This is a genomic window from Pseudomonas sp. NFACC32-1 (assembly GCF_900101215.1).
GTDB lineage: Bacteria > Pseudomonadota > Gammaproteobacteria > Pseudomonadales > Pseudomonadaceae > Aquipseudomonas.
Genome location: NZ_FMUL01000001.1, coordinates 518832 through 575789, shown reverse-complemented (window position 1 = coordinate 575789; position 56958 = coordinate 518832). Strand labels below are relative to the sequence as shown.

Genomic DNA, 56958 nt, shown 5'->3' with positions numbered 1-56958 from the left:
GCCGGCACGTTGTGGGGCAAGATGGGCATGGGCCTGCGCTATCTCTATGACCGCAGCGGCCCCTTGTCCATGGCTCCCAGCCAATTGGGCGCGTTTGCCCGTTCAGGGCCGGAACAGACCTCGGCCAACCTTGAATATCACGTTCAACCGTTGTCCCTGGAGCGTTTCGGGGAGCCGCTGCACACGTTCCCGGCCTTCACCGCTTCGGTCTGCGACCTGCGCCCGCAAAGCCGTGGTCGGGTGGATATCCGTTCGGCCGACCCGCGCGAAGCCCCGGTGATCCAACCCAACTACCTGAGCCACCCGCAAGACCTGCGGGTCGCCGCCGACGCCATTCGCCTGACCCGCCGCATCGTCGCCGCCCCTGCCCTGCAAGGCTTCAAACCCAAGGAATATCTGCCGGGGCCCAACCTGCAGACGGAAGAAGAACTGCACCAGGCCGCCGCCCGTATCGGCACGACGATCTTCCATCCAGTGGGTACCTGCCGCATGGGCCATGACCAGGACGCGGTGGTGGATGCACAGCTGCAGGTTCATGGCATCGCCGGACTGCGCGTCGCCGACGCCTCGATCATGCCGCGCATCACCTCGGGCAACACCTGCTCGCCGACCCTGATGATCGCCGAGAAGGCGGCGCAGATGATGCTCAACCCGGCCACGAGGAACATCAGCACCCAAAAAGAACCTGTCACGGCCTGAAGAACAGGTCACTCTCCAACCAGCGGGGTGAGTCGATCCAAGAAGGTGTGTCAAAGCAGGAGACGCCAACCCGGCGTCGACAGTGGAACAACAAAAACAATCACTGTGAGGGATACCGATATGTCTGAGCATGTTCAGCCCCTGGAAGCCACGCGCAGCGTCGGCACCAGCCAGGAAACCCAGAAGGTCATCTTCGCCTCGTCCCTGGGGACGGTGTTCGAGTGGTACGACTTTTTCCTCTACGGCGCCCTCGCGGCGGTGATCAGCAAGCAGTTCTTCGCCGGCGTCAACGACACCACGGCATTCATCTTCGCCCTGATGGCATTCGCCGCCGGTTTCATCGTGCGGCCGTTCGGTGCCTTGGTGTTCGGGCGGCTGGGGGACATGATCGGACGCAAGTACACCTTCCTGGCCACCATCGTCCTCATGGGCGTGGCGACCTTCTGTGTCGGCCTGTTGCCCAACTACGCCAGCATCGGCATCGCCGCGCCGATCATCCTGGTGGTGTTGCGCATGCTGCAGGGCCTGGCCCTGGGCGGTGAATATGGCGGAGCGGCCACGTATGTCGCCGAGCACGCCCCCATAGGCAAGCGCGGCTTCCACACCAGCTGGATCCAGTCCACGGCCACCCTCGGTCTGTTGCTTTCCTTGCTGGTGGTGCTGGGCTGCCGTTATTTCACTGGCGACCAGTTCGAGGTCTGGGGCTGGCGCATTCCGTTCCTGCTGTCGATCGTGCTGCTGGGCATTTCCACCTGGATCCGCCTGAGCCTGCATGAGTCGCCGGCATTCCTGAAAATGAAAGAGGAAGGCAAGTGCTGCAAGGCCCCCATCCGTGAGTCCTTCGGCAAATGGGAAAACCTCAAGGTGGTGCTGATCGCCCTGTTCAGCATCAACGCCGGGCAAGCAGTCACCTTCTACGCGGCGCAGTTCTACGTGCTGTTCTTCCTGACCCAGTTCCTGAAGATGGACCCGGCCCTGGCCAACAGCCTGCTGATCGTCAGCGTGGTGATCGGCGCACCATTCTTCATCTTCTTCGGCTGGCTGTCGGACAAGGTCGGGCGCAAGCCCGTGCTGATGGTCGGCCTGCTCCTGGCCACGGCACTGTATTTCCCGATTTTCAAGACCCTGGCCCACTACGCCAACCCGGCCATCGACCTGGCGAGCCGCCAGGCGCCGATCACGGTGGTGGCCGACCCGGCGACCTGTACCTTTCAATTCGACCCGGTGGGCAAGGCGCGCTTCGACAGCCCCTGCGACAAGGTCAAGACGTTCCTGGTCAAGCAGGGGCTGCCCTACAGCAGCGTGTCGGCGCCGGCCGGCAGCAACGTGCAGGTCAGCGTCGGCGACGTGAAACTCGAAGGCTTCGACGAGTCCGCGCTGCGGGCAGCAGTGACCCTGGCAGGCTACCCACAACAAGCAGATGCCCAGCAGATCAACCGGACCATGATCGTGGTGCTGATCGTGGCGCTGATCATCATTTCAGCGATGTGCTACGGCCCGTTGGCGGCGCTGATGGTCGAACTGTTTCCCACCCGTATCCGCTACACCTCCATGTCGCTGCCCTACCACATCGGCAACGGCTGGTTCGGCGGCTTCCTGCCCACCGTGTCGTTCGCCCTGGTGGTCTATACCGGCGATATCTTCTATGGGCTGTGGTACCCGGTGGTGATCACCGGGGTCAGCCTGGTGGTGGGCATGCTCTGCCTGCGGGAAACCAGAAACGTGGACCTGGATAAAAACTGAAGACAGCGTCCCGTGGCGGGGGGCCAGGCCCCTCGCCGTCCATCAGTGGACCTGGCGATTCTTCACCGTGCTTTCCACCAGGTCCAGCATCTGCCCCAGGGCCCAGGGCTTGGCGATGAAGGAGGCGTGGTGCTTGATCCCGGCACTTTCCGGCGTTTCGTAGCCCGACATGATCAGCAGCGGAATCTGCGGCCAGCGGTCCCCGGTCATGTTGGCCAGGTCCGCGCCGTCGATCGTGCCGGGCATGGTGATATCGGTGAGCAGCAGGTCCACGTAGTCGGCACTCTGCTCAAGAAACGTCAACGCCGAATCGGCGCTTTCCCGAGGCTCCACCACAAACCCTTCGTCCTCCAGTATTTCGCACAGGAACTCCAGGATCGTCGGATCATCTTCAACAACAAGAATCAAACGTGTGGTCGCCTGTCCGTTGCCGTTTGGCATCGAATTCATGTGATTGACTCTCCCTGCCGTCGGTTTTTTTGCGGTTTTAACCGCTCTGCAAGTTATGAACTGCACCTTTCACATAAATTCATTCTGCTTGCGAATGGGCCGCTGAACGTCGTGCCAGACGCTCTTTTGCAACGCAGCGCAACGTTTTATCTGTATATACATACAGATAAAACTTGCCCCCGGAGCAATCCCTGACCATGCTACAGCTCCCAGCAGAACTGTTCGGAAAAGGGCGACATGCAGCTGTACCTCTGTGAGAAACCATCCCAGGCCAAGGACATCGCCGCCGTGCTCGGCGCCAGGCGACGCGGCGATGGCTGCTGGCTGGGCACGGGCATCACCGTGACCTGGTGCATCGGCCACCTGCTGGAGACCGCCCCGCCCGATGCCTACGATGCCCGCTACAAGCGCTGGGTGCTGGCCGACCTGCCCATCGTGCCGGGGCAATGGAAAATGACCGTCAAGCCGAAGACCGCGAGCCAGTTCAAGGCGGTCAAGCGCTTACTGGGTGAAGCCAGTGAACTGGTGATCGCCACCGACGCCGACCGGGAAGGCGAAATGATCGCCCGGGAACTGGTGGAGCATTGCCGCTATCGCGGGCCGATCAAGCGCCTGTGGCTATCGGCCCTGGACGAAGCCTCGATCCGCAAGGCCCTGGCTGCCCTCAAGCCGGGGGCCGAAACCTTCAACCTGTATCATTCGGCGCTGGGCCGCTCCCGGGCCGACTGGCTGATCGGCATGAACATGAGTCGCCTGTTCACCTTGCTGGGACGCCAGTCCGGCTATCAGGGCGTGTTGCCGGTGGGGCGCGTGCAGACGCCCACCCTGCGACTGGTGGTGGATCGCGACCGCAGCATCGCCGATTTCGTACCGGTGGCCTATTGGGCCATCGACGTTCAACTGCGTCATGCCGGCACCGTGTTCACCGCTCAGTGGCGCGCCGATGCGGCTGCCTGCGACGACCAGGAGCGATGCCTGAACCAGGCCATCGCCCGTGATGCCGCCCAGGCCATGGACAATGCCGACACCGCCCTGGTGACCCAGGTGCGCACCGAACGCCTGCGCGAAGCGGCACCGCTGCCATTCGACCTGGGCACCCTCCAGGAAGTCTGTTCGAAGAAGCTCGGCCTCGGCGCCCAGGAAACCCTGGACATCGCCCAGGCCCTCTACGAAACCTACAAGGTCATCACCTATCCTCGCAGCGATTGCGGCTACCTGCCCTTGAGCCAGCACAGCGAAGCACCGGCCATCCTGGCCGCCCTCGCCCAGGCCGACCCGGGTCTCGCGCCACTGCGCGAGCACCTGCAACCGCAACGCAGGTCCCGGGCCTGGAACGATGCCAAGGTCAGCGCCCACCACGGCATCATTCCCACCGCTGCCGCGAAGAACCTCGACAAGCTCGCTGGCAAGCAGCGAGCCGTCTATACGCTGATTCGCGCGCGCTACCTGGCGCAGTTCCTGCCCAACCATGAATACGACCGCACCCAGGCCGATTTCGATTGCGCCGGCCAGGCATTGCGCGCCGTGGGCAAGCAGATCGTCGAGCCCGGCTGGAAACGTGCCCTGCCCGAGACCCTGGCTCCTGCACGAGGCCGGGAGGCCCCGGCACCGCAAACCCTGCCGGCCTTGATCGAAGGCCATGATTGCGCCGTGGAGCAAGTGACGCTCAAGGACCTGTGGACCCAGCCGCCCAAGCCATTCACCGAGGGCGACCTGATCAAGGCCATGAAAAACGTCGCCAGGCTGGTGGACGATCCGCTGCTCAAGCAGAAACTCAAGGACACCACCGGCATCGGTACCGAAGCGACCCGGGCCTCGATCATCCAGGGCCTGCTCGACCGTGGCTACCTGGTCAAGAACGGCAAGGCATTGTCCGCCACCCCGGCGGCCTTCAGCCTGATCGACGCCGTGCCCCGCGCCATTGCCGACCCGGGCACCACCGCCATCTGGGAACAGGCACTGGACATGGTGCAGAGCGGGGAAATGAGCCTGGAAGAATTCGTCACCCGCCAGGCCGCCTGGATGAGCAAGCACATCGCTCGCTGCCAGGGCATGAGCCTGGCCATCAGCGGTCCGGCCAGCCCCGCCGGCCGTGGCGCAGCGCCATGGAAAAACAAACGCAAGACGGCCAAGCGCAAGGCCGCCGGCGCGCCGCGCAAAGCGACAAAAGCCAAGGCGACCTGAGCCTGTCGGAGTCAATCGGGTGCCCTGCCAGACACCGAACCTGCGACGAGGGGATCTATTCCCCGCCGGGTTGCAAAGCAACCCCAAGCCAGCTGCCTGCGTGTATATCAGATAACCTCACCCGCCATTCGGGCCGCTTCGCGCCCCAGCGGGATGAATGCCCGCGCCACAGAAAACACAGCCGTGCTGCCAGTCATTTTTCATAGCCAAACCGTTTTGTCCGACAATATGTAGTGACCAAAAATAATCACTACAAAACCGTTGACGACGTCGATTTGCCCTTGCATGATGCAGACGTCTCCCCGATCGGGAGTACAGGTAACCGTTTGAGCAAGCTCGTCTGACCGCCGAGCTGTTTTTTGGATAAGGGACTGCCCACAAGGCAGATTGAAGGTGCTGACCTGGCATGACCGTCCGGAAACAAGGACGAGAAACGCTGGCGAAGATCCTCATGACGCGCGGGTCGACCCTCGAAAGTTGACGATGCCTGACAGGTTCTTCGCTGTTTCTCTTCGTTGTAGCGCATTTGCGTAGCAGCCCTTCGATAGCACTACACAGCCGTTCCGCGCCGCCGCCGAAGTTCGACGCAAGGACGCTGACGGCCTGGTTTCGGTACCTGAGTTACCGAATAGCGAAGTTTTTGCGAACCACCAGACAGATCAACCAAATGGTCAAGGGGCTTACACATGAATCTGAACAATCAACCATCTATTGATGAACTGGCTCGCATGTTCGCTGCACACAAGGACACCCTCGACAGCCATATCCTGTGGATCAGCAAGACTGGCCAGGTGCATATGGATTGCCTGTCGCCGTACACCCAGGAAGACGAGTTCGAAAAGAACACGCAAGACCTGTGTGCCCGGTTGAAGATGTACCGCCGCGGACAAGGCTACGTCGGCAAGAAGGCCGCAGCCGACAAGGACTACATCGGTCGCGTGCTGCAAACGCTGACCCAGGCCTGGCAGGCGGTGCAGAATACTTCGCAGGTCCAGGTCATCGACCGCCTCTACTGATCGCAGCTGAATAAAAAAGGGCCCGTTTCTATCCGAAACGGGCCCTTTTTCGTACAAACCCTAGAACACCGACCAGCCGATCCGCTGGCTGAGCAGCTCCAGCGCCGCCATGCCGGCCAGGGAGTTGCCGGCGACATTGAGTTCGGGGGACCAGACGCACACGGTGAAACGCCCTGGCACCACCGCCACGATCCCACCGCCCACCCCGCTCTTGCCCGGCAGACCGACGCGGTAGGCAAAATTCCCGGCTTCGTCGTACAGCCCGCTGGTGGCCATGATGGAGTTGACCTGCTGGGTCTGGCGGGCGCTGAGGATCTGCTCGCCGCTGTGCTTGCAGAAGCCGTCATTGGCCAGGAAACAGAACGCCCGGGCCAGGTCGATGCAGTTCATCCGCAACGCACAATGACTGAAATAGCTGCGCAGCACTGCCTCCACGTCGTTATGGAAATTGCCGAACGATTGCATCAGGTAGGCCATCGCCGCGTTGCGGGCGCGATGCTGGTATTCCGATTCGGCGACCTTGCCATCCACCATCACATTGGGATTGCCCGACAGGCGCCGTACGAAGTCGCGCATCGACAAGGCCGGGGCGGCAAACCGCGACTGGTTGATGTCGCAGATCACCAGGGCACCGGCGTTGATGAACGGGTTGCGTGGGCGGCCCCGTTCGAACTCCAGCTGCACCAGGGAATTGAACGGCTGGCCGGACGGCTCATGACCCAGACGTTCCCAGATCGCTTCGCCGGAGTGCTGGATGGCCTGCACAAGGCTGAAAACCTTGGAAATACTCTGCACCGAAAACGGCGTTTCGGCGTCGCCTGCGCAATACATCTCGCCATCGTTGCCATACACGGCAATGCCCAATTGATTGGCAGGCACGGTGCCCAGGGCCGGAATGTAGTCGGCCACCTTGCCCTGACCGATCAGGGGGCGAACCGCATCGAGGATCTCGTTCAACAATGCTTGCATGGGTGCGGGGGTCCAGTCATTCCCCGTTCGAGTGCGGGGATACAGACCCTAGACGTCGACAAGCGGGATCAGAGCACACCGGCCTTGAATCGGCCGCTCGATCGGGCGGTCTATAGTGAAGGATCAACCTGCAGGAGTACACGATGCGTCAGATCATGCAGAAAGAACCCTGGTGGGCGTCGCCACCCAAGCCCGGCCAGGACGAAAGCGAGCTGGAATGGGGCTGGCTGGTGATCTATAGCGAAGGCGAACCGCGCTTCGAATTCATCAAGGAGCGGCCCACGGACGAACAGATACGCCACCGCAAGGGTTGCCGCGTCACCCTCGGGACGGACTGACCCCGCCGGTCATGGCTCGAGTTGCGGCAGCACCACCGGCCGGTTCGCCAGCTCCGCCTCCATCAGGCTGCCCCTGATTTCCTCATCCAGGTAATACACCGGCGCCAGCACCCCGCTGAGGGGATGCTTGAGTGATTTGAACCAGGCTTCGTCGAACGCGGCGCTCAGGCTCTTGCGGATATGCGCTTGCATTTCCGGCCGCTCGCCTTCGTGGATGATCACGCGAATGCCGGCCACCCCTACGGAAATCAATGCCCCCGCCGCCTTTCCGGCCACGGCCGCGGCCGCACCGGTCGCCCCTCGAGTGGCGAACTGCGCTTCGATCTTTTCACTGGTGCGTTGTGCCACCGTAGCGATCACCGCGTCCGAGGGACCGTTTCCCGTGGCGGCGACCTTATTGACGTGATCGATCAGGGCCGCGTAGGCCGGCAGGGTATTGAGCGGGTTGGTATGGACCATCTGGTACAGCGAAGCATTGCGCGCCGCCGGGGGGCCCAGGTTGACCGCGGGAATACCGTGCAGGCGCCGGTTCATCAGTTCCAGCGGGATCCGATGGCTCTGAGCGATCACCTGGACCTGCTGGTTGAGCAGGCTCACGTAATAACTCGTCGCGTTGGCCCGGATCGCTTCGGGATCGATCTCCACAGCGACGGGTTCCAGCACCCGTTCGCGATACTGCGTCTGCAGATAGACCGCCAGGCGCCTGGACGCGGAATCCTCCTCGTCTTGGGCGCTGGCGGCATACCAGCTGACCTTCACCGCCAACCATTCCTGGGTCCAGTAGCTGCTGAACCAGGGGATGAACTCGGCCTCGGTCCGCTCGTAGACCAGCATCCGCCAATGTTCCATCGATCCACGGGCATAGCGTTCGGCCTGTTCGATCGCGGTCCCGGAGGCGGCGACGATCTGTCGGTCCACCTGGCGCCAGGTGTCCTGGGCCACCGCCACCGAGTCCACCTGTTGACCGCGCTGCGGCGTGGCGCACCCCGCCAGAATGATCAACACGGCCAGCATCAGCGAATGCAGCACGATCGGCACCCCGGATTCAGGTCACCCTGGCATTGAGTATAGGAAAGCCCTGGATGCCTGGGGCAACGCGTCATCAGGGCCAGCTCCCCGATCCCGTCGCGGCTACAGGCACCCTGCCCGGTTTGCGATTACCCTTGTCGGATCGACTCGCACCACGACCGGCCGCCATGACATCGCCTTCAGCACGACTTCGCCAATGGGCCAGGGCCCTGAAGCGCCAGACCCTGACACTGTGGTTCTGCTATCGCCATGGACAGACGCCGTGGCTCCCCAGGACCATCGCAGTCATCGTGGTGGCCTACGCCCTGAGCCCCATCGACCTGATTCCGGACTTCATCCCTATCCTGGGTTATCTGGACGACGTGATCCTGCTGCCGCTGGGTATCTGGCTGGCCCTTCGCCTGATGCCGCCGGCTGTGCTGGCCGAATGTGCAGCCAGGGCCCGCCAATGGGAGAAAAACCAGGGCCAGCGCCCGGTGAACCGGATCGCCGCCGTGGTGATCGTGCTGTGCTGGATCGCCGCACTGGCAGGCGGCTGGTGGCTGGTGCGCGGTTCCCTCACAGGCGAGTGAAATGCTCGAACTGCCAAGCCTCCGCCGCCCCTTCTCCTGAAGCCTGGCAGGGAGTGCCGCTGGGCGTCCAGTCGGTGCGCTTGCCGACCAGGGTGCCCAGGTAGGGCCTGGCCACTTCCAGCACCCGTTCGTAATCCATCTGTTCCGGCTCGACGATGCCCCGCGCCGGATGCTCCACCGCCCAGACGACGCCCGCCAGGACCCCGGCGGCCACCTGCAGGGTGGTGGCGTTGTTGAAGGGCACCAGCGCCCTGGCTTCGTCGACGCTCAGCATCGAGCCGAACCAGTAGGCATTCAGCTCATGCCCCATGAGCAGCACGCCCAACGCATCGACGCCACCGCTCTCGATTTCACCGTTGAGAATGCGCTCCGAACCCTGGGTCTGCCACCCCCGCCCAATGAGCTCCTGAATAGACAACAACGCATCGTTGCAGGGGTGGTAGGCGTAATGCAGGGTGGGCCGATAGACGAGGGTCTGGCGCTCTTTCACCGTCAGCAGGTCGGCGGTGGACGCGGTTTCGTGATGGGTGATCATCAGTCCCAGGCACGCTCCGCCCAAGGGGGTCCAGGTCTTGACCGGCACGCTGGCGCTGGGACGTTCAAGGTAAATGGCATTGCGCGCGCCGAAGCGATGACGCCTGGCGGACGCCGGCCAGGTTCGCTCGTGGGTACCCCACCCCAGCTCCGCCGGTTGGCTGCCCTCACTGATGAACCCTTCCACCGACCAGGTGTTGACGAACTCATCGTCCTGCTTGATCCGGTGCGAACACTGGGTGTCGCGCTCGGCGAAATGGATGACCTTGATGCCCGTTTCCATGCACAACCGTGCCCAATCCACGCCGTCGCGGTTCTGCGGCAGCGGGTGGTTCAATTGCAGCGCCAGTTCCACCAGCCCGGCCTTGAGCAGGTGCGTGATCAAGCCAGGATTGGCCCCATGGGCCACCACCGCCGTCGGACCCCGGCCCAGCTTCTTGCGCAACGCCAGCACCTCGTGCCGCAACGCGTAGTTGGTACGACGCGAAAGATCCAGGCGCGGATCGTTATAGCCGCCTGCCCAAGGTTCGACACAGGTATCGAGGTACATCGCACGCTTGTCGAAGGCATACGCGATCAGCGCCAGGGAGCTGACTTCCACGGACAGGTTGACGATGAAATCACCGGGCCTGACGACACGGTCAAGGACCTGGGCAAAAGTGTGCTCGGTCAGTGCCTTGCGGACAAAGCGAATCCCCCGCTCCTTGAACCAGATGTTGTGGTCGATCACTGGCGCGACCACGGTGAAGCGCTTGATCGCAATGAGCTCCTGCCCCAACAACAATGGCAGGGTGGCCCGGGCGATCGTGCCGAAGCCGATGACAATCAGATGTCCGCTGAACGGGACCTGATGTTCCATGCGCTGCCCCCCGAAGATACGGATACAGAGGCCATGAAATACCGGTCATGGCGTCCTGGCTACTGTCAGTCTCGACAGTGGCCGGCGCAGGCACCGCAGAACCTGCGCCGTCCCGGCGTGCTGGGCTATGAAGTGCCCAACCCGCCGGACAAGTCCGTCGCGGAAGGTGCCTGAGTCCTGGGAGGTGTTTCCTGGTGATGCTCGGTGGTCTTGCTCACCGTATCGCGCACCGTCTCATAGCCCTGCCGCGCGGTCTGCCTGGCCTTGTCGGCGAGGTTGGCGCTGGTCTTGCCCATCACTCGCTGCTCCGTGGAGGTGGCGGGCAACGCGGCACCGAGCATGGCACCCAGGGCGACTCCCGCCGCAGCCATCATCAGGGGCTGTTCCTTGAGCAGCCGGTTGAACTGTTCCCCCAGGTCCTGCGTGCCATGGGCCAGGCGTTCTCCGGTCGCATGGACGCTGCGTCGCGCCTGGCGGGCATTGGCCCCGAGATCGTCGGCCAGGCGCGAGGCCTTGTCCTTGAGATGATGGAATCCCTCGCGCAGGGAATCGGTGGTGTCGCGCAGATGCTCCCGCGCACCGACGAGCCCTTCACTCCGGCCCGCGCAGTCCTGGTCCGGCCCGACCCGGTAACCCACCCGAGGCGGATGGTTCTGGCCAAGCATCAGCCAGCACAATCCGAGCGTGGTCAGTACGGTGGGCACCGGATTGTTACGTACCGTGGTGCCGAGGTTGCCGAAGAACTCCGAGCCATTGCCCTTCACCAGGGTCAAGGCCTGGTCGAGCATTTGCCCCGGAGTGAACTTGCTGCCCAGCGCGTCGACGATCTGGCTGATATGGGCCCGTTGCTCGTCGATCTCGCGCTCGAGGGCTTGCGGACTCTTCTCGGATTCGGTTTTGAATTCATCCTTCATGAGACTTTCCTCCGCAGGGCGTCCTGGTCTTTATTCAATGCCTCGAGGGTACGGTCCGGCTTGAAGTGGGACGGTTCGAATTGCTTCTTGCCCGATTGCACCATCACGAAACCGACGACCATGACCACGACGCCCACGATCAGTGCCGCCAGCCACGGCGCCATGACCGTGCTCAGGCCATAGACCACCGCCATCAGCAGGACGATGAAACCGGCCAGCAGCACGATAGCCCCGCCGGCCACAGCGGCAATGCCGGCCTTGAGGGTATTGAGGCTGGCCTGGAACTCAGCCTTGGCCAAGGCCAGCTCCTTGGTGAACAGCGACGGGACCTCGTGGGTCAGTTGCTTGAGCAACCCCATGACCGACGCATCGGTATCGGTGGCAGGGGCGCCTGCAGAACGTTGAAAATCCGGGTCAGGTCGATTCATTGCAGTTCTCCTCGGGTGCTGGCCGAATCCGAAAGCGAGCCGGTGCCGGCGCCTGGGCCGATGGGATCGACGCCAGGCTCGAAGGGCTCGTGTGCGGTGAAGCCGCCGGATGGTGGGGTGGAATGGCCGGCGGCCGGGTCGTCGATGTCCGCGGCGACCGGTGAGCTGCCAGCCTTGAGGAACCGCGACAGCCCGAAGCCCACCGCCACGCTGCCGGCCAGGAACAGGCCCGGGTTGTCCCGCGCCAGACGGGATCCTTCGTGCAGCAATTGTTCGGCGCTCATGTGGCGCAGTCTGCCGGCCAGGCCGGTCATCGAATCCGCCATGTCCGCCAGGTAGTGAGACAGGCCTAAGGCGTCGTTGGCTTCCAGCTCGGACATCGCCGACTTGGCGCCCCGCGCCAATGCATCGATCTGGTCCGCCGCCGTATCGCGGTAATGGCCGAAATGCGCATCGGCCTGTTCACGGGCGCTGCCAATGGTTTCGTTCAACTCATCCTTGATGGGGTTGGGTCGTGCCTGGCCCGAAGGGCCCTGTTGTCGCTCGGAGTGGTTGTCCGCATTAGTCATGTCTGTCCATCGCCTCCGTGATGAAAACAATTACGGGCAGCCACCGCGGTGATCGCCCGGCCATGGGTCTCTCAGAACAGATGACGAAGTGTCGCGGGGGGTAGTTCCAACGAGTTTCGATGTCGCGCGCCATGCGGTATCCCCCGTGGATCCAGGCAGAGCGCAGGCAAAAAAAAAACGGGCGCTGGCGCATCCGCCAGGCCCGATTCGTTCCCGTCATTTTCCAGCGATCAGGTGTTTTCCGAGCCGTTCAACCCAACGCCGTATCGAGGAACATCATCACCGCGAACCCCATCATCAAGCCCAGGGTCGCCGGGGTTTCATGGCCGTTGCGGTGGGTTTCGGGAATCACTTCGTGGGACACCACGAAAATCATCGCCCCGGCCGCCAGGCCCAGGCTGATGGGATAGGCCACGGCCACGCCCGAGGACATGCCCAGGCCGATCACCGCACCCAATGGCTCCATCAACCCCGAGCCCACCGCGATCAACGCCGCTCGCAGGGTGCTGATGCCGGTGACCCGCAGGGCCATGGCAATGGCAAGTCCCTCGGGGATGTCCTGGATGGCAATGGCAGTGGTGAGCGGCAGGCCTACCTTGAAATCCCCATCGGCAAAGCTGACGCCGATGGCCATGCCCTCCGGCAAGTTGTGCAAGGTAATCGCAAGCACGAACAACCAGACGCGATTGATGCGTTCGGCTTGCGGTCCGCGCCGACCGCTCAATTCATGCTCATGGGGCACGAAACGGTCGAGCCCGATCATCAGGGCAACGCCCAGGCCCAGGCCGAGCACGACGACAAACGCAGCGAGCAGTTGATTACCGCAAATGACCTCTGCGGCCTCGATGCCGGGCAAAATCAGCGAGAACGAACTGGCGGCCAGCATCATGCCTGCCGCGAACCCCAGCATGATGTCCTGGGTGCGCGAGGAGATATCGCGCAGCACCACCGCCATCATCGCACCCAGTGCCGTGGCGACGAATCCGGAGGTCCCCCCCAGCACCGCGTAGCCCAGGTGATGACGGTCGGCCCCCACCAGCGCGTTATAGCCGCTGTACAGCAACAACGCGGCGACCACGATCAAACCGAGCCAGAAGCTCGCGCCCAGCAGCGGGTTGTTTTGCAGCGGGTCCAGCCAGGTGCGCCAGGGCGATCGGATCCGGGAGGTGGACTGGTCCATCGAAAATATCCTTACAGGCTTAGCCAGCCCGATCGTTCGTGCCATAGGCGGCAGGAACGTTGCAATGGAAGGTTCGGGCGGGCAAGCCAGGCTTCCCCGCCCCGTCAGGCCTACAGTTTGTCACCTTGCATCCCTGAACCCAAGTCCGCGCCTGTGGTGGGGTCGCTTTCAGGGTTGGACATCGTCCGTGCCTTCATGTCCATCAACCGCGCCTCGTCTTCTTCGCTCAACTGGACACTGGCCATGCCATCGCCGCCATCCACCGCTGGCGTCGGGCTTTCGACGAACTCCCAGTCATCGCCCTGGTTCCATGGGCCACGTACGGTCGGCTCGCCCTGGGACATATTGAAGTAGACGTTGGCGAACTCCGGCATGCCCGGCAACTTGCCTTGCGGGAAGTTGGGCTGGATGGCGTGCAGTGCCTTCTCGAACGACAACTGATGGGCGATTTCCCGTGTCATCAGGAACCCCAGAGCTTCTTTCACCCCCGGATCGTCAGTGATGTTCATCAGCCGTTCATAGACGATTTTCGCCCGGGCCTCGGCGGCGATATTGGAGCGCATGTCCGCGGTGGGCTCGCCGATGGTGTCGACGTAGGCAGCGGTCCAGGGCACGCCGGCGGAGTTGATCAACGGCGCACCGGCACCGTAGAGCAGGCTGGTGACATGGGAATCGTTGCCAGCGCCGTTGATGTCGCGATAGAGCTGGCCCGCCTCGTCCACGCCTTCGGCCATCTTGCCTTTGGCGCCCTTGTTCAGCATCACGATGATCGAACCGATCACCTCCAGGTGGCTGAGCTCTTCAGTGGCGATATCCATCAGCAGGTCCTTGCGCCCCGGGTCATCCTCGGCCAAGGCCTGAGTGAAGTAACGCGACGCTGCCGCCAGTTCACCCTGGGGTCCCCCAAACTGTTCGAGCAACAGATTGGCGAGACCTGGATTGGGCTCGGCGACACGCACGGTGTACTGCAGTCGTTTGTTATGCATAAACATGATTGAACTCCTCGATCAGAACACAGGGCCGTGAGCACACCGCAATCGCCGGCGCGCCAATGCCAAAAAATAATTAAGAACTGGTGCTGTGCTTTTTATTCAACAAACAAAACGAACGGCAACTTATAGAGAATTGCACAAGTCGCCGCCCCTCAGAACCGATGAAACATTACCCAACCGGTACTTTATGGATGTTCTTATATCGAAACCGGCACGGACCCCAACCAGGCGGCTGGGGCCTGAAGTCTGGCGGTCTCAGGAATCACGACCGCCGCCATGGCTGTTTTCGCCACCTTTCCTGCCGGCCTCGGAGGCTTTCTCCCGGTCATTGGCAAAGTTGCCACCCGAAGCCTGGCCACCTTTGCGGCCGGCTTGCGAAGCGCGCTCGGGATCGTTGGCAAAATTGCCACCCGATGCCTGGCCGCCTTTACGGCCGGCCTCTGCGGCGCGCTCGGGGTCATTGGCGAAATTGCCGCCCGATGCCTGGCCACCTTTGCGTCCGGCCTCGGCTGCACGTTCCGGATCGTTGGCGAAGTTGCCACCCGACGCCTGTCCGCCTTTTTTCCCGGCTTGCGATGCCTTCTCACGATCGTTAGCGAAATTGCCAGGGTTGTTATTACCTGTATTAGCCATTTCATTCACCTCGTTAGTTGCTGTTAGCGAACCAGTTGGCTCGTCCTATTCGGAAAATCTGCCGGCGCCAAGGTTTAAATGAAGTTCATCAGACGACGACGAACGGTAAATAGTCATGAGTTCATTTAATTTGGCTCCGCAGCACTTGAAAAAACGCTATCGAACCCTCCTCTAACGATTAATCAAATTAAAACAAGCGTCATACCATTCACGAAGAAGCGCACCCATGCGAAACGTTAGTCACATGTACATATGCAACAGAACAAGTTCGGTACGAGTTCGCCTTGTCTTCGCAGCTAAAAAACAGTGCGTGTCTTTCCACGCTGTCTGCCAAAGGTCGGGCGACGCCGGCACCCTACTGCACCGGTCTCGTCGTCCCGGCCACGCGCCGTTCCAGGAAGCCAAAACTCGCGGGCTGCCGGTGTTATTCTGCACCACCGCACTGACCGGCTTGCGGTGTCCGGGCACCCTGTCGCCGGTGCCCGGATTAGGCTCTTTACCAAAAGCCTTGATACTGATGAGGTACTCCAGTAACTGCACTTGCTCGGCTGTTTCGCCTTGCCTGGGGTCAGCTCAAGACTTTTCGTACAGAGCCTGAAAACTCGGTGCTCAGGGAGAAATCGGGTCGCTGGCCGGAAAGGTTTCCTCCAGGGCGTCGTCCAATTGTCGGTTGGTGATGTCCCGCTCCTCCACCTTGCCGCTACGCTCGCAGTGACAATCGGGGGCCGGACACGGCTCGCCGTTGGGGTGCTGCTCTGCGCAAGCCTGGCTGCAATAGGCCTCGCCGTCGTGGTTGAACATCCGTTGCGGATCCACCTCGCACTGGCAATCAGGACAGCCGCATTTCATCTTCGATTCGCTCATGCTCATTCTCCTGGCTACGTTGCGGGTCGTTGTTCGACGACGTTTCAGGATCCCACCAGCAACTGAACCTCAAGGTTGGCGGCCGCGACACCGTGCTTGACCACGTACACCTCGGCGCTCCAGCCCTTGGTGCGATTGCGGTAGGACTGAGTGCCCAGGGCCTCGCCGCTGTCCCACTCGATAACGTCGCCGATGTCGATGTCATTGGCCGAACGCAGTTCCAGCACGGTGTGACCGTCCTCCTGTGGCACGTAGACACCGGCCATTGCGCTCTGGCGATTGATGGCTCGAACTTCACCCGTGGTCTGCTTCATACGCCTCCTCTTGCCGGCATCCGGAAGCGGCCGGACAGGCCGGCCGCTTTCCTTGACGCTCAGCGCTTGGCTTCGGTATTGGGGTTCGCCGAACGTTCGAGGAACGCCTGGGTGATCTCCGGCAGGTGATCGCGCAGCCAATCGGCCATGGCAATTTCCTGGGGCAGGATCTGTTCGCAGGCGCGCTGGGTTTCGACATCGCCGGCCGCTTTCGCCGCCTCGATCAGCACGGTGTAGGAGGCGATCTCCAGGTTTTCGAAGACATAGCCGCTCATGGCGCCCTTGACCACCTCATCGCTCATCGTCATGCCGCCCACCGCCTGGCCGAAAGCCATGAGCTTGCCGGCCATGTCCTTGAGCATCGACGTGCTGCCGCCCAGGCGCTGGATGCACTGTTCGACCAGTTTCTGCTGGCCGAGGGTTTCCTGCAGGTGTTCTTCGATCCGGGCCTTGAGGACGGGGTAATGCTCCAGGCGCTCGGCCTGGGCCTTGAGCATTTTTTCCGCTTGCTGCTCCATGGCATGAGCGTCGTTGAGCCAATCCAGCAGGTTGTCTTTGGGCGTTGCCATTTTTTTCTCCTTACCCGTGGTCGCTGCTGCATGGCAGCGCGACAGTTCTGAAATACCCTTCATGAAAATGGAGGTTCCAGACACGTCGAAAGTTTGAAGAAACCAGGATCCGGGGCGACGAAAGGCAATGGCAGCGGCAAAGGCCCGCGTTCAGTCTGGGCGCAGGCCTCGTTCCCAGAGGTGCTGATCCTTGAGGGTGTCGAACAGCGCCTGAGCCGCAGCCGACAATTCATGCCCCGGCTTGGTCAACACACCGATGGCCCGCTCCACCACGGGATCGCGAAGCGTGATGCACCGAGCCCCCAGCTCATGCATCTGCCTGACGCACAGCGCCGGCACCGCGCTGACCCCCAGGCCGCTGGCGACCATTCGACCCACCGTCGCCAACTGATGACTTTCGAATTCCACCGGCAACTTCATGCCCCGGGCCTGCAGGTGCTCCTCCAGCATCACCCGCACGGTGGAGGGCCGCTGCAAGGTGATGAACGGTTGCTCCAGCAAGGTTCGCCACTGGATTTCCCGGCAATCGGCCAGGGGCGAATCCAGCGGCACCACCGCGACGAACCGGTCCAGGTACAGCGGCGTGAACGCCAGGGAGGAACCCTGCGCCGGCTCGAAGGCGACGCCCAGCTCCACATGGCGATCACGCACCATTTCCAGCACTTGTTCGTTGATCACATCGTTGACCGTAACGTTGACATTCGGATAGCGGACGCGGAAGGTCTTGAGGATCGGTGGCAACAGGTTCCCGGCGAACGAGGGCATCGCCGCCAACGTCACGCGCCCCCGCTGCAAGGTGAAGCGCTGGCGCATTTCATCCTCGGCGTTATCCCAGTCGGCAACCAGCCTGCGGGCCAGCGGCAAGAGGGATTCGCCCTCGGGGGTCAGCGCCACATTACGGGTGTTGCGGCTGAACAGGCGTCCACCCAGGCCGTCCTCCAGTGCCTTGATGGTTAGGCTCAGGGCCGACTGGGACAGGTGCAGCCGTTCGCAGGCCACGGCAAAGCTCAGGCTCTGGGCGACGGCGAGGAAGGCACGGATCTGCTTGAGGGTCATGGTCGTGATGCTCCCAGCGGCAAGCGACTGGTTTCAAGCCGCAAGACAATTATTGAGTTTTACCAATCAATCTAACTCAAAAATCAACTTAACAAATATATGACTTGGCGCAACACTGCATTCCATTGCGACCCCATCAAGAATAAAAGAGGTGTCTATGGCTGGTTTCGACAAACGCGTGAGCTCCTATGAGGAAGCGCTGGAAGGCTTGAAGGACGGCATGACCGTGATCGCCGGCGGCTTCGGTTTGTGCGGCATTCCGGAAAACCTGATCGCCGAGATCAAGCGCAAGGGCATTCGCGATCTCACCGTGGTGTCCAACAACTGCGGCGTCGACGGTTTCGGCCTCGGCGTGCTGCTGGAAGACCGGCAGATTCGCAAGGTGATCGCGTCCTACGTGGGTGAAAACGCCCTCTTCGAACAGCAGTTGCTCAGTGGTGAAATCGAAGTCCAGCTCACTCCCCAAGGCACCCTCGCCGAAAAGATGCGCGCCGGTGGCGCGGGCATCCCGGCGTTCTTCACCGCCACCGGTGTCGGCACTCCGGTGGCCGAAGGCAAGGAAACCCGTGAATTCCACGGCCGGCAATACTTGATGGAAGAATCCATCACGGGGGACTTCGCCATCGTCAAAGGCTGGAAAGCCGACCATTTCGGCAACGTGGTCTACCGTCACACCGCCCAGAACTTCAATCCGCTGGCCGCCACGGCGGGCAGAATCACCGTGGTGGAAGTCGAGGAAATCGTCGAACCCGGCGAGCTGGACCCGACGCAGATCCATACCCCTGGCATCTACGTCGACCGGCTCATTTGCGGCACGTTCGAAAAGCGCATCGAACAGCGCACCGTACGCAAGTGATCCCCTGCCCCCGGCCCGAATGAAGGAATAACACCATGGCACTTTCCCGCGAACAAATGGCTCAACGCGTCGCCCGCGAAATGCAGGACGGCTACTACGTGAACCTGGGTATCGGCATTCCCACCCTGGTCGCCAACTACATTCCCGAAGGCATGGAAGTCATGCTGCAGTCCGAGAACGGCTTGCTCGGCATGGGGGCCTTCCCCACCGAAGACGAAGTCGATGCCGACATGATCAACGCCGGCAAGCAGACCGTCACCGCGCGCATCGGTGCGTCGATCTTTTCTTCGGCCGAATCGTTCGCCATGATCCGCGGCGGACACATCGACCTGACCGTGCTCGGCGCATTCGAAGTAGACGTCGAGGGCAATATCGCGTCCTGGATGATTCCCGGCAAGCTGGTCAAGGGCATGGGCGGTGCGATGGACCTGGTAGCCGGCGCCGAGAACATCATCGTGACCATGACCCATGCGTCCAAGGACGGCGAATCGAAACTGCTGCCCCGTTGCAGCCTGCCGCTCACCGGTGCCGGTTGCATCAAGCGAGTGCTGACGGACCTGGCCTACCTGGAAATCCAGGACGGTGCCTTCATCCTGAAAGAACGTGCCCCGGGCGTCAGCGTCGAGGAAATCGTCGCCAAGACTGCCGGCAAGCTGATCGTGCCGGACCACGTCCCTGAAATGCAGTTCGCTGCACCGTGAGGAGAGATTTTATGCAAGAAGTCGTGATTGTCGCCGCCACCCGTACCGCCATCGGCAGTTTCCAGGGTTCGCTGGCCTCCATTCCCGCGCCGGAGCTCGGTGCAGCGGTGATTCGTCGCCTGCTGGAACAGACCGGCTTGTCCGGCGAACAGGTCGATGAAGTGATTCTCGGCCAGGTACTGACCGCAGGCTCCGGGCAGAACCCGGCCCGCCAGGCGTCGATCCTCGCCGGCTTGCCCCATGCGGTGCCGGCGCTGACCCTGAACAAGGTCTGCGGCTCGGGCCTCAAGGCGTTGCACCTGGGCGCCCAGGCGATCCGCTGCGGCGACGCCGAGGTCATCATCGCCGGCGGCATGGAGAACATGAGCCTGGCCCCCTACGTCCTGCCGGCCGCCCGCACCGGCCTGCGCATGGGCCACGCGCAGATGATCGACAGCATGATCACCGATGGCCTGTGGGATGCGTTCAATGACTACCACATGGGCATCACCGCCGAGAACCTGGTGGACAAGTACGGCATCAGCCGCGAGGAACAGGATGCCTTTGCCGCCTCGTCCCAGCAGAAGGCCGTTGCCGCCATCGAAGGCGGTCGCTTCGCCGATGAGATCACGCCAATCCTGATTCCCCAGCGCAAGGGCGATCCCGTGGCATTCGCCACGGATGAACAACCGCGCGCCGGTACCACCGCCGAGTCCCTGGCCAAGCTCAAGCCGGCCTTCAAGAAGGACGGCAGCGTAACCGCCGGCAATGCGTCGTCCCTCAATGACGGCGCGGCGGCCGTCGTGCTGATGAGCGCGCAAAAGGCCAAGGCGCTGGGCTTGCCAGTGCTGGCGAAAATCAGCGCCTACGCCAACGCCGGCGTCGACCCGGCCATCATGGGCATCGGTCCGGTGTCGGCAACCCGTCGCTGCCTGGAGAAGGCCGGTTGGTCGCTGGACCAACTGGACCTGATCGAAGCCAACGAAGCCTTCGCTGCCCAATCGCTGGCCGTGGCCAGGGAGCTGAGGTGGGATATGGACAAGGTCAACGTCAACGGCGGCGCCATTGCCCTGGGTCACCCCATCGGCGCTTCGGGCTGCCGGGTGCTGGTGTCGCTGCTGCACGAGATGATCAAGCGCGATGCCAGCAAAGGCCTTGCAACCCTGTGCATCGGCGGCGGCCAGGGCGTGGCCCTGGCGCTGGAACGAGGCTGACCGACGACGCGTTCAACAGTGGCTGCGCGGACCCACGAACATCCGCCTGGTCACTGGCTCCACCACCGGCGCGACCTCGGTTGCGCCGTTTTTTTTACCTGGCGCTTTTGCCACGACCGCCTGGATCAGACTCTGCTGGCCCTTCATGTCGTAAATTTCGGTGTACCTGACAGACCGGTCTATTGTGGCGAGATGCTCGCCTGACCGGGGGAGATTGCCGAACTGCTTTTGCAGAAAACCCTTTGTCAGGAGCCCGCGCCAAAGCGATCACGGCTGTTGGTCAGGTGCAGCCACATGGCGGCGCGGGCGGCATCGGGGTCCTGGCGCTTGATGGCGTTGAAGATCGCTTCATGCTCCAGATTGGCCACTTGCGCCAGTTTTCCCAGGTCGGCCTGGCCCCGTTCGGCCACATTCACCCGGGTCCTGGGGATCATCGCGCTGCCCAGGTGCTGCATGACTTCGACGAAACAGGTGTTTTGCGTGGCTTCGGCAATGAGCAGATGAAAACGCCGGTCGGCTTCCACGCAACTGTCGTTGTTGCTCAGCAGCCGCTGGTAGTCATCCAGGGCCTGGCGCATCTGCTGCAACTGCCGCTCATCGCGACGCTGGGCAGCCAGTGCCGCCGCCTGGGTCTCCAGGCCCAGGCGCAGTTCGAGGATTCCCCTCACGCCCGCCGCGGTATCGACATTGAGCCGCAAGCCCGGTTCTGCGGTCTGCTCCAGCACGAAGGTACCGATGCCATGACGGGTCTCCACCAGTCCCGAGGCCTGCAGCTTGGAAATCGCTTCGCGCACCACCGTACGACTGACGCCATGCTCCTGCACGATGGCGCCTTCCGATGGCAGCTTCTGGCCCGGTTTTAACTGGCCCAGCAGGATGCTCTGGCTGAGTTTCGCCACCAGGTCATGGGCCAGGTTGTGGGTGCGCTTGCGCAGCGGGACTTCGGTGTCTTGCATCGCCAGGGATCCTCGAAAACAGGCTAGGCGATCCTATCATCAGCGGGCCAGAGCGTGAGCACTTTGATTGCTCAACTTGTATGACAACATTCAATTCTTACCTTAAAACCCTGAGAACCTTTAAACGATATTCCGCTGCTCATCCGCCGACAAAAACCGAAACAGCCTCCTATCAACCAATAAATACGGCATAAGGCAGCCATGCAACCCGCGCATTCGTGATTAAAAAGCGCTTGTCACTCAAAAAAATCAAGTTGTATGATGTCTATCAACATCGACACCTGCTCGATGCCCCGCATAAAAATAATCAGTGGGAGAAAAAACCAGTGAACACCTCCAGCCCCAAGGCGAATGCCGGCGCGGACCCTGTGCTGCTCTCGGCCATATCCAAGGTCAAGCGTCACATCCTGCCGCTGTTCGTCCTCATGTTTATCGTCAACTACATCGACCGCGTGAACATCGGCTTCGTGCGTGCCCACATGGAACACGACCTGGGCATCGGCGCGGCCGCCTACGGCTTCGGTGCCGGTCTGTTCTTCATCGGCTATGCGCTGTTCGAAGTCCCCTCCAACATCCTGCTGCAACGAATCGGCGCCCGGATCTGGCTGACTCGCATCATGCTCACCTGGGGCCTGGTGGCATCGGCCATGGCGTTCATCCAGAACGAAACCCACTTCTACATCCTGCGCTTTCTGCTGGGCGTGGCCGAAGCCGGCTTCTTTCCCGGGGTGATCTATTACTTCACTCGCTGGTTGCCAGGTGTCGAACGCGGCAAGGCCATCGCCATTTTCCTCAGCGGCTCGGCCATTGCCTCGCTGATCTCCGGCCCGCTGTCGGGGCTGTTGCTGCAGATCAACGGCCTGGGCATGCACGGGTGGCAGTGGATGTACTTCATCGAAGGGATGTTCTCCGTCTGCCTGTGCGTCTTCGTCTGGTTCTGGCTGGACTCCAAGCCCCACGATGCCAAGTGGCTGCAACGCGATGAACAGGACGCGCTGGTAAAAGTCATTGATGACGAACAACGGGCCCGTGAAGCCGCTACGCCGGTCAAGCTGTCCATCGGCCAGTTGCTCAAGGATCGCCAGATCATCCTGTTCTGCCTGATCTATTTCTTCATCCAGTTGACGATCTATGCCGCGACGTTCTGGTTGCCGAGCATCATCAAGAAGATGGGTGAGCTCAGCGACCTGCAGGTCGGCATGTTCAACTCGATCCCATGGCTGCTGTCGATCGTCGGCATGTACGCCTTCGCCTCGCTGTCGGCCAAGTGGAAATTCCAGCAGGCCTGGGTCGCGGCGGCGCTGTTGATCGCGGCGGCCGGGATGTTCATGTCCACCACGGGCGGACCGATCTTCGCCTTCGTCGCCATCTGCTTCGCGGCCCTGGGCTTCAAATCCGCGTCCTCGCTGTTCTGGCCGATTCCCCAGGCCTACCTGGACGCCCGGATCGCCGCCGGGGTCATCGCCCTGATCAACTCGGTGGGCAACCTTGGCGGGTTCGTCGCACCGACCACCTTCGGCCTGCTGGAGCAGCACACCGGCTCCATCCAGGGTGGCCTCTATGGCCTGGCGGCCACATCCATCATCGCCGCGATCATCGTGTTCGCCGCGCGCAACACGCCCAAGCCGAAATCCGCCACGACGCCGGCCAATCCCGCCGCCAGCCACGTTTGATATCCGATTCGTTCAAGGACAAATGCACATGACTCCACAAGAAGCCAACAAAGCGCCGATCATCACCAGCATGCAGGTCGTGCCCGTCGCCGGCCATGACGGCATGCTGCTGAACCTCAGCGGCGCCCACGGGCCGTTCTTCACGCGCAACATCGTCATCCTCAAGGACAACGCCGGCCACACCGGCGTAGGCGAAGTACCTGGCGGCGAGCGCATCCGTCAGACGCTGGAAGACGCCCGGGCCCTGGTGGTGGGCAATCCCATCGGGACCTACCAGAAGATTCTGAACAATGTCCGCCAGGCATTCGCCGACCGCGATGCCGCAGGCCGGGGTCTGCAGACGTTCGACCTGCGCATCACCATCCATGCGGTCACCGGCCTGGAAGCGGCATTGCTGGACCTGCTGGGCCAGCACCTGGACGTGCCGGTGGCGGCCTTGCTGGGCCAGGGCCAGCAACGCGATGAAGTGAAGATGCTCGGTTATCTGTTCTATGTTGGCGATCGCCAGCAGACCGACCTGCCCTACCGCAGCGAACCGGACGCCGACAACGACTGGTTCCGGGTACGCCATGAAAAAGCCCTGGATGCCGCCGCCGTGGTGCGCCTGGCCGAAGCAGCCCATGCGCGCTATGGCTTCCAGGACTTCAAGCTCAAGGGCGGCGTGCTCCGGGGCGACGAGGAAATCGAAGCAGTGACGGCCTTGGCCGAGCGTTTCCCCCAGGCCCGCATCACCCTGGACCCGAACGGCGCCTGGTCACTCAAGGAAGCCATCCGCCTGTGCCGTGACCAGCATCGGGTGCTGGCCTACGCGGAGGACCCTTGCGGGGCCGAGAATGGCTATTCGGGCCGCGAGGTCATGGCTGAGTTCCGCCGCGCCACGGGCCTGAAAACCGCCACCAACATGATCGCCACCGACTGGCGGGAAATGGGCCACGCCATCAGCCTGCAATCGGTGGACATTCCATTGGCCGACCCGCACTTCTGGACCATGCAGGGCTCCGTGCGAGTGGCACAGATGTGCAATGAGTGGGGGCTGACCTGGGGTTCCCATTCCAACAACCACTTCGACATCTCTCTGGCGATGTTCACCCACGTGGCCGCCGCCGCACCGGGGGACATCACCGCCATCGACACGCACTGGATCTGGCAGGACGGCCAGCGGCTGACCAAGGCGCCGCTGCAGATCAAGGGAGGCTGCGTGCAGGTTCCACAAAAACCGGGGTTGGGGATCGAGCTGGACACCGACCAACTGGCCAAGGCCCATGAGCTGTACAAAGGCATGGGCCTGGGCGCACGTGACGACTCGGTGGCGATGCAGTTCCTGATTCCGGGCTGGTCGTTCAACAACAAGCAGCCGTGCCTGGTGCGCTGAAAAGGCCCCCGTCACCACTGCATCTGTAGGAGCGAGCCTGCTCGCGATGACGCCAGATCAGCCAGCATGAGTGTTGACTGAACTACCGCATCGCGAGCAGGCTCGCTCCCCCATTGAATTGACAGTGGCCGTAGGATTACACCAAACCTTCCGGCCGCAGGATCAACACCGCCAGCGGCGGCAGGTTGAGTTCCAGCGACAAGGCCTGGCCGTGGCTGGGTACTTCCTCGGCGCAGGCTCCGCCGCCGTTGCCATAGTTGGAGCCGGCATAGGTGTCGGCGTCGCTGTTGAGCAGTTCCACCCAGCGCCCGCCGAACGGTACACCGACCCGATAGCTCGCACGCGGCACCGGCGTGAAGTTGGCGACCACCAGCACCGGCCTCCCCTCCTTGCTCCAGCGCAGCCACGCATAGACGCTGTTGAGCGCATCGTCGCCGATCAACCACTGGAACCCTTGGGGCGCGTCATCCTGGTCATGCAGCGCAGGTTCTTCGCGGTAAAGGCGGTTCAGGTCGCTCACCAGCTTCTGCACCCCACGGTGCTCGGCGTATTGCGTCAGGTACCAGTCCAGTTGCTGGTCGTGGTTCCACTCGCGCCACTGGCCGAATTCGCACCCCATGAACAGCAGCTTCTTGCCCGGATGGCCCCACATGAAGCTGAGGTAGGCCCGCAGGTTGGCGAATTTCTGCCAGCGGTCGCCGGGCATCTTGTCGATCAGCGACCGTTTGCCGTGGACCACTTCGTCATGAGAGATCGGCAGCACGAAGCGTTCGGACCAGGCGTACACCAGGCCGAAGCTCAATTCGTTGTGGTGATGGGCGCGGTACACCGGATCCTGCTGGATGTAGTGCAGCGAATCGTGCATCCAGCCCATGTTCCACTTGTAGGCGAAGCCCAGGCCACCCTGTTGCGTGCTCTGGCTGACACCGGGCCACGCGGTGGATTCTTCGGCGATGACCAAGGCGCCGGGCGTTTCCAGCGCCACTACATCGTTGAGGTGCCGCAGGAAATCGATGGCTTCGAGGTTTTCCCGGCCGCCGTGACGGTTGGGCACCCATTCGCCGGCCTTGCGCGAGTAGTCGCGATACAGCATCGAGGCCACCGCATCCACCCGCAGGCCATCGATATGGAAATGCTTGAGCCAGTGCAGGGCCGAGGCCAGCATGAACCCGTGCACCTCGGTACGCCCCAGGTTGTAGATCAGGGTGTCCCAGTCCTGGTGGAAGCCCTCCAGGGGGTTGCCGTATTCGTACAGCGCAGTGCCATCGAACTGGGCCAGCCCATGGGTATCGGTGGGGAAATGCGCCGGTACCCAGTCGAGGATCACCCCGATGCCGGCCTGGTGACAGGCGTTGACGAACGCGGCGAAATCGTCCGGCGACCCATAGCGCGCCGTCGGGGCGAACTGCGACAAGGGTTGATAACCCCAGGAGCCACCGAACGGGTGCTCCATGATCGGCATCAACTCGATGTGGGTGAAGCCCATCTCCTTGACGTAGGGGATCAGCCGCTCGGCCAGTTCATGCCAGTTGTACTGGCGAGACACCTCCCCTGCCTCATCGATCTCGCATTGCCAGGAGCCGGCGTGCAACTCGTAGATCGACAATGGTGCGGCCGGTAGCTGCCGCTCGCGACGCTGCTGCATCCATTCGTCGTCCTGCCATTGGATCTTCAACGGCGCGGCGACCTTCGAGGCAGTGTCGGGCGGCATCTGGCTGGCCAGGGCCACCGGATCGGCCTTGAGGGGCAGGATGCCGTGGGCGCCGAGAATTTCGTATTTGTAGGCTTCACCGGCCCCCAAGCGGGGTATGAAAAGCTCCCATACGCCCGACGGGTAGCGGATGCGCATCGGATGGCGGCGACCGTCCCAGACGTTGAAATCTCCCACTACCGACACCCGGCGGGCATTGGGCGCCCACACGGCGAAGCGCACGCCATCGATGCCATCGACGGTGGTCAATTGCGCACCGAGGCAGGAACTGAGGTCGCGATGATTGCCTTCGGCGAACAGGTAGAGGTCCATCTCCCCCAGTAGTGGCCCGAAACTGTAGGGGTCTTCGGCCAGCTGTTCGCCCCCGGCCCAGCGGGTACGCAGCAGGTACGCCTGGGCGCGGTCGAAATGGCCGACGAACAGCCCCGGCGTTTCGGTCTGTTGCAACTCACCCAGTTCTTCGCCGCCATCGCGGGCGACCACCTGGACGCTCAGCGCACCAGGCAGGTAGGCCCGGATGAACTGTCCGCCCGCGCCGTCGCCGTGGGGGCCGAGGATGGAAAACGGGTCGTGGTGTTCGGCGCGCACCAGCGCGTCGATGTCACGGAGGGGCGGCAGCAGCGACTCTTTCGCCTGCCCCTGTGGATCCTTGTTCGAGACACTCATGATTCTCTCCACTAAATCGGTCCGGCTAAGTCGGAAAAGGGTTCCAGCCCCCTCAAGAGCCCGTACAGACCGTGCAACGGCACGGGCAGCCAGGCGGGGCGATTCTCGGCTTCATAGGCCACTTCATAGGCCGCCTTCTCCAGGCCAAACAACGCCAGCGCAGCGTCTTCGCCTTCAGCATCCTTCCACTCATGGGCAAGACTAGCTGCCGCCAGTCGATATGCCTGGACAAATGCCTGGCGGGCCTCACGCAGATAACGATCGGCGACCCGTTGCCGTGCGGCGTCGGCATCGGCCGTGCTGTCGACAGTGTTCAAATGAATCGCCATGGCCGCCGCATAATCGAAGGAACGCAATACACCGCTGACATCCTTGTACGGGCTGTGCTTGCCGCGGCGCTCAGGCAGCGGACGGGCAGGCTCGCCTTCGAAGTCGATCAGGTAGGCATCGCCCTTGATCACCAGCACCTGCCCCAGGTGCAAGTCGCCGTGTACACGGATACGCAGGCCACCGGCAGCCTTGCCGGCCAGGTCCTGCACATGGGCCAGCACGGTTTTGCGGTGTTCCAGCAAACGTGCGACCATGGCCTGGTCCGCCGGGTTCAATTGGTCCTGGTTCTGCTTGAGCAGGCGCAGGGCGTTTTCCACCTGGGCGGCCACGTCCTTGCCGATGGCCTGGGCGTCCTTGGCGCTGGTTTTCACCGCAGCGAAATCGGGGTTGTCGGTGGCCTGGGCGAGCACCTTGTGCATTTCCCCCAGGCGCTGGCCGAGCATGCCGGCGAAATCCTTCAGCTCACCCAGGGCGTTGTAATGCTGCTCCTGCTCGGAAACCGCATCGGCCAACTCGTCGCGCAGGGCACGTTCGAGGTTGTTCTGGGTCCACTCCCAGGCGTCGCCCTGATTGCTCAGGTAACCCTGGGCAATCATCAGCAGCGCATCCTCGCCCTGGGCATCACGACGAATCACCGAACCCAGCAACGGAGAAATGTTGCTGAATCCGGCGGCGGTCAGGTAGGCGCTCATCTCCAGTTCCGGATGGATACCCGAAGCGACCTTGCGGATCAGCTTGAGCACCAGGCTGCCGCCCACCACCACTGAACTGTTGGATTGCTCGGCGGACAGATACCGCACTTGCGGTTCGCTCCCCAGATTCAATGCCGCCAGGCCCTCGGTGGGCTCGAAGCGCAACTCGCCCTCGCCGCACGGCAGCACCGTGCCGACCTGCATGCCGTGCAGCACGGCGCGCACGAAGCTTTCCAGGGTAAACGCATCGGTGATCAACCCCACCTGACGGCCTCGACGAACCCGGGACAGCGCCAGTTGCTGCGGCAAGGCCGCGCCGACCTGATCCTCGGCCAGCAGGCCGAACGGCAGTTGATAGCGCAGGGTCTGCCCGGCGCTGGTGACATCGATTTCACTGAGCAGCACCGGATGCTGGGGATCGCCGAAGCGCACCCCGTAGACGAGATCGACCTTCTCGATGGCGCTGTCCTTGCCCGCGAACCAGCGGCGGTTCTGCAGCCAGCTCGGCAGGATGGTTTGCTCCAGCGTGGTGCGCGAGGGGGCTTCGAGCAACTCTTCCAGGCGTTTTTTCAGCACCAGGGTGGTGAAATCCGGCAGGCTCTGGGCCGGTTCGACATGCCAGCTCGGCATCTGGTTTTCCGCCGCCAGGGCAAACCAGTAGAAGCCGTACGGCGCCAGGGTCAGCAGGAAATTCAGCTGGCCGATGGGCGGGAAGGCGTTGCCCCCCAGCATCTCCACCGGAACCATGCCGGCATAGGCCGAAAGATCCAGCTCGGCGGCCTGGGCGCTGCGGGACACGTTGGCCACGCACAGGATGATTTCATGCTTGCCGTCCGGGCCAGTGTATTCGCGGGTATAGGCCAGGATCCGGCGATTGCTCGGCGACAGCATCTTCAAGGTGCCACGGCCAAACGCCTTGGACTGCTTGCGCACCGCCAGCATCCGCCGGGTCCAGTTGAGCAGCGAGTGCGGGTCGCCGGCCTGGGTCTCGACGTTGACCGACTGATAGCCGTACAGCGGATCCATGATGGGCGGCAGTACCAGGCTGGCGGGGTCGGCCCGGGAGAAACCGCCATTGCGGTCGATGGACCACTGCATCGGCGTGCGCACGCCATCGCGGTCCCCCAGATAGATGTTATCGCCCATGCCGATCTCGTCGCCGTAGTACAGGGTCGGCGTGCCCGGCATGGACAGCAACAGGCTGTTGAGCAGCTCCACGCGGCGGCGATCGCGCTCCATCAACGGCGCCAGGCGTCGGCGGATCCCCAGGTTGATACGCGCCCGACGGTCGGCCGCGTAGTAATTCCACAGGTAGTCGCGTTCCTTGTCGGTGACCATTTCCAGGGTCAGCTCATCGTGGTTGCGCAGGAAGATCGCCCATTGGCAATTGGTGGGGATCTCCGGGGTCTGGCGCAGGATGTCGGTGATGGGAAAACGGTCTTCCTGGGCCAGCGCCATGTACATGCGCGGCATCAGCGGGAAGTGGAATGCCATGTGGCATTCGTCGCCGTTGAGGCCCTGGGCGTCGACATCGCCGAAATACAGCTGGGTGTCTTCCGGCCACTGGTTGGCTTCGGCAAGCAACATGCGGTCCGGATAGTTGGCGTCGATTTCGGCGCGGATCAACTTGAGGACGTCGTGGGTCTCGGGCAGGTTCTCGTTATTGGTGCCGTCGCGCTCGATCAGATAGGGAATCGCGTCCAGGCGCAGGCCGTCGATACCCATGTCCAGCCAGTAGCGCATCACCGACAGCACGGCCTTGATGACCTGCGGGTTGTCGAAATTGAGGTCCGGCTGGTGGGAATAGAAGCGGTGCCAGAAGTATTGGCCCGCCACCGGATCCCAGGTCCAGTTGGATTTTTCGGTGTCGAGGAAAATGATCCGCGTGCCGTCATACTTGTGGTCGTCATCGGACCAGACGTAGAAGTCCCGTGCCTTCGAACCTTTCTTGGCCTTGCGGGCGCGCTGGAACCAGGGATGCTGGTCCGAGGTGTGGTTGATGACCAGCTCGGTGATGACCCTCAGGTTGCGCTTGTGGGCTTCGGCAATGAAGCGCCGCGCGTCGCCCATGGTGCCGTAGTCAGGGCTGACGCCCCGGTACTCGGCGATGTCATAGCCGTCGTCGCGCCGGGGCGAGGGATAGAATGGCAGCAACCAGATGGTATTGACGCCCAGGTCGGCAATGTAGTCGAGCTTCTCGATCAACCCGGGGAAGTCGCCGATGCCGTCGTTGTTGGAATCGAAATACGATTTGACGTGGACCTGGTAGATCACCGCATCCTTGTACCAGAGCGGATCCTTGATGAACGTGGCGGACCGCGGTTTTTTCGCCATTTGCAACTCCTGATGAATTCAATAAGGCCGTTGGGGCACAAGGGCTCGTGTGTGGCGAGGGGATAAATCCCCTCCCCACAAAGGCCCCCGCTGGCATCTCTCGTTGCACAGCCTTACGCCGCGCTGATCCGCCAGATCCCGAACGGCTGGTAGGCCGGGTCGATGCGCATGAACTGGTATTTGCCGTACCAGGTCCAGCGGTGTCCATTCATCAAATCCTCGCCCTGGGTCTGGGCGTCGTCCGGCAACCCCATCTCCCAGAGCGGCAGTTCGAAGCTCGCTTCCTGGGGGTTATGGGGATCCAGGCTCACCGCCACCAGGATGAAATTGCTGCCATCGGGTGTGCGCTTGCCGAAATACAGGATGTTGTCGTTCCAGGCGTTGTAGATCGTCAGGCCCAGGTGCGTATGCAGCGCCGGGTTCTGGCGACGGATACGGTTGAGCTGGGCGATCTCGGCGATGATGTTGCCGGGGGCGGTGAAATCCCGAGGGCGGATTTCGTACTTCTCCGAATCGAGGTATTCCTCCTTGCCCGGTACCGGCGCCGACTCGCACAGCTCAAAGCCGGAGTACATGCCCCACAGGCCCGATCCCATGGTGGCCAGGGCAGCGCGGATCAGGAACCCCGCACGGCCCGACTCATGGAGAAACGCCGGATTGATGTCCGGGGTGTTGACGAAGAAGTTCGGTCGGTAGCACTCGCGCCACGGCGACTGATTGAGCTCCGTGAAATAGGTCGCCAGCTCGGCCTTGGTATTGCGCCAGGTGAAGTACGTATAGCTCTGGGAATAACCGACCTTGCCCAGCCGCGCCATCATCGCCGGCGTGGTGAAGGCTTCGGCGAGGAAAATCACTTCAGGGTACTGCGCCCGCACATCGGCGATCAGCCACTGCCAGAACGGCAACGGCTTGGTGTGGGGGTTGTCGACACGGAACATCTTCACGCCTTCCTTGACCCAGCCCACCACGATGTCCCGCAGCTCCAGCCACAGGCTGGGAATGGCATCCGCCGCGTAGAAGTCGACGTTGACAATGTCCTGGTATTTTTTCGGCGGGTTTTCCGCGTATTTGATCGTGCCGTCCGGCCGCCAGCTGAACCAGCCCGGATGCTGCTTGAGCCAGGGGTGGTCCTGGGAGCACTGGATGGCGAAATCCAGGGCGATTTCCAGGCCATGGTCGGCGGCGGCTTCCACCAGGCGGCGGAAGTCTTCCCGGGTACCCAGTTGTGGATGGATCGCCTCGTGCCCGCCGTCCTCGCTGCCGATGGCATACGGGCTGCCCGGGTCATCGGGGCCGGCAGTCAGGGAGTTGTTGGGGCCTTTGCGGAAACTGCGGCCAATGGGATGGATCGGCGGGAAATACAGCACATCGAAGCCCATGTCCCGGATCATCGGCAGGCGTGAATGCACGTCATTGAAGGTGCCGTGGCGGCTGGGATCGTCTGTTATAGAGCGGGGAAACAGCTCATACCAGCTGGCGAACTCGGCTTCTTTGCGTTCTACGTCCAGCGGGTACTCGGGACTGATGCTCAGGTAGGGCCGATGATCGGCCAAGGACATGAGATCGGCACTGCGTGGTGCGAGAAACAGCGCCACCTGCTCCTCGGGCAACAGGCCCGAAAGCTCATGGTGCAACGCTGCCAACTCCTCGCTCAATTCGCCGTCGCTACGCTCGGCGGCCAGTTGCACCTGGTTGCGCCCTTCCTGCAATTCGAGGCTGATGGGTACCCCAGCGCCGTACTTCTTCTCCAGTTCATAACGGAAGCTGGCGAACTGATCGAACCAGGCCTCGATACAGAACACGTAACGGCCCTGTTCGGTTACGTTGAACTGGCCTCGCCAGCTGTTGTTGCCAAGGTCGGTCATGACCTCGCTGTTCCAGACCTCATCCTCCAGCGCCCGCCAGCGGATCCGCACGGCCAGCTTGTCATGACCGTCGGCGAAGACCTTGCTGGTCACGGTCACATCCCGCCCGGCGACGACCTTGGCGGCGAATTGCCCACCGTCGATCACCGGCATGGTGTCCTCAATGGCGATACGTGGCAGCAACAAGGCGTGGGACAGTGGCAAGTGGGGGTTGTACGCCAAGTCAGTCGAGTGTTCAGCAGTCATCGAGCATCGCTCCTTTTACGCCCCATGGACGTGCTTGTGACGATAAAAAACTCACTTAACCTCCGAACCGGGCCGGCGACCAAAAGTTCAGCGAGATTTACCCGGGACACCTGGGGGGATCGAACCTGGTCCCGGATGGTCAACAAGGATAAGCACGACTCAAGCCATGTGCCTCACGGAGACCCGTCCCGATGAATATTCCCATCCCGGCCGAAACACCTGATCCGAACATCGACGACCCCACTTTGCCACCGCCTGGCCCCGACCCGGAGCCCATACCGGAAAAGGACCCGCCCCTCGACCCGCAGCCGCCCGTGGGCGACCCGCCGAACGAGAATTCGCCGGAGCGGGTTTGAGGCGTCATTCATAAACATCATGGGGCGTTAGCGGCAACGGACTGTCAGCCACCGTCAAGGTCGGCTGGCAGGCCACGTCGCCAGCAGTTGTGTGCAAGATGGCGATGAAATCAGGGTTTGTCGTCCCGCTCCTTTTCCAGGGCCCGGACAATCACCGGCATCACGCTGAAGATCGCCAGAGCCAGCACCGTGCTCAATACCGCCGTTCCTTCCTTGCCCAGGCCCGCCGCCACGCCGATGGCCGCAGTCATCCACAAGCCGGCGGCCGTGGTCAGGCCCTTTACCTGGCCTTCGTCGCCTTCATTGTTTTTCAGGATAGTGCCGGCGCCGAGAAAACCGATGCCCGCCACCACGCCCTGTATCACCCGGCTCATCGCATCGGCCTGGGAACCGGACATCTGCGGTACCAGTACGAACAGCGCAGCCCCCAGGGCAACGAGCATATGGGTGCGCACGCCTGCGGCCTTGCCCTTGTGTTCTCGCTCGAACCCCAGGATGCCGCCCAGCAGCGCGGCCATCACCAGGCGCACGGTGACCCGGGTCATCTGTTGTGTGTCGCCGATATCGGCGAATTCCGACTGCATAGTGATCCAGACCTGATGCCACCAGGTTTCCATAGGTGCCTCCTCTTTCAGTCCATGAACGATGGACCGCAAACGACGCCAGAGGTGCGCCCGACCGCTGATCCGACGCAACGAACCCTGCCTTGCCGGCGACGCCTAACGCTTATCAACGTGAAGGAGTGACACCATGACTATGAACATCACTGACGGCATCTGCGAATTCCAGACAGCCGACGGCACGCTGGAGTGTTCCGCCAGCGAGCTGACGATCATTACCGACGCCGATAAAGCCATGTCCGCCGTGGACCTCAACGGCAAACGGATCTACCTCACCGAGGCCGAAGTCGACGCATTGACTGTAGCCGGAGCGAACGATGGGCGCCGCAACCTCAAGGCCACCGACAGCGGTTCGGCCATTTGAGACTCCCTGTGGGGCTGCCCTTCTTCCCTGGCACCCGGGTGGCAGGCGCAAACAGGATGGCAGCCTCGAGCAGATCAATCAGGGTGCATCAAAGTGTCGCAGGGCCTGGGCTACAGGCCATCTGATCCGGTTTTAATCGAAATACCTGAGCCTGTTATGCAAACAGTTTCGTGGTCATAGTGCCCCGGCCAGATAACGGCTGATGAGCGACCGACCATGAGCGACCGAATCCCCGTCCAGTTGATACAGACCTTCGACCCCACTCCAGGCAAGATAAAGGCCCGGAGCACCGATAACCTGATCCACACCCGCAGCTTCACCGGTTTGTTCCGCACCTTGCGCATGAGCGGCGCCGGGTTTCTGTTCCTGCTGTTCTTCGGCACCGTATGGTTGAACTGGGGCGGCCGCCAGGCGGTGCTCTGGGACCTGTCGGAAAGCAAATTCCACATATTCGGCGCGACGTTCTGGCCGCAGGATTTCATCCTGCTGTCGGCACTGTTGATCATCGCCGCCTTCGGCCTGTTCGCGATCACGGTGTTCGCCGGGCGGGTGTGGTGCGGCTACACCTGTCCGCAAAGCTCCTGGACCTGGATCTTCATGTGGTGCGAGAAGATCACCGAAGGTGATCGCAACCAGCGCATCAAACTGCGGGCGGCGCCCTGGAGCCTGAACAAACTGCTGCGTCGCTCGGCCAAGCACACACTGTGGCTGGGCATCAGCCTGCTCACCGGCCTGACCTTCGTCGGCTACTTCACACCGATCCGGCCGCTGGCCGAAGAGTTGCTCACCCTGCAGATAGCCGGCGTCAGCCTGTTCTGGGTGCTCTTCTTCACCGGGGCCACCTACCTCAACGCGGGCTGGTTGCGCGAAGCCGTGTGCATGCACATGTGCCCTTATGCACGGTTCCAGAGCGTGATGTTCGACAAGGACACGCTGACCATTTCCTACGACTCGGCCCGTGGCGAGATCCGCGGCCCGCGCAAGCGCGACGTGAAGCCGGCCAATATCGGCCTGGGGGATTGCATCGATTGCCAGATGTGCGTGCAGGTCTGCCCCACCGGCATCGACATCCGCGACGGCCTGCAAATGGAATGCATCGGTTGCGCGGCGTGCATCGACGCCTGCGACTCGATCATGGACAGGATGGGATACGCCCGCGGCCTGATCAAATACACCTCCGAGCATCAGTTGCAAGGGGGCAAGACGCATCTGCTGCGGCCTCGGCTGGTCGGCTATACCGCCGTGCTGCTGGTGATGATCGCGGCGCTGACGATCGCGCTGGTGCAGCGGCCCATGGTCTCCCTGGATGTGAGCAAGGACCGTGGCCTGTTCCGGGAAAACAGCCAGGGCCTGATCGAAAACATCTATAGCCTGAAGATCATCAACAAGACCCAGCAGCGCCAGGATTACCACCTGTCCCTGGTGGACGGCGACGGCTTCGTCCTGCAGGGCAAGACGCAACTGAGCCTGGCGCCGGGGGAGATAGTCGACGTACCGGTGTCGGTGGCGATGCTCAGCGAAAGGCCCCGCAGCGGCTCCCAGGACATGACCTTCAAGGTGACCGATAGCGACGACCCCGGCATCCACAGCGTGGCCAAGAGCCGTTTTGTCGCGCCGATGAACCGCTGAAGCATTAAGATGCCGCACGCGTGTGGACACGAGACTGAAACGCCGATCATCCATGGCCCCGAATCGTTCATGACTGGACCGAAAATGAAACGCTACGAGAAATTCGCCGACGACATCGCCGAACTGATCCGCTCCGGCATGCTCGGGCCAGGGCAGCGCGTGCCGTCGGTACGGTATGCCAGCCAGACCTATGGGGTCAGTCCGTCCACGGTGTTCCAGGCCTATTACCTGCTGGAGCGACGCGGCATGATCCGGGCCCGGCCGCGCTCCGGCTACTTCGTCAACAACCTTGCGCCGAGCCCGTTTTCAGAGCCCGTGATCAGCAGCCAGGTCCATGAGTCGACCGAAGTCGACGTCAGCGAGCTGGTATTCTCGGTCCTGGATTCGATCAAGGACCCGGCCACCATCGCCTTCGGCTCGGCGTTTCCCAGCCCGACGCTATTCCCGCTGCAACGCCTGTCCCGCTCGCTGTCCAGCGCCACGCGGGACATGGACCCGCGGGTGGTGGTCACGGACATGTCGCCTGGCAATCCGCAACTGCGCCGGCAGATCGCCCTGCGCTACATGGTCGGCGGGCTGATGCTGCCCATGGAGGAATTGCTGGTCACCAACGGCGCCCTGGAAGCCTTGAACCTGTGCCTGCAAGCCGTGACCGAACCCGGCGACCTGGTGGCCATCGAGGCGCCGGCGTTCTACGCCAGCCTGCAGGTGCTGGAGCGACTCAAGCTCAAGGCCGTGGAAATCCCGGTACACCCACGCGACGGTATCGATCTGGAAGTCCTTGAACAGACTCTGGAGCGTCATCCGGTCAAGGCCTGCTGGTGCATGACCAGTTTCCAGAACCCCATGGGCGCGACGATGCCCGAGGAGCGGAAAAAGGCGCTGGTAGCGTTGCTCAGTCGCCATCAGGTGCCCTTGATCGAGGACGACGTCTACGCCGAACTCTATTACGGCCAGCAGGCTCCAAAACCGGCCAAGGCCTTCGACACCGAAGGGTTGGTGATGCATTGCGGTTCGTTTGCCAAGAGCCTGGCGCCAGGCTATCGCATCGGCTGGGTCGCCGCCGGACGCTACGCGCAGAAAATCGAGCGGTTGAAACTCATGACGTCACTGTGCGCCTCGATGCCGGCCCAGGCCGCTATCGCCGACTACCTGCAACACGGCGGCTACGACCGGCACCTGCGCAAACTGCGCTACGCCCTGGAAGAACAGCAACGCGCGATGCTCGCCGCCATCGCCCGCTACTTCCCCCCACAGACCCGCGTCAGCCAGCCAACGGGAGGCTACTTCCTCTGGCTTGAACTGCCGGAGCTGACAGACTCGCTGAAACTGTTCCAGATGGCCCTGGCCCAGGGCATCAGCGTCGCACCGGGCCCGATCTTTTCACCGACCCAGCGGTTCAGGAACTGCATCCGGTTGAACTATGGCAGCCCCTGGAACGAGGCGTCGGAGAAGGCCATGGAGACGCTGGGGCGGATCATCCGTTCGTTCTGAGACGGATGGTCCGTACCAGCCTCACCGCGAGCGTGATTGCGATGGAGTCGGTACTGACGACACTCAGCGCCCGCCTCCCAGCTCCACGAACGTCCCGGTCGCATACGAAGCCTTGTCCGACAGCAACCAGATGATCGCTTCCGCCACTTCGTCCGGACGACCGCCCCGGGCCATGGGAATGGCCGATTCCAGCTTGCTGACCCGGTCCGGGTCGCCGCTCAGGGCGTGGAAATCGGTATAGATATAACCGGGGCGAACCGCATTGACGCGGATCCCCTCGCCGGCCACTTCCTTGGACAGACCGATGGTGAACGTGTCCAGGGCGCCCTTGGAGGCGGCGTAGTCGACATATTCGTTGGGCGAACCCAGGCGGGCCGCCACCGAGGAGACATTCACGATACTCCCGCCCTGCCCGCCGTGCCGGGGCGACATGCGCAGCACCGCGTGCTTGGCGCAGAGAATCGGCCCCAGCACATTGGTCTTCATGATCTTGAGAAGGCGGAACTCGGACATTTCATCGAGCCGGGACTTGTGGGCCACCGTGCCGGCATTGTTCACCAGGGCCGTCACCCGCCCCAGTTCGGCGTCGACCCGGTTGAACAGGCCGACCACCTCGTCCTCGATACTGACATCGGCCCGCACGGCGATCGCCTGGGCGCCCTTGGCGCGGACCTGTTCGAGCACGTCCTGTGCGGCGTTCTCATCGGCCTGGTAGTTGATGCAGATCCGATACCCCTGCTCGGCAGCCAGCAGCGCCGTGGCCGCGCCGATACCGCGGCCACCACCGGTGATGACGATGACTTTATCCACTTTGCTCTCCCGTTCCCCGGATAGACGTCCGGCCCAAGAATAACGTTCAGGCACGCTTTTGCACAAAGCGCTCCGCTTAGCGGGCCAGCGCCCGCAGATCCAGGTGTCCGTCCAGCAGCGGCGGGCACCAGTAGTAGCCGCCGGTGATCGGCCGGCTCATGCGATACAGCCCATCGGTGATGCCGTCTTCCAGGCCGCTCATGCGGCGCAATTGCGCCTCGAAAGCGTCGAGGGAAAAGCCGAAGGCCAGGAACATCAGGCCGGCACGATCGCCTTCGATCCACGGCATGGAGCGACGCACGACGAACGCCTGCGGGGTGAAGCTTTCCTGGGCGGTGCGTTTGACGTGGGCCGACTCCGGCGCGTCATCGAGTTCCTCGTTGTCGCTCAGGCGGCGTCCCATGATGTTGTCACGCTCATGGGGCTGCATCGCGGCAAAACCGTCCAGATCATGCTGCCATTGCTGGATCGCGGCGAAACTGCCGCCGCGCACGCCATCGACGCCCTGGACCAGGGCCGCGGCAACGGCGGCTTCGTCATGGGGGTTCTCGGTGCCGTCTTCGTAGCCGGTCAGGTCATGGCCGCTCATGTGGCGGAAGGTTTCGTTCATCTGCACAAGGCGCAACGCCGGGGCCAGCGCCGCTTCGATGGCGCGACTGCGATGCAGCAATTCGCCGCGGTCTTCGCCGTGCAGCCAGCACCACAGGGCATGCTGGGTCGATGGGTTGTCCACGCCCACGCCGGCCAGGGCAGGAAACGCCCGCAAGCCTTCGACCTGCGCACCCAGCGCCTGGACCAGCGACTCGCCGAAGCCGATCACCGCGCGGCCATCCAGTTGCAGCGACAACCGATCGATCGCAGCCGGCAGCGCCTCGACCGATTCCAGGGCGAAGAACAAATGACGGGCCTGAGGCGGGACAGGGGTGGCGAGAATGCCGGGCTGGTAGTAGCTCATGTGGACTCCTTTAGAAAGACTGCGAGTTTACCCGGCGGCCGTGGGTTTGTGGTGGTTGCGTGGGCTCGCGGACGCGCCCTGGCGACACAGGTTTGCTGTAGGACCACTCTTGCAACTTCGTCGGATGGCTCGGATCTTCGCCTGGCAAGCAAGTCTCCGGTTGCCCGGCAGCCAAAAACTTCCTAGATTGACCGCCCCCAAGTGCGTCACGCACCAGGCTGCCGTACGCAGAGCGGCTGAACCCTCGCCCCCATGGAGAACGGTCGAACATGCAAATGGCCAAATCGATACTCGCCGGCACTTTCCTGCTGATCGGCGCAGTCCCCCAGGGCTTTGCCCAGGAACGCCTCGAAGACGCGGTCAATGCGGTTATCCAGCCCTTGATGAAACAGCAGGACATCGCCGGCATGGCGGTGGCGATCACCCAGGATGGCAAACGTCATTTCTTCAATTACGGGGTCGCCTCGAAGGACACGAAAGCGACGGTCACCGACCAGACCCTCTTCGAAATCGGCTCGGTCAGCAAGACCTTCACCGCGACCCTTGGCGCCTATGCCCAGGCCCGGGGCAAGCTGTCCCTGGCGGACCCGGCCGGGCGCCATGCCCCGGAGCTGCAAGGCAGCGCCCTGGAACATGCCAGCCTGCTCAACCTCGCGACCTACACACCCGGTGGGTTGCCATTGCAGTTTCCCGACGATGCAGACCGCCCGGACCGGATGTTCGGGTATTTCAAGACCTGGAAACAACTCTACCCGGCCGGTACCCAGCGGCTCTATTCGAACCCGAGCATCGGCCTGTTCGGCTATCTGGCGGCCCGCAGCCTGGGTCAGCCGTTCGATGAGGCGATGGAGAAGGTGCTGATGCCGGCGCTGGGCCTCAAGCATGGTTATCTGCATGTACCCGCGCAACAGTCGGGCCGATACGCCCAGGGATATGCGAAGGATGGCAAGCCTGTCCGGGTCGGGCCCGGCGCGCTGGATTCCGAAGCGTATGGCGTGAAGATCAGTTCGTCGGACCTGATTCGTTTCGTCGAGGCCAACCTGCACCCGGAAAAACTCGGCGCCGATCTGCAGCAGGCCATCGGCACCACCCATACCGGTTTCTACCAGGTTGGTGGAATGACCCAGGGCCTGGGCTGGGAGTTCTACCCTTACCCGGTCAGCCTGGAACAGCTGCTGGCCGGCAACTCTCCCCAGATGGCCCTCACCCCGCAGAAGGCGACGTTGCTCCAACCGCCTCGCCCCGCACCGGACAATGCCTGGATCAACAAGACCGGTTCCACGGGAGGCTTTGGCGCCTACGTGGCGTTCGTACCGGGCAGGGACATGGGCATCGTGCTGCTGGCGAACAAGAATTATCCCATCGAGGAACGGGTGAAAGCCGCCCATAGGATCCTGACGGCACTGGACAGCCAATAACGAGGGCCACGAGTTACCCTGTGGCGAGGGGATTTACCCCGCTGCGGCGCGCAGCGGCCCTGGAATGGCAACCTGGTGTATCAGGCAGATCGGGGTGGCCGCTCGGCAGGGCTGCTGTGCAGCCCAGCGGGGATCAATCCCTTCGCCACAAGGGCGGTCGGCCTAGCGGAAAATCAGTCCTCCAGCGGCTTCGGCGCCTTCGTTGCCTTGGCCGGCTTGGTGCCTTTGGCATCCTTGGCCGGGGCGGCTTCGGTGACGGGAGGTGGAGCGGGAGGCGTGGCTTGCTTTTCGGTCGCGGGCAGCTTGTCGACGGTGTCGAAGATGTCTTTCAGCTCGATCGCCCCGGAATGTTCAAGCTTCTTTTCCCCATCCTTGCCCACCAGGATGACCTTGGTCTGGGCGCCGGCCCCCAACTTCAGAGAACGGATCAAGGCCATGGTGCTCTGCGGGTCCAGGTCCTTGCCGTCCCGCTGCCCTATTGTGTTGAGCACGGTGTAAAGCACCATGTTGCGCTCGGAAAAGCCTTGCTTGCCTGCCGGTTCCTCCAGGGCCTTTTTCAGGCTGACCCAGGTCGGGTCGACGGTGCTGGGAGCGATGACGATCAGCGGGCGGGTTTTGCCTGTCTCCGCCATCAGGGGCGAGTCGCCATCGGCGGCGAACAAGGGGCCGGCGAAGGCCAGCAAGGTAGCGAAGGTCAACGACCGAATGAGCATGCGCCTCTCCTTTTGATATTCACGCTGTACTGATTGCACAGGGCGGCGAATGTTCCGCGAGAGAGTCCCCCGATACTGCGCCTGTCTGCCTTGAAGCTTAGGCCAGCGGGTCCATTGCGCAACCGGGATACCAGAGCGAGCTTGCCCGCTGAAATCGTGGGCCAGTCGGCGAAGATGCTGGATGTGCAGCGGCTTTCACGGTCGAGGCGCGCCCACCGAAAAGGGTCGAGGGTGCGCCTGGGTCAGGTGGCGGATCAGAACGCCAGTTTGAACCCGATCATTGCCAGCATCACCGCCAGGCACGGGCGCAGCAGCTCGTCGGAAATGCGTCCCGACAGATGACTGCCAAGGTAGATGCCGGGCAACGAGCCAACCAGCAGGAAGCCCAGGATGTGCCAGTCCATGTTGCCCATGCTCGCATGGCCGAGGCCGGCGACGAGGGTCAGTGGCACGGCGTGGGCGATTTCGGTGCCCACCAGGCGCCTGGTCACCAGGAACGGGTAAAGCACGAACAAGGCAACGGTACCCAGGGCGCCGGCACCGATGGAGGTCAACGCGACCATCGTGCCCAGCACCACGCCGGTGACGACTGTCAGCAGGTTGAGTCGCGAGCCGGTGGGATGGTAATGGCCGCCCGCGCGGTCATGGGCGAATTGCAGCAGGCGCTTCTTGAACAGAATCGCCAGGGCCGTGGCGAACAGTACGAACCCAAGGGCCTGCTTGATGATCGCATTCATCGCATCGGGAGAACTGTGCAGGGTGCTGAGAAACCACAGGGTCAGGCCCACCGCTGGCACGCTGCCCAACGTCAGCCAGCCCGTGATGGCCCAATCGATGTTGCGGTTCCTGGCGTGAACCAGGACGCCGCCAGACTTGGTGATGGCCGCATAAAGCAGATCCGTCCCCACCGCAGTCGCAGGGTTGATACCAAACCACAGCAGGATGGGGGTCATCAGCGAACCGCCACCCACGCCGGTCATTCCGACGATGAAGCCGACCACCAGGCCCGCTACGACTAAACCGACATTACCGAAATCCATCAACCCGTCTCAGCGCAACCGCGTGAAAAATCTGGCCGCGAGCATAGCGATTTTTCTTATAACCCCCTATATCGATGTGATCTATCTTTATGCCTTTTCTACCTATTGAACCGGTAGGAAATTGAGGAACAGCAGGCTCTGGGCATAGTTGAGGCCGATACGCCGGTACCGCTCGTCCAGCATTTGGGTCAGCAAATCCAGGCGCGCGACGATTTTCCCGAACTCCACAGCGAAACTCAGGTTGCTGCCCTCCTCCGAGATCTCGTTGGAAAACAGCAACAATTTGCCATCTTTATCCTGCCGCTGGCTCAACAGCCAGGTGGCTTTTTCGATGTTGCGCGCCGCGTTGCTGACAAAGCGCGGGTCAATGGTGTCGGTCATGTAGAACTCGAGCCGATTGCCATGGGCCGTCACCAGCATGCTGCCGATGGCGTAGATGAAGGCGCCGACCCGGTCGCCGAGAAACTCGGGGCTCATGGCATAGCTCAAGGCCGCCAGGTCCTTCTTTCCACCCAGGGTCGGCAATGGCTGCTGTTGCTCGATGGCCATGCGCACCTGCTTTTCCGCGCTGCGTGCGTCAAGGAAGCCGGACTTGCGCAATTCTTCAGGGTTGCGCAGGTACAGCTTGTTCATCAGCAGATACAGACTTTGCAGGTTGTCATGCATTGCCAGCGTCGCCATGCGATCGACGCTGGTCTGCAGAAACTCCTGGGGCTTGGTGTTGCTGAACTGCGTGACCATGTCCTGCCCCTGCTGATGACTGCAACCGACATTGGACAACGCCAGCGCACCGACCAGAAGCGCCGGGCAGCAACGTCGCAAGACCATCAGTGGGCAAAAAACACCGGCCATCGAATCTCGATCTGAGCATGGGGAGGCGGTGGGGCTCGCCGCTTCCTGGCCATGGATAGAGCGGCAAAAATCATAAAAGTGCGGTGCCCGGCGAAATCAGCTCAGTACGAGGAAAGCTGCGCGCACCTAATTAGTCTTACTTTTTAATTGAAAAATCCTGGTTAATGGCTATAAATCCTCTCTCAGCACGCAAATAGAAAGACTACTTAACAGAAAAACCTTCAGCGCTGTCCGACCAGTAACGGACTCGACGCGTTCAAAACAACAACAAAACCACAGGAAGGTCTCACCATGCTTGAATCCAGACATTTGCTCACGGCCCTCGGAGTCGCTCTGATGATCGCCACCCCTGCTTCCCAGGCCGCAGGCCTGACCAATGAACACGGCCCGTTCGGCAAGACCGATGATGGCTCTCCGGTCGAGAAGTATGTGCTGCGCAACAGCCATGGCATGCAAGCCACCGTGATCACCTACGGCGCAATACTCCAGTCGCTGGTCGTACCGGACAAAAACGGCAAGGCCGCCGACGTGGTACTCGGTTTCGACGACGTCCAGGGTTATCAGAAAAACGGCAGCGTGTATTTCGGCGCCACCATCGGCCGCTTCGGCAACCGCCTGGCCGATGGCGCCTTCGAGCTGGACGGCAAGCGTTACCAGGTACCGCAGAACGACCATGGCAATTCCCTGCACGGCGGGCCGCAAGGCTTCGACAAACGAGTGTGGAAGGCCGTGCCCAATGACGGCAAGGATTCGGTGGGGGTGACCCTCACGTACCTGTCGGCCGATGGCGAGATGGGCTTCCCCGGCGCGCTGAAGACCGACGTCACCTACAGCCTCAACGAACAGAACGAACTGCGTATCGACTACCAGGCCACCACCGACAAGCCCACGGTGCTGAACCTGACCAACCACAGCTACTTCAACCTCGCCGGGGCCGGAAACGGCGACATCCTCAAACAGGTGGCGACACTCCACGCCAGCCATTACACGCCCGTGACCGGCAAGCTCATCCCTACCGGTGAACTGGCCCCCGTGGCAGGCACCCCGATGGACTTCACCAAGCCCATCGCCATCGGCACCCATATCAAGGCTGACCATCCACAGCTCAAGTTCGCCGAACCGAAACAGGGTGGCTTCGACTTCAACTGGGTCCTGGACGCCAAGGGTGATGTGAGCAAACCGGCCGCCGATGTCTACGACCCGCAATCGGGACGGCGCCTGCAGCTCTATACCACCGAGCCTGGCGTACAGTTCTACACCAGCAACTTCCTCGACGGCACGGTCAAGGGCAAGCAAGGCAAGACCTACCCGCATTGGGGCGCGTTTACCCTGGAAACCCAGCACTTCCCCGACTCGCCCAACCAGCCGAATTTCCCTTCGACACGGCTCGATCCGGGCCAGACCTACACCCAGACCATGGTGCTGAAGTTCTCCGCCAAGTAAGCCGCCCCCCGATCGCTCCCACATCCGCCGCCTGGCGTGTGGGGGCGAGTCTCGCTGCGAAAGGGAATGGCGCAGGCCTCCCGTCGATCCACCAGAACACTTGGTCTATCCTGCTGCCACACGTCTGATGTTCAAGCACATAGGAGACAGGCATGAAGACTCTGGAGTTGGCTGGCGTGTCGGTACCCGTCATCGGCCAAGGCACCTGGCGCATGGGAGAGGAGCCGTCCCAGCACAAGAAGGAGGTCGCGGCCCTGCGCCTGGGCATCGAGCTGGGCATGACCCTGATCGACACAGCGGAAATGTATGCCGAGGGTGGCGCCGAGACGGTGGTGGGCGAAGCGATCACCGGCCTGCGGGACCAGGTGTTCCTGGTGAGCAAGGTCTACCCACACAACGCCAGCCGCAAGGGGATCCCCCTCGCCTGCGAACGCAGCCTGCGGCGGCTCGACACCGACTACATCGACCTCTACCTGCTGCACTGGCGCGGCCAGTATCCACTGGAAGAGACCGTCGAGGCCTTCGAACGCCTGCGCGAGGAAGGCAAGATCGGCCGCTGGGGCGTATCGAACTTCGACGTCGCGGACCTTGAGGAACTGGCCTCCCCTGCCTGCGCCACCAATCAAGTGCTGTACAACCTGCAAGAACGCGGCATCGAATACGACCTGCTGCCCTGGTGCCAGCGATCATCCATGCCGATCATGGCGTACTGCCCGGTCGGCCAGGGCGGACGTCTGCTCAAGGACCACACCCTGGCGCAGATCGCCGAGCGTCATGGGGCAACCCCGGCCCAGGTTGCCCTGGCCTGGTTACTGCGCCAGGACAACGTCATCGCCATCCCCAAGGCCGTGCAATCGGAACACGTGCGCCTGAACGCCGAAGCGGCGAACCTGAGGCTCGAACCCCAGGACTTCGCCGCCCTCGACCTGATCTTTGCGCAACCCCGAGGCAAGCAACGGCTGGCGATGGTTTGAAGCCAGGCTCTGGACGCAATTTTCATTGATCCTCTTTCGAAGGAACATTACCGCACCTGTTCCTTTTCCTGACTGACCGGTGGATGCAAGATGACGTTAGCGTTGCTGCTCGCCCTGTTTCCCATCGCACTGTTGATCGCCCTGGGGGCCTGGCTCAGGCAATCGGGCTTCCTGGCCGACAGTTTCTGGCCGCAGGCCGAACGCCTGGGTTACTACGTCTTGTTGCCATCGCTGTTCGTCCATGGCCTTGCCACCGCTCAACTGAGCGAGGTGCCGGTACGCGAGATGTTCGTGGCGCTGGTGGTGTCGACTGTCACGGTAGCGATGCTGCTGGCGGGTTCGAGGCGCCTGTTCCAAGGCACTGACGCGGCCTTTACCTCGGTGTTCCAGGGTGGCGTGCGCTTCAACAACTATGTCGGGGTCTCTGCGGCGGCAGGTTTGTTCGGCACCTCGGGCATTGCCTTGGCGGCGGTGGCGAATGCGGCGATCGTACCGACGGTGAATATCCTCTGCGTACTGATCTTCGCCCGTTTTGGCCCAGGCGGACGGCTACCGCTGAAGCGGGTGGCCAGGCAGTTGGCGACGAACCCGCTGATACTGGCGTGCGCGGCGGGCACCCTTCTGCAAGGCACCGGTACGGGGCTCCCGCCGGGAGCGGACGCCGTGCTCAAGGCGCTCGGCCAGGCCTCGCTGCCGCTGGGCCTGCTGTGTGTCGGGGCCGCCCTGGAACTGAAAACGGCCCGGGCCTGGCTCAAGCCCATCGGCATGTCCTCGTTCACCAAATTCATCATCATGCCGGCCGTGACCCTGATCGCGTGCCGCCTGGTTGGCCTGCAGGGCGACGCAGCGATTGCCGTGTTGCTGTTCCAGTCGCTGCCGACCGCCTCCTCGTCCTACATCATGGCCCGGCAAATGGGCGGTGATGCCCCATTGATGGCCGGCATCATCGCCGGCCAGACACTGATCGCCGCCCTTGCCCTGCCGGTCGCGGTGCTCACCCTTTCGCCCTGGGTGACAGGCAACGGCTGACTTCGCAACAGGTTTCATGACTCCCCTCCGAAATCCGGCGGCGCTGCTAGGCTGGACTTACCGGTACTCACAAAAACAATAGTCTGGGGAGAAATTCATGTTCACGACAGTCCGTCGATTCAGCCGTTGCATCTGCATTGCCGCAGCCCTTGGCGTCACCACGCTCGCCACACCGGCCCTTGCGCTGGACACCGTCAAGTTCATGGCCCCTGGCTCCGTGGGCGGGGGCTACGACCAGACCGCACGGATTCTCGGCAAGGCCCTGGTCGAGGCCAAAAGCGCCAAATCCGTCACCTTCGAAAACAAGGGGGGCGCCGGTGGCACCCTGGGCCTGGCGCAGTTCGCCAACGGCAGCAAGGGTGACCCCAACGCCCTGCTGGTGGTGGGCGCGATCATGGTCACGGCCGTGGAGCAGAACAAGCCCCAGATCACCCTCAAGGATGTGACCCCCATCGCCCGGCTGTTCACGGAGTACAACGTGCTTGCCGTCCGCCAGGACTCGCCCTACAAAAACCTCGCAGACCTGCTCAAGGACTTCAAGGCCAACCCTTCCAGCATCAAGTGGGGCGGCGGCTCCAAGGGCTCCATCGACCACATCGGCATCGCGGAACTGGCCGGCAAGATGGACGTCCCGGTCAACCAGGTGAACTACGTCGCCTACGCCGGTGGCGGCGAAGTGGTTGCCGCCACCTTGGGCGGACATATCACGGTGATCACCGGCGGGTACGCCGAGCTGGCCAAGTACGTGCAGTCCAAGCAGTTCCGCTTGCTGGCCATTGGCGCCCCCAACCGCGTAGAAGGCATCGATGCCCCCACCCTCAAGGAGAACGGCTATGACGTGGTCATCGGTAACTGGCGCGGTGTCTACGGCGCGGCAAACCTGACGCCGGCACAGCGCCAGGAAGTGACCGACGCGGTCATGGCCGCCACCCACAGCAATATCTGGCAGGAGAACATCAAGGCCAACGCCTGGACCCAGAGCATTCTGACCGGCGACGAATTCGGCAAATTCGTCGATGAGGAGCATGCCCGCCTGCGCGCCATGCTGGTCAAGGTCGGGCTGCTCTGACATGGCTCGTCCGAACGGGATTGTGCCGGCTCAACTGGCAATCGGCCTCGGCGTGATTGCCATTGGCTCGGTCCTGGCCATCGGCGCCTTGCGATTTCCCCCCGAAATGGGCTTCGTCATCCTCGGGGCCCACGTCTATCCCTGCGCCGTCGCCGCCTTCCTGGGCGGCGTGGGGGTGCTGCTGAGCTACCAGGCGATCACCGGGGGCTTTCGTGACCTGTCGACAGACAGCAAGGCCAGCGGTGCGCGGGTCGGCGCAAAGCCGGGAGCGGCCTGGGTGACCGCCGGCATCCTGGCCATCGCGCTGCTCATCGATGTCATCGGCTTCGTACTGGCCGCCGCCCTGCTGTTCGCCTGCGCCGCCCGTGGGTTCGGCAGCCGGCATCCCTTGCGCGACCTGGCCATCGGCATCGCCCTGACCTTGCCGATCTACTGGCTGTTCAACACCGGGCTGGGGGTCGCGCTGCCTCCCCTCGTCAACGCCTGGATCTGACCTGAGTCGAAGGAGATAACGCCGTGGATATTCTCTTGAGCCTGGCCTCGGGTTTCGCTTCGGCGCTGGACCCGGTTAACCTGGCATGGGGTTTCATCGGCTGCCTGCTGGGCACGGCCATCGGCGTGCTGCCAGGTATCGGACCGGCGCTGACGGTGGCCCTGCTGTTGCCGATTACCGCCAAGGTCGACCCTACCGGGGCCTTGATCATGTTCGCCGGGATCTACTACGGCGCCCAGTTCGGCGGCTCGACCACCTCCATCCTGCTCAATACCCCGGGGGAGTCGTCCTCCATGATCACCGCCCTGGAGGGCAACCTCATGGCCCGCAACGGGCGCGCGGGGCCCGCCCTGGCCACGGCCGCCATCGGCTCGTTCTTCGCCGGGACCGTCGCCACCGTGTTGCTGACCCTGTTCGCCCCCGTCGTGGCAACCCTGGCGCTGAGATTCGGGCCGGCGGAGTATTTCGCCATCCTGGTGCTGTCGTTCACCACGGTATCGGCGGTCCTGGGTGCGTCGATGCTGCGAGGTTTCGCGTCGCTGGGCATCGGCCTGACCATCGGCCTGATCGGCCTGGACTCGACCTCGGGCATCGCCCGCTACACCCTGGGTGTGCCCGAACTGGTCGATGGCATCGAAGTGGTCCTGGTGGCGGTTGGCCTGTTCGCCGTGGCCGAAGCCTTGTACAGCCTGCTCTATCAACAGGAAGAGTCCGCAGGGCGGCACCGCATGACATCGTTGTGGATGACCCGGGCCGACTGGAAACGCTCCGTCCCCGCCTGGATCAGGGGAACCCTGATCGGCTTTCCCTTTGGTTCCATCCCGGCCGGGGGCGCGGAAATCCCTACCTTCCTGTCCTATTCGGCGGAACGCAAGTTGAGCAAGCATCCGCAGGATTTCGCCGCCAGCAAGGGCCAGGGCGCCATCGAGGGCGTGGCCGGCCCCGAAGCGGCCAACAACGCCAGCGCCACGGGTTCGCTGGTTCCCCTGCTGACGCTGGGCATCCCCACCTCGGCCACCGCGGCGATATTGCTGGCAGCGTTCCAGAACTACAACCTGCAGCCGGGCCCGATGCTGTTCCAGACGTCCGGTGAGCTGGTCTGGACACTGGTGGCGTCGCTGTACATCGGCAACCTGATCCTGCTGGTGCTCAACCTTCCCCTGGTGGGGCTGTGGGTCAAGCTGTTGCAGATTCCCCGGCCTTATCTCAACGCGGGCATCCTGGTATTCGCCTCCATCGGCGTGTACGGCATGCGTCATTCCTCGTTCGACCTGCTGCTGATGCTGGCGATCGGTTGGGGCGGGGTGCTGATGCGGCGTTTCGATTTTCCCGTGGCGCCGGTCATCGTCGGCATGCTGCTGGGGCCGATGGCCGAGAAACAGCTGCGCAACGCGCTGTCCATCAGCCAGGGCGACTGGACGGTGTTCCTGACTCAACCCATTTCGGCCACCTTCCTTGCCCTGACCCTGTTGGTACTGGCGGTACCTCACCTGCTGCACATGCGCGGCATCCGCTTGCATGAGGACGACTGAGATGTCGTGTCGATTCGCGAATCCGCATCGTCCGGGCAGTCTGCTCAGAACAGCCCCATCTGCCCGCCCACCAGGGTCATGAAGTCATCCCCCACGAACGGCAGGATCGCATCCGCCACCGGTTGCAGTTGCTTGGTCACGTAGTGGTCGTAATCGATGGGCGCGCTACGGGTCTCCAGGGGCTCGGGACCGGCAACGGTGATGACATAGCTGATCCAGCCGCCGCTCTGGTATTGCCGCGGACGGCCCTGGCGCTCGTTATACTCGTCGGCGATGCGGGCGGCCCGAACGTGGGGCGGGACATTGCGCTCGTAGTCGTCCAGGGGGCGGCGCAGGCGCTTGCGGTAGACCAGCCGGTCATCGAACGCCCCGGCCAGCGTGCGCTGGACATAATCGCGCACGTAGTCCTGATACGGCTTGCGGTGGAAAATCCGCTCGTACAACTCTTGCTGGAATTGCCGGGCCAGGGGCGACCAGTCGGTGCGCACGGCCTCCAGCCCCTTGTAGACGATCTCGTCGCTGCCGTCGGCGCGGGTCACCAGACCGGCGTAGCGTTTCTTGCTGCCCTCCTCGGCCCCGCGGATCGTGGGCATGAGGAAACGCTTGAAATGGGTTTCGAACTGCAGCTCCAGCGCACTCTCCAGGCCGAACGTCTCACGCACATGCGCTTGCCACCACTGGTTGACGTAGGCCACCAGTTCCCGGCCGATGCTGGTCGCCTCCTCCTGATCGTGGGCACGGCGCAGCCAGACGAAGGTGGAATCGGTATCACCGTAGATCACCACATGCCCTCGGGCTTCGATCAACTGCCGGGTCTGCTGCATGATCTGGTGGCCGCGCAAGGTAATGGACGAGGCCAGCCGCGGATCGAAGAAGCGACAGCCACTGGAACCGAGCACCCCGTAGAAAGCGTTCATGATGATCTTCAAGGCCTGGGACAACGGCGCGTTGTGTTCGCGCTTGGCGGTTTCCCGGCCTTCGGCGACCCGCGCCACGATGGACGGCAGGCAATGGCGGGTGCGCGAGAACCGGGCGCCGCGAAAGCCCGGGACCGACTCGCTATCGTCGGGGTGGCGCAGGCCTTCGATCAAGCCCACCGGGTCGATGAGGAAGGTGCGGATGATCGACGGATACAGGCTCTTGTAGTCCAGCACCAGGACCGACTCATAGAGTCCCGGCTGGGAATCCATCACGAAGCCGCCCGGACTGGCCTCGGGCGGACGCTGGCCAAGATTCGGCGCAACGAACCCCTGGCGGTGCATCAGCGGCATGTACAAGTGCGTGAAGGCCGCCACCGAACCGCCGCTGCGATCCGCCGGCAGGCCGGTGACGCTGGCGCGCTCCAGCAGGAACTTGAGCAGTTCGGTCCTGGCGAAAATCCGCGTCACCAGCTCGCAGTCCTTGAGGTTGTAGCGGGCCAGGGCCGGTTTGTCCTCGGCGAACATGCGATTGATCTCGTCCATGCGCTGATAGGGGTTATCGATGGACTTGCCCTCCCCCAACAGCGTCTGGGCGACATTTTCCAGGCTGAACGAGGGGAAACTCCAGGTCGCCGAACGCAGGGACTCGATGCCGTCGATGATCAGTCGTCCGGCCGCCGAGGCAAAGAAGTGATTGTTGCGCGCACCGTGTTCGCGCCATTGCATCTCTTCCCCGCCTCGCCCCAGGCGCAACGGCACGGCCAGCCGCCGGGCATGCTCATGCAACACACGAAGATCGAACTGCACCAGGTTCCAGCCGATGATCGCGTCGGGGTCGAAGCGAGCGAACCAGTCATTGAGCCTCTTGAGCAGCAGCGTGCGGGACTCGCAGTATTCAAGCTGGAAGTCCACGCCACTGTCATCGCCATTGGGCGGGCCGAGCATGTACACCTGTCGTTCGCCGCAGCCTTGCAGCGCGATGGAATAGAGCTCGCCCTGGGCGGTGGTTTCGATGTCCAGGGACACCAGGCGCAAGGTGGGACGGTATTGCGCGGCCGGCTTCATCTGCGCATCGAGCAGCAGGCCGTCGGCACTCGGCGTGCCGCCGAACCAGACCGGCGCGGTGATGAAGCGCTCCATCAGGTAGCGCTCCGGCGGCCGGATGTCGGCCTCGAACACCTCCACGCCGGCACGACGCAGGGTGGTATCGAGCCGCATCAACTGGGCGTGTTGCCGGCAATACAGGCCCAGCACCGGGCGATGCTCGAAATCCAGCAGATCGAGAGGGCGCAATTCGACGTCCTTCTCTCCCTGCAGCAGCGCTTGCGCCTGCCCCCCCTGGACCTGCGGCACGAACGCCACCGACGGCTGCATCGCCAGGCGCACGCGCCGGGGGCCGGCGTCGGTCGCCAGCCAGAACTCGACTTCGGTGCCGGCCGGGGTATCGCGCCAATGCCGGGTCAGGACGAAGCCCTGCTGTAAATCCACCGCTGCAACCTCGAATCATGCGTGTAGCCGGATTCTACCTGTGGCGAGGGGATTTATCCCCTCGCCACAATGGCGCAAGGACAGGCGAATTCACCGGCCATGACGCTTTTGGACGATTGGCCGCCGCTTTATCGCTTGCTCTGCGTCGTTGGGTCTACGATTCTTTAAGCACTGAACGAAAAGTGCCCGCGCAACTTTTCCGAACCCCATTACCCGCACAAGAACAACACCCGAGGCCCGCCATGAAAACCGTCGCACAGTTGCTCCGGATGAAAGACGAGAAGAACCAGCAAGTACACACCGTCTCCCCGGACGACATGGTGTTGCAGGCCCTGATGCGCATGGCCGAAAAGAATGTCGGCGCCTTGCTGGTGGTGAAGAACGACGAAGTGCTGGGCATCATCAGCGAGCGCGACTATGCGCGCAAAATGGTCCTGCATGGCCGCTCATCGGTGGGCACCCGGGTGAGCGAGATCATGGTGTCGCCCGTGATCACCATCGACCCGCACCAGAACGTCGAGACCTGCCTGAGCATCATGACCGAGAAGCACCTGCGGCACTTGCCGGTGGTGGAGGATGGCAAGCTCGTCGGCCTGCTCTCCATCGGCGACCTGGTCAAGGAAGCCATTGCCGAACAGGCCGATCTGATTCGCCAGCTGGAACAGTACATTCGCGGCGAATGACTTCGGCCTTGCGGGTTGCTCGTGCTCGATGACCATCTATAGTCTAGAGAATTTCTGCCGAGCATCCCGATGGCCGATACCCAGCGATTGATCATCTGCGAACATTGCGATGCGGTATACGAGCCGGTGGTGCTCGTCGCGCACCAGAAAGCCTCGTGCGTGCGATGTGGCGCGGTGATCCAGCGCTACAACAGCCTGACCGTCGAAAAACGCCTGGCCTTGAGCATCACGGCGGCGGTGCTGTGGGCGTTCGCCAACATCTATCCGGTGATGAGCATTCGTCTCCAGGGCCTGAGCAACAGCGCTACCCTGTGGGACTCCATCGTAGCCCTGAGCCAGGGACCGATTGCCTTCATCGCCCTGGTGACGGCGGTGGCGATCATCGTCGCCCCGGCCTTCCAGTTGGCGCTTTTGCTCTGGGTACTGGGCTACGCCCATGCCAATCGACGGGCGCCCGGTTTCAACCTGTGCATGCGCGGCCTGGAAACCTTGCGGCCATGGAGCATGCTCGAGGTCTGCCTGCTGGGTGCGCTGGTGGCGGTGATCAAGCTCGCCGGGATACTGGATGTGTTACCCGGCATCGGCCTGTTCGCCCTGGCGGCCCTGAGCCTGTTGATCATCCGGATCGCCGGTCGCGATGTCCGCGACCTGTGGGACAGCCTGTGAACGGCGCACCACGTCAGACACCGCCCATGGCGGCCGACCTGAACCTGTGCCTGTGCCACGGCTGCGGCCTGGCCTGCGACATGAGCGACGAGCCCGAGCGCTGCCCGCGTTGCGATGCCGTCCTGCATCGACGCAAACCCGACGCCCTCACCCGCACCTGGGCCTATATGCTGGCAGCGATGGTGTTCTATATTCCGGCCAACATGCTGCCGGTGATGAATACCCGGATGCTCGGGGACGGTGCCGACAGCACGATCATCAGCGGTGTCATCGAGTTCTGGCACAGCGGTGCCTGGGACATTGCCCTGATCATCTTCATTGCCAGCATCGCCGTGCCGGGTATCAAGTTCGTGGTGCTCACGCTGCTGCTGGTCACCGTGCAACGACGCAGCGACTGGGCCCAGGTGCAGCGGGCCAAGCTGTACCGCCTGGTGGAAGTCATCGGCTACTGGTCCATGCTCGATGTGCTGGTGGTGGCGTTGGTGGCCGCGCTGGTGAAGTTCCAGGCCTTGAGCGATATCGAACCGCGACCGGGGATCCTGTTCTTCGGCCTCGTGGTGCTGTTTACCATGCTGTCGGCCATGAGTTTCGACCCGCGGCTGATCTGGGATACCCCATCGAACGAGGAGGCCATGGATGAAGTCGCAAGTCACTGACGGACAGACGCCGGCACCGGGCCGCGGCCATGTCACCACCCGACGCTGGTCGGTGTCGCTGGTCTGGATCGTGCCGATCATCGCAGTGCTGGTGGGGGTATCGCTGGTGGTCCATAACTGGCTGCAGGAAGGCCCGACCATCACCATCACCTTCAAGACCGGCGAAGGCCTGACCGCCAACAAGACCCCGGTGAAATACCGCAACGTGGTCATCGGCCAGGTCACCGATGTGCAACTGAGCGAAGACCAGAAAAATGTCACCGCCACGGTCAAGCTCAACAAGACAGCCGAGACCTTCACCCACGAAGACTCGGTGTTCTGGGTCGTACGGCCGCGGATCGGTGCGGGCGGCATTTCCGGGATAGACACCTTGCTGTCCGGGGATTTCATCGGGGCCGACGCGGGTCATTCGAAAGTGCGCGCCAAGTCGTTCATCGGTCTGGAGGCACCGCCACCGATCACCTACGGCGAACCGGGCAAGCGTTTCACCCTGCACTCCCAGGACCTCGGTTCCCTGGACATCGGCTCGCCGGTGTACCTGCGCAAGATCCCGGTGGGCCAGGTGGTGTCCTACGCCCTGGACGCCGAAGGCAAGGGCGTCGACATCGAGGTGTTCATCAATGCGCCGAACGACGCCTACGTCACCGAAAACACCCGGTTCTGGAATGTCAGCGGCGTTGACCTGAACGTGGGCGCCAACGGCTTCGCCGTCAGGACCGAGTCGCTCTCGGCATTGCTGGTAGGAGGCATCGCCTTCAGGGCTCCCGAATACAGCCCCAACGATACGCCGGCCGCCGAAAACAAGAACTTCGAGCTGTTCGCCGACCAGCAAAGCGCCCTGGCGCCGCCCAGTGGCAAGCCACAATACCTGGCCCTGCGCTTCGACCAGGCGCTGCGCGGCCTGCGGGTCAACGCGCCGGTCGAATTCCTTGGCGTGGAGGTTGGCCGGGTGGTCGCCATCAACCTGGATTTCGACGAGAAGCAGCGCAGCTTTCCCATCAACGTCGGCGTGGTGATCTATCCCCAGCGCCTGGGCAAAGCCCACGAGAAGCTGCTCAAGGCACTCAATCACAACCCCGAGGACGAAGCCGCATCAGCCCGCCTGATGGGCAGCTTCGTCGAACGAGGGCTGCGCGCCCAGGCCCGCAGCGGCAATTTGCTGACCGGGCAGTTGTACATCTCGCTGGATTTCTACCCCAAGGCCGAAAAAGTCGCGTTCGACCCTTCCGCCCGTCCGATCCGCATCCCCACCATCCCCGGCAGCCTGCAGCAATTGCAGGAACAACTGCAGTCGGTGGTCGAACGGATCGACAAGTTGCCGCTGGAAAGCATCGCCAGCAACCTGGATGGCAACCTGGTGGAACTGCGCAAAGGCCTGGCCCAGTTCAACAGCAAGACCTTGCCAAGCGTGCAGAACACCTTGCAGGACGTGAGCAAGACCCTGCAATCGGCCAACTCCACCCTGGCCGAGGATTCGCCGCAACGCGAGCAACTGACCCAGACCCTGGACGACCTGGGGCGCATGTCACGCTCGCTGCGTGAACTGTCCGACTACCTGAGCCGCCACCCCGAATCGCTGCTGCGCGGCCGTCCCAAGGATGCCCCGGCGCAGAACCTCAGGTTGCCGGTGAACGAATGACTACAGGAGCCCGCCCCATGCCGTCGATGCTGAAACTCACCGTGGTTGCCGTGGCGCTGCTGCTCGGTGCCTGTCGCAGCGACCCGGTTCATTACCACACGCTGAGCCCGGCCCAGCCGATGAGCCAACGGCACGCCCAGGTGGATATCCGCCTCGAACAGGTCAGCGTTCCGCCCCAGGTGGATCGCACCCAGATGGTCATTCGCCAGGGCAACAGCGGGCTGGCGATCCTGGAAACCGAATGGTGGGGGGCCAGCCTGGCGGACGAGTTGCGCAGCAGCCTGGAGGAACAGTTGAGCAACCCTGGCGCGCCCAAGGGACTGCTGCGGGTGGACGTGCAACGCTTCGATTCGATTCCTGGCCAATACGCCCGAATGGATGTGCAATGGCGCTTGCGCAGCCCAGGCAACGAGAACCCTGCGCTCATCTGCCGCAGCTCCCTGCAGACCCCTGCGGGAAACACCATCGACGATCTGGTGATTGCCCACCAGAACAACATCCGCCAATTCGTCGACCTGGTCGTGCGGGCGGTGAACCTCCAAGCCTGCCCATGAGCGGATGAAGCGCCTGGTTCCCGGGCCGCAAGCCTGCTTTCTTACGGCCAGTGCAACGACAGTACCGGCGCAATGCGCGGATGCTGGTCGATGCGCTCAAGTACCCCATGGAACTCAGGTCGCATGTCGCGCATGGCCTCCCGCGTTCCGACCCACTTGGTGATGACTGCGGCAAGAATGTCCAGTGCCCCCGGCTCGGCACCGCTGAAGTACGGCTGCGCCGCAAACTGGTCGGCAAACAGCGCCCAGTTGCGATACAGGCGTTGGCGGGTGCCCGTCACCAATTGCTGCCGGGTCGCCTCGTCCGCTTCGGTGAGCCAACGCTGCGGGAAATCGATGATGCCAATGGGCGTGTAGCAATTGGCGGCGATATAGACCAGGCCCCGTATGGCTTGAGCACGCGCCATCGGCTCCTGGGGCAGCAGCTTCGAGTCCGCAAAGGTCAGCCCCAGGTGAATCAGAATCGCCGCAGCCTCGGTCAGCACCGAGCCATCCGGCAATTGCAGGGTGGGCACCTGTTTCTGTGGGTTCAACGCCTCGAGTCGCTTTGTCGCCTCGTTGTCTTCGGTCGAATAGGCATCGATCCGCCGATAAGGCACGCCACACAGGTTCAACGCGACTTCCACGGCCGAGGAACCGGATTGTCTGTGGCCGAATAACTGATACATGAGCCTGCCTCCTGGAAGGGTTCAGTCGATAGAGCATTTCGGGTCATGGGATGTTCCACCTCGCGGACGACCTGCCTATCCAACCGCCAGGTATCACCGCCATCGATGTTCACCATCATGTCAATGAAGTTCTCTTGATGATTGCCCGGCGCAACAATGGCTCCACACCAACCCACTGCACCCCCGGAGCACACCATCATGAAACGCCAAGTCATCCTCAGCCTCGCTTTTTCGGTCCTGGCAGCCAACGCATTCGCCGCCTCTTCCCACCCGATCGTTGCCGAAGGCGGCTCTGATCGACTGATTGAAAACCGCGTTGCCGAAGGTGGTTCCGACCGCCTGATCGAGAACCGCGTCGCCGAAGGTGGCTCCGACCGCCTGATCGA

53 protein-coding genes and 1 pseudogene (1 of these 54 cut by a window edge) are annotated in these 56958 nt (G+C 62.7%); 28 read left to right on the top strand and 26 right to left on the bottom strand.

The genetic code is table 11. The features are described from left to right. On the top strand, positions 1-699 hold the 3' end of the coding sequence (locus tag BLP99_RS02545) for a GMC family oxidoreductase (protein ID WP_072458493.1). Its footprint begins 945 nt before the window's first position; 699 of the gene's 1644 nt are visible here — the last part of the coding sequence; its start codon lies beyond the left edge, outside the window; the stop codon is at positions 697-699. A 120-nt stretch (positions 700-819) separates the two neighbouring features. Next, positions 820-2442, top strand: coding sequence for an MFS transporter (locus tag BLP99_RS02540; RefSeq protein WP_072394304.1), 1623 nt, complete (start codon positions 820-822; stop codon positions 2440-2442). Positions 2443-2484: 42 nt separating this feature from the next. On the opposite strand, the gene BLP99_RS02535 is transcribed toward BLP99_RS02540, so the two are convergent. Next, a complete protein-coding gene (locus BLP99_RS02535; RefSeq protein WP_072430436.1) occupies positions 2485-2892 on the bottom strand; it encodes a response regulator in 408 nt (135 codons plus the stop codon). A gap of 237 nt (positions 2893-3129) precedes the next feature. Between BLP99_RS02535 and BLP99_RS02530 the strand changes: the two genes are divergently transcribed. Further along, a complete protein-coding gene (locus BLP99_RS02530; RefSeq protein WP_072458494.1) occupies positions 3130-5076 on the top strand; it encodes a DNA topoisomerase III in 1947 nt (648 codons plus the stop codon). A 686-nt stretch (positions 5077-5762) separates the two neighbouring features. Continuing rightward, entirely contained in the window at positions 5763-6092 is a 330-nt protein-coding gene (locus BLP99_RS02525; protein ID WP_072394295.1) for a hypothetical protein, read from the top strand. Between the two features lie 60 nt (positions 6093-6152). On the opposite strand, the gene glsB is transcribed toward BLP99_RS02525, so the two are convergent. After that, positions 6153-7061, bottom strand: coding sequence for a glutaminase B (gene glsB / locus BLP99_RS02520; protein WP_072394292.1), 909 nt, complete (start codon positions 7059-7061; stop codon positions 6153-6155). A gap of 143 nt (positions 7062-7204) precedes the next feature. Here glsB and BLP99_RS02515 point away from each other — a divergent pair, with 143 nt between their 5' ends. Then, positions 7205-7399, top strand: coding sequence for a hypothetical protein (locus BLP99_RS02515; RefSeq protein WP_072430434.1), 195 nt, complete (start codon positions 7205-7207; stop codon positions 7397-7399). A gap of 9 nt (positions 7400-7408) precedes the next feature. Here BLP99_RS02515 and BLP99_RS02510 read toward each other — a convergent pair whose 3' ends face one another. Beyond that, on the bottom strand, positions 7409-8428 hold the full coding sequence (locus BLP99_RS02510) for a hypothetical protein (protein WP_092179782.1): 1020 nt from the start codon (positions 8426-8428) through the stop codon (positions 7409-7411). Positions 8429-8595: 167 nt separating this feature from the next. Between BLP99_RS02510 and BLP99_RS02505 the strand changes: the two genes are divergently transcribed. After that, positions 8596-9000 (top strand): YkvA family protein, encoded by a 405-nt coding sequence (locus BLP99_RS02505; protein WP_076407197.1) that lies wholly within the window; start codon positions 8596-8598, stop codon positions 8998-9000. Here BLP99_RS02505 and BLP99_RS02500 read toward each other — a convergent pair. The 11 genes from BLP99_RS02500 to BLP99_RS02450 all read right to left on the bottom strand — a co-directional run bounded on the left by BLP99_RS02500 (position 8987) and on the right by BLP99_RS02450 (position 17912). Next, the gene (locus BLP99_RS02500) at positions 8987-10393 is read right to left on the bottom strand and encodes a saccharopine dehydrogenase C-terminal domain-containing protein (RefSeq protein ID WP_092179612.1); all 1407 of its coding nucleotides are present in this window, start codon (positions 10391-10393) and stop codon (positions 8987-8989) included. The genes BLP99_RS02505 and BLP99_RS02500 overlap by 14 nt on opposite strands. A gap of 125 nt (positions 10394-10518) precedes the next feature. Continuing rightward, positions 10519-11307 carry a DUF3618 domain-containing protein gene (locus BLP99_RS02495; RefSeq protein ID WP_092179610.1) on the bottom strand — a complete coding sequence of 263 codons (789 nt, stop codon included), beginning with the start codon at positions 11305-11307 and terminating at the stop codon, positions 10519-10521. Beyond that, the gene (locus tag BLP99_RS02490; RefSeq protein ID WP_072394275.1) at positions 11304-11735 is read right to left on the bottom strand and encodes a phage holin family protein; all 432 of its coding nucleotides are present in this window, start codon (positions 11733-11735) and stop codon (positions 11304-11306) included. Before BLP99_RS02490 ends, BLP99_RS02495 begins: the two co-directional genes overlap by 4 nt. Then, positions 11732-12304, bottom strand: coding sequence for a hypothetical protein (locus BLP99_RS02485; protein WP_092179608.1), 573 nt, complete (start codon positions 12302-12304; stop codon positions 11732-11734). Before BLP99_RS02485 ends, BLP99_RS02490 begins: the two co-directional genes overlap by 4 nt. Positions 12305-12554: 250 nt before the next feature. After that, entirely contained in the window at positions 12555-13484 is a 930-nt protein-coding gene (locus BLP99_RS02480; protein ID WP_072394272.1) for a ZIP family metal transporter, read from the bottom strand. A gap of 110 nt (positions 13485-13594) precedes the next feature. Further along, positions 13595-14476 carry a manganese catalase family protein gene (locus BLP99_RS02475; protein WP_072394268.1) on the bottom strand — a complete coding sequence of 294 codons (882 nt, stop codon included), beginning with the start codon at positions 14474-14476 and terminating at the stop codon, positions 13595-13597. A gap of 255 nt (positions 14477-14731) precedes the next feature. Next, positions 14732-15109 (bottom strand): con-10 family general stress protein, encoded by a 378-nt coding sequence (locus BLP99_RS02470; RefSeq protein WP_072394265.1) that lies wholly within the window; start codon positions 15107-15109, stop codon positions 14732-14734. 609 nt (positions 15110-15718) lie between these two features. Continuing rightward, positions 15719-15979: a metallothionein gene (locus BLP99_RS02465; protein ID WP_371128574.1), complete on the bottom strand. Its 261-nt coding sequence runs from the start codon at positions 15977-15979 to the stop codon at positions 15719-15721. 38 nt (positions 15980-16017) lie between these two features. Next, on the bottom strand, positions 16018-16287 hold the full coding sequence (locus BLP99_RS02460) for a hypothetical protein (protein WP_072394262.1): 270 nt from the start codon (positions 16285-16287) through the stop codon (positions 16018-16020). 59 nt (positions 16288-16346) lie between these two features. Further along, on the bottom strand, positions 16347-16856 hold the full coding sequence (locus BLP99_RS02455; RefSeq protein ID WP_072394257.1) for a ferritin-like domain-containing protein: 510 nt from the start codon (positions 16854-16856) through the stop codon (positions 16347-16349). Between the two features lie 150 nt (positions 16857-17006). After that, positions 17007-17912 (bottom strand): LysR family transcriptional regulator, encoded by a 906-nt coding sequence (locus BLP99_RS02450; protein ID WP_072394254.1) that lies wholly within the window; start codon positions 17910-17912, stop codon positions 17007-17009. 157 nt (positions 17913-18069) lie between these two features. On the opposite strand from BLP99_RS02450, the gene BLP99_RS02445 reads away from it, so the two are divergent. Genes BLP99_RS02445 through BLP99_RS02435 form a run of 3 tightly spaced genes read left to right on the top strand, consistent with a single transcriptional unit; the run spans position 18070 to position 20662 of the window. After that, complete coding sequence (locus BLP99_RS02445) at positions 18070-18768, top strand: CoA transferase subunit A (protein ID WP_072394251.1); 699 nt, start codon at positions 18070-18072, stop codon at positions 18766-18768. 35 nt (positions 18769-18803) lie between these two features. Continuing rightward, positions 18804-19469: a CoA transferase subunit B gene (locus BLP99_RS02440; RefSeq protein WP_072394248.1), complete on the top strand. Its 666-nt coding sequence runs from the start codon at positions 18804-18806 to the stop codon at positions 19467-19469. A gap of 11 nt (positions 19470-19480) precedes the next feature. Then, positions 19481-20662, top strand: coding sequence for an acetyl-CoA C-acetyltransferase (locus BLP99_RS02435; RefSeq protein ID WP_072430428.1), 1182 nt, complete (start codon positions 19481-19483; stop codon positions 20660-20662). 245 nt (positions 20663-20907) lie between these two features. Here the strand turns inward: BLP99_RS02435 and BLP99_RS02430 are convergent, their stop codons facing one another. After that, positions 20908-21618 (bottom strand): FadR/GntR family transcriptional regulator, encoded by a 711-nt coding sequence (locus BLP99_RS02430; RefSeq protein WP_072394242.1) that lies wholly within the window; start codon positions 21616-21618, stop codon positions 20908-20910. A 326-nt stretch (positions 21619-21944) separates the two neighbouring features. Between BLP99_RS02430 and BLP99_RS02425 the strand changes: the two genes are divergently transcribed. Both BLP99_RS02425 and gudD read left to right on the top strand, forming a co-directional pair. Beyond that, complete coding sequence (locus BLP99_RS02425) at positions 21945-23291, top strand: MFS transporter (RefSeq protein WP_072394239.1); 1347 nt, start codon at positions 21945-21947, stop codon at positions 23289-23291. A 28-nt stretch (positions 23292-23319) separates the two neighbouring features. Next, positions 23320-24663: a glucarate dehydratase gene (gudD, locus tag BLP99_RS02420; protein WP_072394236.1), complete on the top strand. Its 1344-nt coding sequence runs from the start codon at positions 23320-23322 to the stop codon at positions 24661-24663. A gap of 136 nt (positions 24664-24799) precedes the next feature. Here gudD and glgB read toward each other — a convergent pair whose 3' ends face one another. From glgB to BLP99_RS02405, 3 genes are all read right to left on the bottom strand, one after another. After that, a complete protein-coding gene (gene glgB, locus BLP99_RS02415) occupies positions 24800-27040 on the bottom strand; it encodes a 1,4-alpha-glucan branching protein GlgB (RefSeq protein WP_072394233.1) in 2241 nt (746 codons plus the stop codon). A gap of 11 nt (positions 27041-27051) precedes the next feature. Continuing rightward, the gene (gene treS / locus BLP99_RS02410; protein WP_072430426.1) at positions 27052-30396 is read right to left on the bottom strand and encodes a maltose alpha-D-glucosyltransferase; all 3345 of its coding nucleotides are present in this window, start codon (positions 30394-30396) and stop codon (positions 27052-27054) included. A 113-nt stretch (positions 30397-30509) separates the two neighbouring features. Continuing rightward, positions 30510-32507, bottom strand: a complete 1998-nt coding sequence (locus tag BLP99_RS02405) for an alpha-1,4-glucan--maltose-1-phosphate maltosyltransferase (RefSeq protein ID WP_092179606.1) — start codon at positions 32505-32507, stop codon at positions 30510-30512. 191 nt (positions 32508-32698) lie between these two features. Here BLP99_RS02405 and BLP99_RS26365 point away from each other — a divergent pair, with 191 nt between their 5' ends. Further along, on the top strand, positions 32699-32863 hold the full coding sequence (locus tag BLP99_RS26365; RefSeq protein ID WP_165887612.1) for a hypothetical protein: 165 nt from the start codon (positions 32699-32701) through the stop codon (positions 32861-32863). Between the two features lie 110 nt (positions 32864-32973). Here BLP99_RS26365 and BLP99_RS02400 read toward each other — a convergent pair whose 3' ends face one another. After that, positions 32974-33480, bottom strand: a complete 507-nt coding sequence (locus BLP99_RS02400; RefSeq protein ID WP_053154456.1) for an MgtC/SapB family protein — start codon at positions 33478-33480, stop codon at positions 32974-32976. A 133-nt stretch (positions 33481-33613) separates the two neighbouring features. Here BLP99_RS02400 and BLP99_RS02395 point away from each other — a divergent pair, with 133 nt between their 5' ends. The 3 genes from BLP99_RS02395 (at position 33614) to mapR (ending at position 36970) form a co-directional block, all read left to right on the top strand. Beyond that, complete coding sequence (locus tag BLP99_RS02395) at positions 33614-33847, top strand: DUF3203 family protein (protein WP_053154459.1); 234 nt, start codon at positions 33614-33616, stop codon at positions 33845-33847. Between the two features lie 216 nt (positions 33848-34063). Beyond that, complete coding sequence (ccoG, locus tag BLP99_RS02390; protein ID WP_092179604.1) at positions 34064-35476, top strand: cytochrome c oxidase accessory protein CcoG; 1413 nt, start codon at positions 34064-34066, stop codon at positions 35474-35476. An 84-nt stretch (positions 35477-35560) separates the two neighbouring features. Then, the gene (mapR, locus tag BLP99_RS02385; protein ID WP_072430423.1) at positions 35561-36970 is read left to right on the top strand and encodes a GntR family transcriptional regulator MpaR; all 1410 of its coding nucleotides are present in this window, start codon (positions 35561-35563) and stop codon (positions 36968-36970) included. Between the two features lie 63 nt (positions 36971-37033). Here the strand turns inward: mapR and BLP99_RS02380 are convergent, their stop codons facing one another. After that, positions 37034-37780, bottom strand: coding sequence for an SDR family oxidoreductase (locus BLP99_RS02380; RefSeq protein WP_072394219.1), 747 nt, complete (start codon positions 37778-37780; stop codon positions 37034-37036). A 76-nt stretch (positions 37781-37856) separates the two neighbouring features. Further along, positions 37857-38735, bottom strand: coding sequence for a Dyp-type peroxidase (locus BLP99_RS02375; RefSeq protein ID WP_072394216.1), 879 nt, complete (start codon positions 38733-38735; stop codon positions 37857-37859). Between the two features lie 269 nt (positions 38736-39004). On the opposite strand from BLP99_RS02375, the gene ampC reads away from it, so the two are divergent. After that, positions 39005-40153: a class C beta-lactamase gene (ampC, locus tag BLP99_RS02370; protein WP_092179602.1), complete on the top strand. Its 1149-nt coding sequence runs from the start codon at positions 39005-39007 to the stop codon at positions 40151-40153. A gap of 173 nt (positions 40154-40326) precedes the next feature. Here the strand turns inward: ampC and BLP99_RS02365 are convergent, their stop codons facing one another. The 3 genes from BLP99_RS02365 to BLP99_RS02355 form a co-directional block, all read right to left on the bottom strand. Next, a complete protein-coding gene (locus BLP99_RS02365) occupies positions 40327-40866 on the bottom strand; it encodes a DUF4174 domain-containing protein (protein ID WP_072394213.1) in 540 nt (179 codons plus the stop codon). A gap of 254 nt (positions 40867-41120) precedes the next feature. Continuing rightward, positions 41121-41906 (bottom strand): sulfite exporter TauE/SafE family protein, encoded by a 786-nt coding sequence (locus tag BLP99_RS02360; RefSeq protein WP_072394210.1) that lies wholly within the window; start codon positions 41904-41906, stop codon positions 41121-41123. A 102-nt stretch (positions 41907-42008) separates the two neighbouring features. After that, positions 42009-42734 (bottom strand): hypothetical protein, encoded by a 726-nt coding sequence (locus BLP99_RS02355; RefSeq protein WP_231991149.1) that lies wholly within the window; start codon positions 42732-42734, stop codon positions 42009-42011. Positions 42735-43049: 315 nt separating this feature from the next. Here BLP99_RS02355 and BLP99_RS02350 point away from each other — a divergent pair, with 315 nt between their 5' ends. From BLP99_RS02350 to BLP99_RS02325, 6 genes are all read left to right on the top strand, one after another. Further along, positions 43050-44201, top strand: coding sequence for an aldose epimerase family protein (locus tag BLP99_RS02350; RefSeq protein WP_072394203.1), 1152 nt, complete (start codon positions 43050-43052; stop codon positions 44199-44201). Between the two features lie 152 nt (positions 44202-44353). Then, on the top strand, positions 44354-45175 hold the full coding sequence (locus BLP99_RS02345; RefSeq protein ID WP_072394200.1) for an aldo/keto reductase: 822 nt from the start codon (positions 44354-44356) through the stop codon (positions 45173-45175). A gap of 90 nt (positions 45176-45265) precedes the next feature. Beyond that, entirely contained in the window at positions 45266-46204 is a 939-nt protein-coding gene (locus tag BLP99_RS02340) for an AEC family transporter (protein WP_092179600.1), read from the top strand. A gap of 97 nt (positions 46205-46301) precedes the next feature. Beyond that, positions 46302-47273 carry a Bug family tripartite tricarboxylate transporter substrate binding protein gene (locus BLP99_RS02335; protein WP_072394194.1) on the top strand — a complete coding sequence of 324 codons (972 nt, stop codon included), beginning with the start codon at positions 46302-46304 and terminating at the stop codon, positions 47271-47273. Between the two features lies 1 nt (position 47274). Then, positions 47275-47766, top strand: coding sequence for a tripartite tricarboxylate transporter TctB family protein (locus BLP99_RS02330; protein ID WP_072394190.1), 492 nt, complete (start codon positions 47275-47277; stop codon positions 47764-47766). A gap of 23 nt (positions 47767-47789) precedes the next feature. Beyond that, the gene (locus BLP99_RS02325) at positions 47790-49298 is read left to right on the top strand and encodes a tripartite tricarboxylate transporter permease (protein WP_072394187.1); all 1509 of its coding nucleotides are present in this window, start codon (positions 47790-47792) and stop codon (positions 49296-49298) included. A 44-nt stretch (positions 49299-49342) separates the two neighbouring features. Here BLP99_RS02325 and BLP99_RS02320 read toward each other — a convergent pair whose 3' ends face one another. Then, positions 49343-51706, bottom strand: a complete 2364-nt coding sequence (locus BLP99_RS02320) for a DNA polymerase II (RefSeq protein WP_072394184.1) — start codon at positions 51704-51706, stop codon at positions 49343-49345. Positions 51707-51948: 242 nt separating this feature from the next. Between BLP99_RS02320 and BLP99_RS02315 the strand changes: the two genes are divergently transcribed. From BLP99_RS02315 to BLP99_RS02295, 5 genes are all read left to right on the top strand, one after another. Then, entirely contained in the window at positions 51949-52389 is a 441-nt protein-coding gene (locus BLP99_RS02315) for a CBS domain-containing protein (RefSeq protein WP_053154498.1), read from the top strand. A gap of 69 nt (positions 52390-52458) precedes the next feature. Continuing rightward, entirely contained in the window at positions 52459-53055 is a 597-nt protein-coding gene (locus tag BLP99_RS02310; RefSeq protein ID WP_072394182.1) for a paraquat-inducible protein A, read from the top strand. A gap of 26 nt (positions 53056-53081) precedes the next feature. After that, positions 53082-53711, top strand: a complete 630-nt coding sequence (locus BLP99_RS02305) for a paraquat-inducible protein A (RefSeq protein WP_072394169.1) — start codon at positions 53082-53084, stop codon at positions 53709-53711. Continuing rightward, a complete protein-coding gene (locus BLP99_RS02300; protein WP_072394166.1) occupies positions 53692-55350 on the top strand; it encodes a PqiB family protein in 1659 nt (552 codons plus the stop codon). The genes BLP99_RS02305 and BLP99_RS02300 overlap by 20 nt, the downstream gene beginning before the upstream one ends. Before the next feature lie 17 nt (positions 55351-55367). Continuing rightward, the gene (locus BLP99_RS02295) at positions 55368-55904 is read left to right on the top strand and encodes a PqiC family protein (protein ID WP_072430416.1); all 537 of its coding nucleotides are present in this window, start codon (positions 55368-55370) and stop codon (positions 55902-55904) included. A 41-nt stretch (positions 55905-55945) separates the two neighbouring features. On the opposite strand, the gene BLP99_RS02290 is transcribed toward BLP99_RS02295, so the two are convergent. Beyond that, positions 55946-56572 (bottom strand): glutathione S-transferase family protein, encoded by a 627-nt coding sequence (locus BLP99_RS02290; RefSeq protein WP_072394160.1) that lies wholly within the window; start codon positions 56570-56572, stop codon positions 55946-55948. Between the two features lie 198 nt (positions 56573-56770). On the opposite strand from BLP99_RS02290, the pseudogene BLP99_RS02285 reads away from it, so the two are divergent. Further along, positions 56771-56958, top strand: a pseudogene (locus BLP99_RS02285) (phage infection protein); the annotation flags it as partial.

Excerpts from the sequence above, each read along its gene's own strand:
- BLP99_RS02525 (WP_072394295.1), top strand. The coding sequence starts at position 5,763 with ATGAATCTGAACAATCAACCATCTATTGATGAACTGGCTCGCATGTTC.
- glsB (WP_072394292.1), bottom strand. The coding sequence starts at position 7,061 with ATGCAAGCATTGTTGAACGAGATCCTCGATGCGGTTCGCCCCCTGATC.
- BLP99_RS02440 (WP_072394248.1), top strand. The coding sequence starts at position 18,804 with ATGGCACTTTCCCGCGAACAAATGGCTCAACGCGTCGCCCGCGAAATG.
- BLP99_RS02485 (WP_092179608.1), bottom strand. The coding sequence starts at position 12,304 with ATGACTAATGCGGACAACCACTCCGAGCGACAACAGGGCCCTTCGGGC.
- BLP99_RS02355 (WP_231991149.1), bottom strand. The coding sequence starts at position 42,734 with ATGGTCTTGCGACGTTGCTGCCCGGCGCTTCTGGTCGGTGCGCTGGCG.
- BLP99_RS02315 (WP_053154498.1), top strand. The coding sequence starts at position 51,949 with ATGAAAACCGTCGCACAGTTGCTCCGGATGAAAGACGAGAAGAACCAG.
- BLP99_RS02445 (WP_072394251.1), top strand. The coding sequence starts at position 18,070 with ATGGCTGGTTTCGACAAACGCGTGAGCTCCTATGAGGAAGCGCTGGAA.
- ccoG (WP_092179604.1), top strand. The coding sequence starts at position 34,064 with ATGAGCGACCGAATCCCCGTCCAGTTGATACAGACCTTCGACCCCACT.
- BLP99_RS02345 (WP_072394200.1), top strand. The coding sequence starts at position 44,354 with ATGAAGACTCTGGAGTTGGCTGGCGTGTCGGTACCCGTCATCGGCCAA.
- BLP99_RS02535 (WP_072430436.1), bottom strand. The coding sequence starts at position 2,892 with ATGAATTCGATGCCAAACGGCAACGGACAGGCGACCACACGTTTGATT.
- BLP99_RS02395 (WP_053154459.1), top strand. The coding sequence starts at position 33,614 with ATGACTATGAACATCACTGACGGCATCTGCGAATTCCAGACAGCCGAC.
- BLP99_RS02455 (WP_072394257.1), bottom strand. The coding sequence starts at position 16,856 with ATGGCAACGCCCAAAGACAACCTGCTGGATTGGCTCAACGACGCTCAT.
- BLP99_RS02495 (WP_092179610.1), bottom strand. The coding sequence starts at position 11,307 with ATGAAGGATGAATTCAAAACCGAATCCGAGAAGAGTCCGCAAGCCCTC.
- BLP99_RS02290 (WP_072394160.1), bottom strand. The coding sequence starts at position 56,572 with ATGTATCAGTTATTCGGCCACAGACAATCCGGTTCCTCGGCCGTGGAA.
- BLP99_RS26365 (WP_165887612.1), top strand. The coding sequence starts at position 32,699 with ATGAATATTCCCATCCCGGCCGAAACACCTGATCCGAACATCGACGAC.
- BLP99_RS02305 (WP_072394169.1), top strand. The coding sequence starts at position 53,082 with ATGGCGGCCGACCTGAACCTGTGCCTGTGCCACGGCTGCGGCCTGGCC.
- BLP99_RS02350 (WP_072394203.1), top strand. The coding sequence starts at position 43,050 with ATGCTTGAATCCAGACATTTGCTCACGGCCCTCGGAGTCGCTCTGATG.
- BLP99_RS02505 (WP_076407197.1), top strand. The coding sequence starts at position 8,596 with ATGACATCGCCTTCAGCACGACTTCGCCAATGGGCCAGGGCCCTGAAG.
- mapR (WP_072430423.1), top strand. The coding sequence starts at position 35,561 with ATGAAACGCTACGAGAAATTCGCCGACGACATCGCCGAACTGATCCGC.
- BLP99_RS02490 (WP_072394275.1), bottom strand. The coding sequence starts at position 11,735 with ATGAATCGACCTGACCCGGATTTTCAACGTTCTGCAGGCGCCCCTGCC.
- BLP99_RS02330 (WP_072394190.1), top strand. The coding sequence starts at position 47,275 with ATGGCTCGTCCGAACGGGATTGTGCCGGCTCAACTGGCAATCGGCCTC.
- BLP99_RS02430 (WP_072394242.1), bottom strand. The coding sequence starts at position 21,618 with ATGCAAGACACCGAAGTCCCGCTGCGCAAGCGCACCCACAACCTGGCC.
- BLP99_RS02310 (WP_072394182.1), top strand. The coding sequence starts at position 52,459 with ATGGCCGATACCCAGCGATTGATCATCTGCGAACATTGCGATGCGGTA.
- BLP99_RS02400 (WP_053154456.1), bottom strand. The coding sequence starts at position 33,480 with ATGGAAACCTGGTGGCATCAGGTCTGGATCACTATGCAGTCGGAATTC.
- BLP99_RS02405 (WP_092179606.1), bottom strand. The coding sequence starts at position 32,507 with ATGACTGCTGAACACTCGACTGACTTGGCGTACAACCCCCACTTGCCA.
- BLP99_RS02300 (WP_072394166.1), top strand. The coding sequence starts at position 53,692 with ATGAAGTCGCAAGTCACTGACGGACAGACGCCGGCACCGGGCCGCGGC.
- BLP99_RS02500 (WP_092179612.1), bottom strand. The coding sequence starts at position 10,393 with ATGGAACATCAGGTCCCGTTCAGCGGACATCTGATTGTCATCGGCTTC.
- BLP99_RS02335 (WP_072394194.1), top strand. The coding sequence starts at position 46,302 with ATGTTCACGACAGTCCGTCGATTCAGCCGTTGCATCTGCATTGCCGCA.
- BLP99_RS02340 (WP_092179600.1), top strand. The coding sequence starts at position 45,266 with ATGACGTTAGCGTTGCTGCTCGCCCTGTTTCCCATCGCACTGTTGATC.
- glgB (WP_072394233.1), bottom strand. The coding sequence starts at position 27,040 with ATGAGTGTCTCGAACAAGGATCCACAGGGGCAGGCGAAAGAGTCGCTG.
- BLP99_RS02375 (WP_072394216.1), bottom strand. The coding sequence starts at position 38,735 with ATGAGCTACTACCAGCCCGGCATTCTCGCCACCCCTGTCCCGCCTCAG.
- BLP99_RS02365 (WP_072394213.1), bottom strand. The coding sequence starts at position 40,866 with ATGCTCATTCGGTCGTTGACCTTCGCTACCTTGCTGGCCTTCGCCGGC.
- BLP99_RS02360 (WP_072394210.1), bottom strand. The coding sequence starts at position 41,906 with ATGGATTTCGGTAATGTCGGTTTAGTCGTAGCGGGCCTGGTGGTCGGC.
- BLP99_RS02530 (WP_072458494.1), top strand. The coding sequence starts at position 3,130 with ATGCAGCTGTACCTCTGTGAGAAACCATCCCAGGCCAAGGACATCGCC.
- BLP99_RS02460 (WP_072394262.1), bottom strand. The coding sequence starts at position 16,287 with ATGAAGCAGACCACGGGTGAAGTTCGAGCCATCAATCGCCAGAGCGCA.
- ampC (WP_092179602.1), top strand. The coding sequence starts at position 39,005 with ATGCAAATGGCCAAATCGATACTCGCCGGCACTTTCCTGCTGATCGGC.
- BLP99_RS02540 (WP_072394304.1), top strand. The coding sequence starts at position 820 with ATGTCTGAGCATGTTCAGCCCCTGGAAGCCACGCGCAGCGTCGGCACC.
- BLP99_RS02450 (WP_072394254.1), bottom strand. The coding sequence starts at position 17,912 with ATGACCCTCAAGCAGATCCGTGCCTTCCTCGCCGTCGCCCAGAGCCTG.
- BLP99_RS02470 (WP_072394265.1), bottom strand. The coding sequence starts at position 15,109 with ATGGCTAATACAGGTAATAACAACCCTGGCAATTTCGCTAACGATCGT.
- BLP99_RS02515 (WP_072430434.1), top strand. The coding sequence starts at position 7,205 with ATGCGTCAGATCATGCAGAAAGAACCCTGGTGGGCGTCGCCACCCAAG.
- BLP99_RS02435 (WP_072430428.1), top strand. The coding sequence starts at position 19,481 with ATGCAAGAAGTCGTGATTGTCGCCGCCACCCGTACCGCCATCGGCAGT.
- BLP99_RS02465 (WP_371128574.1), bottom strand. The coding sequence starts at position 15,979 with ATGAGCATGAGCGAATCGAAGATGAAATGCGGCTGTCCTGATTGCCAG.
- BLP99_RS02475 (WP_072394268.1), bottom strand. The coding sequence starts at position 14,476 with ATGTTTATGCATAACAAACGACTGCAGTACACCGTGCGTGTCGCCGAG.
- treS (WP_072430426.1), bottom strand. The coding sequence starts at position 30,396 with ATGGCGAAAAAACCGCGGTCCGCCACGTTCATCAAGGATCCGCTCTGG.
- BLP99_RS02480 (WP_072394272.1), bottom strand. The coding sequence starts at position 13,484 with ATGGACCAGTCCACCTCCCGGATCCGATCGCCCTGGCGCACCTGGCTG.
- gudD (WP_072394236.1), top strand. The coding sequence starts at position 23,320 with ATGACTCCACAAGAAGCCAACAAAGCGCCGATCATCACCAGCATGCAG.
- BLP99_RS02295 (WP_072430416.1), top strand. The coding sequence starts at position 55,368 with ATGCCGTCGATGCTGAAACTCACCGTGGTTGCCGTGGCGCTGCTGCTC.